The sequence below is a fragment of the Microbacterium bovistercoris genome (assembly GCF_003387575.1).
GTDB lineage: Bacteria > Actinomycetota > Actinomycetes > Actinomycetales > Microbacteriaceae > Microbacterium > Microbacterium bovistercoris.
The window spans coordinates 1-43038 of record NZ_QUAB01000034.1; the positions used below are offsets into that span (position 1 = coordinate 1).

The window sequence follows — 43038 nt, forward strand, 5'->3', positions numbered from 1 at the left end:
TGCCGTGCGCGGCATCGCGCCGCGCACGGCAGGGGCGGAGGGATGCCTGTCAGCCGGCGTCCACCAGCGCCTGCACGGCGCTCTGGGCGTCGGAGAGCAGCTTGTCGATGTCCGCCCCCTTGTCGGTGAGCACGGCCTGAGCGATCGGGTCGAGGGCCGCGTACAGCTCCTGAGCCTTGATCGCCGGCTCGGGCACGACCGCGAGGTCGCTGGTCAGGTAGGCGGTGTAGTTGTCGCGGTTGACGTTGATGTACGGCTCGATCCAGCCCAGGTAGGTGTCGTAGCTCTTCTCATCCACGATCGGCAGTTCGGGCGAGCCGACCGGACGGCCATCCGCCGCAGAGGACTCGGCTGCAGCGACAGCCGCATCCTTGTCTGTGTACTTCTTGAGCCAGTAGAACTCGGTCCACTTCAGGGCGGCGGCCTGCTCGTTCACCGAGGCCTTCGGGTTGACCCACTGGATGGCCCCGCCACCGAGAGCGCCGAGCCCGTCAGCACCCTGCGGCAGCGGCGCGATGCCGACGTCCTCGCCGTCCATGCCGCGGTTGACGACCAGGTCGTTGTAGATCGTTCCGCCGTTGATCGTCTGACCGATGTTGCCACCGCCGAGCTCGTTGCGGATGTCGTCCCCGCCGAGCAGGAAGTTCGCGCCGGCGGCGTCTCCTTCCCAGCGCACGTCGTGCAGGAACTGCAGGGAGTCCTTCATCGCATCGGTGTCGATGGTGACCTCGGTCTTCTTGCCGTCGACCTTCTGCACGAGCGAGCCGTTCGAATAGGACATCGTGGTCAGCAGCCACCCGCCCTGATTGCCGGTGGTCGGGATGATGAAGCCGGTCTTCCCGGTCTTCTCGGTGATCGTCTTGGCGTTCTCGAGGATCCCCTCCCAGTCGGTGGGCACGGCATCCGGGTCGAGTCCTGCCTGCTTGTACAGCGCGCGGTCGTACACGAGCGCCATGGTGTACGCCTGACGCACGACGCCGTACTGCTTGTCGTCCTTGGTCACGACGTCCTGCAGATTGGGGTTCACGGCGGAGAGGACGTCGCTGTCGGCGACGAGATCCGTGATGTCGGCCGCCTGCCCGCGCTCGATGAGGGCCTGCATGTCGGTGAACGGGATCGCCAGCGTCGTGGGGGCAGTGCCGCCGACCAGCTGAGCGTTGAACGTCGACGGGTCGTAGGTGGTCTCCTCGCCCTTCACCGTGATGTTCGGGTAGAGCTTCTCGAACTCGGCGACGCGCTTCTTGAACGTCTCGAGCGATGCCGCCTGGTCGGCCGTCGGCATCTCGCCGACGGTGATCGTGACCTTGGCGTCCGGGTCGACCTCCGCAGCCGTGTCGTCCGCGCTGCCGGGCGCGGAGCATCCGGCGAGAGCGAGCCCGGCGAGAGCGGTGAACGCGGCGATGCCGAGAGCACGCTTCTTCGCTGATGTGTGCATTGCTGCTACTCCTTCGTAGGGGAACTGTGATGGATCTCTGGGTACTCCGCGACGTGACAGCCTAGCCACGCCGCGTGCCTCACCTCGAAACGCGCAGGGTGAGGAGCTGGAAGGGCCTGAGCGCGAGCCGAGCAGTCGTCTGCTCGAGCACCGCTCCGACCGGAGCATCGATCCGCCGCTCGAGCAGATCGACGGTGTGGATGCCACGGGCGCCGGGCACGTCGACCGAGATGTCGACCTGCGCCTTGGCGCCCTCGGACTCGTAGAGCCGGACGACGAGGTCGCCGGAGCGATCCTCGGCCAGCTTGACCGACTCGACGCGGACCGCGGGGTGCGAGACCGTGACCAGCGGCGCCACCGCTCGGGCTCCTGTCACCGTGCGCAGCGGCAGGTTCATGCGGTAACCCTCGTCTACGGCCTCGCGGATACCGGCGCCGGGGCGGACCGCGACGGTGATGTCGTGCCGCCCCTGATCCGCCTCGGGGTCGGGGAAGACCGGCCCGCGGAGCAGCGAGAGACTCGCCGTCGTCGTTGTGCCGCCGTCGTCGCGGGTGTCGCGGCGCACGTCGTGCCCGTACGTGGACTCGTTCGCGATCGCGACGCCGTAGCCGGGCTCCGCGATGTGCGCCCAGCGGTGCATCGAGATCTCGAAGCGGGCCGCATCCCACGACGTGTTCGCGTGCGTCGGGCGGAACACATGCCCGAACTGCGTCTCGGCGGCGCTGCGGTCGGCGTGGATGTCGAACGGGAACGAGAGCTTCAGCATCTGACGCTTCTCGTGCCAGTCGATGTCGTGACGGATCACGACGGCCTCGGCGCCCGCGGCGAGACTGATCGTCTGAATGATCCGCGAGCCGCCGAACGCGTGCTCGACGATCACCGAGGCGATGCCGTCGCCGTTCTCGGAGCGGATCGAGGTCGGCGACGTGAGCGCACGGGAGACCCGGCGGTAGTGCTCGTCGATGTCCCAGGCGTCCCACTTGTTCGGGATGTCGCGGAACAGCTGGAGCAGGTTGCCGGCCTCGCCCGGGGCGATGGCCTCTCGTCCCGAATGCGCGTCGGTGAGCGACATCATCAGTCCGCGCCCGTCGATCACCGTGCGGACCCGCCCGTTGTCGAGCACGAAGCCGTCGCCGTCGGCGGTGACGGTCGCACCGTCGGCCGGCGCCGGTGCGGGCGCGATGGAGAGCGCAGCGGCTACGCCTTCGGCCTGCGGGCGGGCGTTCAGCACCAGCATCCGCTCGCCGTCGCCGACCAGCGCGGCGACCGAGTCCGCGATGGTGCGCTCGGCGATGGCGGCGACCTCTGCATACATCCGCTCGACGTCCTCGTACACCCAGGCGATCGAGCATCCGGGCAGCACGTCGTGGAACTGGTTGAGCAGCACGTCGTGCCACGCGCTCTCCAGCTCGTCGTACGGGTATTCCGCCCCTTCGCGCACGGCAGCCGTCGCCGCCCACAGCTCGGCCTCGCGGAGCAGGTGCTCACTGCGCCGGTTGCCCTGCTTGGTGTGATGCTGCGAGGTGAGGGTTCCGCGGTGCAGTTCGAGGTAGAGCTCGCCCGACCATACGGGCGGGTTCGGATACTGCTCCTCAACGCGCTCGAAGAATCGCTGCGGCGAGTCGATGACGACCGTCGGCGACCCCTCGAGAGACCGGAGCCGGCCGGCTGCGGCGATCATCTCCCGGGTGGGGCCGCCGCCTCCGTCGCCCCATCCGAACGGGATCAGCGACAGGGAGGAGTCGCCCGCCTCGCGGAAGCTGCGCTCGGCGTGTGCCAGCTCGGCACCGGACAGCTCCGAGATGTAGGTGTCGGCAGAGGGGAAATGCGTGAGGATGCGGGTGCCGTCGATGCCTTCCCAGAGGAAGGTGTGGTGCGGCATCTGGTTGGTCTGGTTCCAGGAGATCTTCTGGGTGACGAACCACTTCGAGCCGGACGCGGCGATGATCTGGGGGAACGCGGCGGAGTAGCCGAAGGTGTCCGGCACCCAGACCTCCTGCGTGTCGACGCCGAACTCCTCGAGGAAGAACCGCTTGCCGGCGACGAACTGCCGTGCCATCGCCTCGCCGCCGGGCATGTTGATGTCGGGCTCGACCCACATCCCGCCCACCGGGATGAACTGACCGTTCGCGACCTTCTCCTTGATCCGCGCGAAGATCTGCGGGTAGTCGTCCTTCATCCACTTCAGCTGCTGCGCGGACGAGCAGGCGAACCGGAACTCCGGGTGGACATCCATCAGGTTCAGGACGTTCGAGAACGTGCGGGCGCACTTGCGGACGGTCTCGCGGAACGGCCACAGCCATGCCGAGTCGATGTGCGCATGCCCGATCGCGACGACCTCGTGCGCGCTCGCGTTCGCAGGGCTGGCGAGCACCTCGGCGATCACGGCGCGGGCATCGACAGCAGTCCCGGAGATGTCCTGCGGGTCGGCGACGTCCATCATGCGCTCGAACGCCCGCAGGATCCGGTGCCGCCGGGGGTTGTCCTGGCTGAGCTCGCGCATCAGCCCGTCGAGCGTCCACACGTCACGGGCGAGCTCCCACACGTTCTCGTCGAGCAGGCCGACCGCGAACTGCGTGGCGGTGTAGAGCGGTTCGTCACCGGCGGTGGACTTGGCACCCATCGGCGTGGGGAGGAAGTCGTAGTCACCCGCGACGTCGGGGTTTCCCGCGGCCTCGACGTAGAACTCGACGACGCGCTCGCCGTCCCAGGGGAGGTAGGAGGCGCGGGGCGAGACCGCCTTCAGGATGGTGCCGTCGGCGCGGTAGCCGAGGCCTTCGGCCTGGAACCCTGGCCGGTCGCCGAAGAAACCGAGGTCGACGAGGAGTTCCACCCTCGTGGCGGCCGGAAGCGCACCCTCGTCGTCGAACCAGTCCTCCGGGACCGCCCCGGTCGCCCGGAACCACACCGTCGACCACGGCCGGCCCCAGGCATAGGGGAGCCGCACGGCTGCGTAGTCGGCTGCGAGCGCCTCTGCGGCCGGGATCGGCTCGTCGGGGACCTCGAAGGCAGCGACATCGAGCGGGCTCACGGTGCGGTACAGCGCCGGGGTCAGGAACTCGGCGATGAAGCGCTCCAGACGGGCTTCCGCGATGGGCCGGTTGTCGTGCACGGTGTGTGTTCCTCTTCGTCGAGTGCGGGTGATTTCGTCACTCTAATTCAACTTGATTGATTAAATCAAGCACTTCCCCCATCGCGAGTGCTGCGCGCGCTCCGACGGCTCCGATCAGTAGGCGTGCACTCGCCCATCGGGCCAGTGCCGTTCGACCCCGACGTCATCGAGTTCGGCCTGGAAGGCCGCGAGATGCCGCCCGTCCGCGCGCACGGCATGCGGGTCGAGGCCGGAGGCGGCGCAGTACGCCGCGAGGTGCCCTGCCGCCTCTCCGATGTTCCACTCCACCGGATGCAGGCGGTAGCAGCCGTTGGTGATGTGCGTGGTCCCGATGTTCTTGCCCGCCGCGAGCAGATTCTTCATCCGCCGCGGGATGAGGGCGCCCAGCGGGATCTCGAACGGCGTCGAGGCGACGTCGATGTACGTGTCTCCCCCGGTCGACGGGTGCAGGTCGATGCGGTACATCCCCACGCCGACGGAGTCCTCGTACCGCGTGGCGCCGGCGTCACCGCGCACCGCGAACGAGACGTCGTTCTCGGTCACCGTCGTCAATGCGCGGATGCGGCGGGACTCGCGATGGTACGGGGCCTGTGCGAGCCCGTCGTCCGTGCCCATGACATCCGGGCGCAGCCGCAGACCGGGGAAGCCCCGCCCGCCGTCGGAGCGCGGGGCCTCGGTCTGCATCCAGTACAGCATCGACAGGCTCAGGCGCCGCGCGGCCGCGTATCGCTCGAGTTCGACCTCGCGCGGAACATCGAGCACCGGGGCCAGGAAGTAGTCGATGCTCGGCCAGTTCACCAGGCAGAGGTCGCTCGCGTAGAAGCCCTCCGCGAACATCGACCGCGCCGCGATCCTGCGGAAGCGCCACAGCTCGAGGTCGCCGGCGCTCTTCGACTGGTCCGCGTTCACCGCCAGCACGTCGTCGTCCGGATTCGGATCGAACGTCCGCTGCGTCATCTCCAGTGTGCGGGGGTTCGGTGCGACCCAGGACAGCATCCGCTCGCCCTGCCAGGCGGCGGGCGCGTACTCGCGCCAGAACCCGTAGTCCTCCGGCTCAGGGATGGTGTGGTCGCCGTCGACGTGCTCGACGACGAAGCACACGCTGAGCGCCTGCACGTTCTCGGGCTGCGCCGTCTCCGGCGCGCTGGGCTCGCCGGTCTCGGCGCGCGATTCGAAGCCGGTCACGTACTCGGTGCCGGTCAGGGGGAGCAGTTCACCGGTCTCCGTCGCGTCCAGGACGAAGTCGGCGCTCACGGTGATCCCGTCGCCGTCGCCGACGGCCGGGACCAGGGTGACACCGATGACGCGGTCGCCGTCCACCTCCGCCGCCATCGGCCGCATCCGCTCGAGCAGCCGGATCCTCCCCGCTGAGCGGTACGGCGCGAGCATCTCCTCGAGCACGCCCACGGCGACCCGCGGTTCGTGACAGAGGCGCGAGACCCACCCGGCACCGGGGTTGAGATCCGGATGCTTCCGTGCCGCCTCCGTGAGCGGGTACCGCCGGCGGTACACGTCGCGGATCCCCTCGCGGAGGGCTCGGTAGCGCGCGGTGACGCCGAACTCCTCGACCCAGGCGTGCTCGTCCGGCGGCACTGCCTGCGAGGTGAGCTGGCCACCGATCCAGGGATGCTCCTCCGTGAGCACCACCTGCGCGCCGCGCTCGGCGGCGGCGAGCGCAGCGGCGATGCCGCCGAGGCCGGCTCCGACGATGAGGACGTCGGTGGAGATGTCGGCGGTGGTCATGCGAGGGATCCTTCCCGTGGCGGGGTCGTGGGTGCGGGTGCGAGCGATGCGCCCTCGACGTCGGCGCAGGCCAGGAGCTGGTGCAGGTCGCGCTCGTTCAGAGGCGGGGCGGACGCGGCCTGCTGGTCGATGATGCGCGACAGGAGCAGGACGGCCCTGGCCCCCATCTCCTCGCGCGGCACGGCGAATCCCGACCACCTGCGCCCGCCGCGCCGGGGGTTCAACGGCTGGCCGAGCAGCAGCATCGACACGTCGAGGGGCACACGCAGACCGCGTGCCTCCAAGGCGTCGGCGAGGGCCTCGGCATCGGTCTCGGGCGTGACGAGCACGGCACTGAGGCCGCGGCCGATGATCTCGGATGCGACGTCCGACGCGCTGCCCGGCTCGAGGACGCAGGGGGTGATCCCCTCCATGCTGATGCCCTCGCGGTAGCCCGCGAGGCGGTCCTGGGCCGGCTCGTCGGTGAAGGGGGATGCGACGTATCCGATCCGCCGATGCCCCAGGTCCGTCAGGCGGGCCAGCTGGCGCGCGGTCGCGACGGCGTAGTCCGCCCCGACGTAGGAGAGCGCCTGGCCCTCGCGCTCGCGCTTGCCGACGAAGACGAAGGGGTATGCGGTGTCGAGCAGCTTCTGCAGTTCGGCGTGATCCTCCTCATGCCCGAGCAGCAGGCATCCGTCGGCGATCCCGAGCCGCTGCCAGCCGTCGTGCGCGAGCCGCCGCCGGCCGTCGACGACGCGAGCGGAGGTGAACAGCAGTGTGTCGACGCCCAGGCGCTCGGCCGCGTGCTCGATGCCGTGCAGGATCGCGTTGTAGAAGTCGTTGCCGCCGCACGGGAACGTCGTCTCGTACGTGAAGACCCCGAGGATCTGATTGCGGCCGCTGGCCAGGCGCTGGGCGACCGGGTTCGCCGAGTAGCCGGTGATGCGGATCGCGTCGAGCACCCTGGCGCGAGTGGCCTCCGGGATGCGGACGCCGGCCGGTGCACTGCCGTTCAGCACGAAGCTCACCGTCGGCTGGCTGACGCCGGCCATGGCGGCGACGTCGGCCTGGGTGACGTGATGGCGCGGCATCGCACCTCCTTGATCCGCTGTTCGTGACGACCTGAGCAGTCTCCGCTCAGCCGGATGCTGCGGTCAAGGTGATAATGCGCATTATTAGCGGAATCGCATCATGATTCGAACACCCGCACCGCAGCGATCATCACCCGCGGGTCTCCATTCGTCGCGGTCACGACGACGCGGACGGCGTCTGTGATGACCTGGTCGACACCGTGGATCCGCCGACGGCGGCGGTTGCCGGCGACCTCGGTGAGCACCTGCCACGCTCCTCCCACACGAGCCTCGACGCGGTAGTCGCGGACGAGCTCCGGCATCACGAGGAACGGAGTGGTGTGGTGGTGCAGGTTGATGAGGTCCTCGTCGACGTCGTCGTTGAAGACGAGTTCGATCCGCGCGACGGTGCGCGCGGTGTCCCAGCGGAGCTCGATCCACTCCTCGCCGGCAGCCCGCTCGGACGCCCACAGCTGCGGGCCGCCGAACGGCCGGGCGAACCCGCCCGCGACGTTCGCAGGGCGGTACGCCGCGGTGTCCGGCCTGACCTCGAAGCGCGGCGATCGCCTGCGCAGCTCCGCGGCGGACCACTCGTTGGTCTGCGGATCGGCGAGCAGCACCCCTGGTTCCCTGGCAAGCAGCCCGAGCACTCCGTAGGGCGGACGCTCGTCACCCACCAGGATCGAGAGATCGTCGTTGCGACGCACGATCACGACGGCGTCCGCCGGCGCATCCGGCGTGTGATCGAAGCGCGCCTCGAGGACGCCCCGCCCCTGAGCCACCCTGACCTCGAGGGTCGCGACATGGTCGACCGGGATGTGGTTCATGCCGTTGCCCGTGCCCCACAGCTCGACGCGGGCGATCGTCTCGGCCACGGCCTCGACGCCGATGCGCACCGTGTCCAGCCTCGGGTCGAGGGGCAGCAGCAGGGCGAAGTCGCGGTCGCCGATCGGGAGGGCCTCGTCGCCGGCCGCCACCTCGAGCACGCGCAGGGTGGAGGACGCGGAGACCGATGCCGAGAGAGCCAGGTCCGCGTCATCCGTCCATGGCACCCCGACCACCGAGGCGTCCTGACGGACGAGCGTGGACTGCAGCTCTGTCAGGTGCTGTCGACCGATCTCGCGCGGGGTGACGCCGTGGCGGGCGGCGAGGGCGGCGCCGGTGCCCGCCGCCTCGCCGGTGACCGCGCAGGTCGCCATGACGCGCGTCGTGCCGAACGCGACGTGGGTGGCCGAGATGTCGCGGCCGGCCATGAGCATGTTCGAGACGTTCACCGAGTACAGCGAGCGGAACGGGATCTCGTAGAGACCGGGGCCATGCAGGTGACGGGATCCCGCCGCATCCGAGTACACGCCCCCTGGCGGGTGCAGGTCGATCGACCATCCGCCGAATCCGATGTTGTCCGTGAAGCCGGTCTGCCCGAGGATGTCGTGCTGGGTGAGCACGTGATCGCCGACGAAGCGGCGGTACTCGCGCTTGCCCGGCATGGTGCCCACCCATTCCAGCGTGAGGGTGTCGGCGTCGAACTCGCCGGAGTTCTTGATGTGGTCCCAGATGCCGAAGACGACGCCCCACAGCTCATCGCGGATCGCCTCGTTGTCATCCACCGCGTCGAGCTCGCCGCCCCATTCGATCCACCAGTAGTCGCAGCCGTTCATGGCGGTGTCGATGTGGCGATGGATCGGGATGCCTGCCGCGACGATGTCCTTCGTGATCCCGGGAGGCACGAACCGCACCGGCGCACCGGTGTCCTTCGTGTAGAAGAGGATCGTGCTGCCGAGCATCTCCGTGTCGGCGGTCTCGGGCGCCCAGGGCTCTGCGAAGGCGGCGCGGTCCTCGCGTCCCGACATGTACCGCGCCCCCGCGAGGTGCCCGACGAGGCCGTCCCCGGTGCAGTCGATGAAGATCGGCGACGAGAACGTGATGAGCTTCTCGGATCCGGTCTGCCAGCCGGTCACCGTCTCGATCGTGCGGTCGCCTTCCGGCCCGGTCGCGGCGACCTCGCGCACATCGGTGTTGAGGAAGAGCGAGATGTTCTCCTCGGCGCGCACGGCGTCGAGCACGACGTGGTCCCAGAGGATCGGGTTCCCCTCGGGATTGCGCCACTGGTTCTCGAGGAACAGCTCGCCCATGATCCCGGTCTCCCTGGCGAACTTCTGAGCGCCGTGCGACGTGGCGCCGACGATCCAGACGCGCACCTCGCTCGACGAGTTCCCGCCGAGCACAGGGCGGTTGTTGATCAGGGCCACGCGGGCGCCGTTGCGGGCAGCGGCGATGGCCGCCGCCACGCCGGCGGGGCCGCCGCCGATGACCGTGACGTCGGCGTCATGGGTGAGTGTCTGCACGTCTCTCCTCTTCAGGCGGGCCGGATGCCGCGTCAGCGCGAGCGATCCGGAACGGTGGAGCGTCCGACGGCGAGCGCCCCCGGAACGCGGACGATCGGCTCGAGCTGCTCGCCGGCGATCGCGGCCAGCAGCGCGTCACCGGCGGCGCGGCCGACATCGACCAGTCGCGGGTCGACGCTGGTCAGATCGAGATCGGTGCCGAGCACGTGCCGCTGGTGGTTGTCGTGTCCGACCACGGCGACGTCCTCGGGGACACGCAGCCCGGCATCCGCGAGGGCCGCCATCGCGCCGATGGCGATCTCGTCGTTGCCTGCGACGACTCCGTCGAACGATTCACCCGCGTCGAGCAGATGGCGCACGGCTTCGCGTCCCCACGCCTGCGAGTAGGAACCGTACGCCGGTCTGCCGCCCACGGGCTGGAGCCCGCTCTGCGCCAGGCTCTCGACGACGCCCTCGGCTCGTCGTGCAACGGCGGGCAGGTCGGCGGAGGCCGTGATGTGCGCGATGCGCGTCCGACCGAGTCCGAGCAGGTGCTCGGCCGCGATGACGCCGGCCTGATGCTCGTCCGAGGTGACGACCGGTCTGCGCGACGGCGTGGGCTCGACGTTCGTGAAGATCATGGGTGCCGGGAACTCGAGAGCCTCGGCGAGGTCCGTGATGTCCGGGGTGTCTCCGACCACGAGGAGCGCATCGACGCGGCGCGCCTTCAGCCGCTTGAGGTGCGCGGCGAGATCGGCCGGCGTCGCCCGTGCGTTGTGCATGAGCGTCGCGATGCCGTGCTCGCCCAGCCGCTCAGCGGCGCCGATGATCACCGGCATGCTGAACAGGCCGACGGCCTGTTCAGCCAGCACCCCCACGGTCGCGCTGCGGCCCGTGACGAATGATCTGGCCAGGGCGTCGGGGTGGAAGTCCAGGCGCTCGGCCGTGGCGCGCACGCGCTCCCGTGTGCTCTCCGACACGCGGCCCGTGGCACCGAGAGCGCGGGATGCCGTGCCGACGGACACGCCGGCCGCGGCCGCGACATCGCTGAGCGTGACCTTCTTGGCCATCGGGACCTCCTCGGGATGCGCAAACAATTGTGCATCGGTTGACAGCACGACCTTAGCAGTCCATGATCATCAATCGACGCCATGTGCGTAAACGATTGCGCAACCTGTGAGCAGATCCCGGCGTCACCCACCGCCTATCGAAGGAGATGGCACCGCATGCCCAGATCATCCCCGCACCACCGACGACGGATCCGCGGGTCCGTCGCAATCGTCGCCGCAGCAGTCACCGCGCTCGGCGCGCTCACCGTCACGGCCGCGCACGCCTCGGACACCGTGTCCGCACGCCTCGGCGACCCTGCCGTCTACTCAGGCGTCATCAAGGCCTGGCCGGGCGACAAGGACAAGGATCCCGCCCATGCCACCCGTCAGGTCGACGGAGAGTCCTGCTGGGTGATGTCGAACGACCCGTTCAATCGCTACGTCTACGTGGACGTCGACCCCGCGGCCATCCCCGCCGGCGCGACGCGGGCTCTCGTCACCGTGAGATATCACGACGCCGCGCCCACCGGGATGCGCATCGCGTACGACGCCAGGTCCAACGCGTTCCAGACCACTGCGACGCAGCAGCTGCTCGGCACCGGGGAATTCGTCTCCTCGCAGTTCGAGCTCACCGACATCCGCTTCTCCAACAACGCCAACGGTGCGGACTTCCGCGTCGACGTCACGGCGAACGAGGGTTCCGTGCCCCCGGTCTGCATCAGTGACATCACCGTGGACTTCACGGACACTCCTCCGCTCGCGATCACCTCGCGGTCGCTGCTGTTCGAAGAGGGTGACGCGGCGATCTCGCTCGCCAGCGCCGCGACCTCGGTGGACTACGTCATCGGCGATGCCGAGGGCGTGCCTATCAAGACCGGAAAGGCGCCTGTCTCCGGCGGCAAGACGAGCATCGATCTGAACGACTTCGGCCCCGGCTACTACACCCTGAAGGTCACGGCCGATCCGGGCGCTCCCGTCACCCGGACCACCTCGTTCGGCATCGTGACCCCGACACCGGCGGGTGCGGTGTCTCCCGACTCGTTCTACGGGGTCGGCATGCATTTCGGCTGGCAGGACGTCGCCACTGAGGACGCGCTGCTCGAGACCATGGCCCTCGTGGGGTGGGGATCGACCCGGTCTGACGCGTACTGGTCCAGCATCGAGAAGTCCGCGGGCGTCTACAGTTTCGACAACTACGTCGGAACCCGCGGCACGCGCAAAGCCGCATCGCTGGGGATCACCACCACCCTCAACTGGATGCGGGACAACCCGCTCTACGACGGCGGCAAGACACCCAGCACGCTCGAGGGGCTCGCCGCCTATGCGGCGTACGCCACCGCGTCTGCCCAGTACTACGCGCAGTTCGGGAGCTCGTTCAGCGTCTACAACGAGTACAACTCGACCGGGTTCAACAACGGCGGATGCGGGATCACCGCCGACTGCTATTACAAGATGCTCTCCACCACGTACGACGCCGTGAAGTCCGTCGCGCCCGACACCACGGTGCTCGGTCCGACGTCGGCCGGCTTCTCGCTGCCCTTCGCCCAGCGGCTGATCGAACTCGGCGGCCTCGACAAGCTCGACGTGTACTCGGCGAACAATTACGGCTATCACGAGCCGGGGCAGGCGCCCGAGACCGGCAGCTATGGCACGGACCTTCCCGTTCTGGCAGACATGATCGACCAGGCCGACGGAGATCGCGACATCCCGTTCTGGATCACCGAGACGGGTTCGGCGACGAACACGGCCGGGGTCACCGAGGAGCAGCAGGCCGAACGGATCGTCCGCGCCCAGGTGCTGGCGATGGCGGCCGGGGTGGACAAGCTGCTGATCTACGACGCCCTCGACGACGGTGACGATCCGACGGAGCGCGAGCAGCGGTTCGGACAGTTCCGCCGCCCTGCTGCAGGCATCACGGGGATCTCACCCAAGCCGTCCGCGGTCTCCACGGCAGTCCTGATCCGACAGCTTCCGGATGCGAAGGTCGGAGAGCGGGAGGATGCCGGGCACTCCGACGTGTACGTGTACCCCTCCGCCGCAGATGAGGAGACCCGCATCCTGTGGTCGATCTCGCCGCGCACGGTCGCGGTGTCCGCGGAGACGCCGATCACGCTCACGGACGAGTTCGGCGAAGCGACCGAACTCACCCCGCACGACGGCAAGGTCTGGATCGACCTCGACGGCAGCCCGGTGTATCTGCACGGTGCTGTCGGAGGCGTCCAGGTCGCAGAGGCGCCGGTGTCGTTGGAGGTCGCGGAGACCTCGGTGACGAACGGCCCGCTCACGGCGACCGTGACCGGCACGGGCGCCGCGGCGTCCACCGTCACGATCGGAGAGGTCGCGACCGACCTCGCAGGCGGCGATGCCACGGCCGACCTGACCCTCCCCGGCGTCGAAAGCACCGGTACCCGCCGGGTCACCGCATCCGTCGCCGACGACAGCGGGACCTACGCGCGACTGCGCGATGCGAGCACCGTCATCGACAGTGCAGTCGTCACCGGGCGCCCCGCCGTCGCGCTCGAGGCGGACGGTGTCCGGACCAGCCTCGAGATCGGCATCACCAACAACGACCCCGTCAACGCGCTGCCCGTGAAGAAGGTGACCTGGAATGCGGCCGGAACGAACGGTGTCGCAGAGGACGCTCCGGACGCCGTGCCGGCGGGGAGCACCGCGACCATCTCGATCCCGGTGACGGGTGCGGAACTGAACATGCCGTACTCCTACTCGGTGACCGCCCTCACCGGGACAGGCGACGTTCACGACGTCGGCAAGCTCAGCTGGGCGCCGGTCGCGGACGGCGACGCGGCGTCCCTGCCGGCGATCTCCCTGGACGATCAGGGGAAGTGGGTGAGCCTGCGTGGCGGAACGAGAGACTCCTCGGCCGACCTCGGCGGCACGGTCCGCTTCAGCTCGACCCCGGAGGCGATCCGGGTGGACGCGACGGTCACGGACGACATCCACGTCGGCGCCCGGACGAATGCGGTGGACAGCTGGCAGGTCGATTCGCTGCAGTTCAGCGCCTACACGGACTTCCCCGGGGTCGTCGGCGCCGTGCGGACGGAGTTCACCGCCGCTCTCCTCGACGGAGGCGCCGTGCTGTACACGCACGCGGCGGCGCCCGGTCAGAGCACGGGCGACACGCCGGGAGGGGCTGTCGAGATCTCGCGCGATGACGCCGCGGGAACGACGTCCTACGCCCTGTCGGTTCCCTGGGCCGCCCTCGGCTTCTCGGAGCGCCCGTCGTCGGTGTTCGGGCTCTCGCTGCTCGTCAACGATGCGGACTCCTCCGCCGCGACGGACGTCCGATCCGGGTTCATCGAGTGGGGCGGCGGAGTGGGCACGGCGCCGAAGGATCCGCTGAAGTTCATGTCGGCGCAGGTGATCTCCGCGGGCGAACCGGAGCGACCGTGCGACACCACGGTGGACAGGGATGTGAAGGGACCTCTCGTGGTGGCCGGCGGAACGACGTGCCTCACCGGTGTGACGGTCTCCGGTCCTGTCATGGTGACCGACGGCGGCTCGATCCGGGCGACGGATTCGACGCTCATGGGCATGCTGCTGGCGACATCCGCGGGAGAGGTGACGCTCACGAGCAGCGAGCTCCGGGGAATGCTCACCGTTCACGGCGCCTCCGGGCCCGTGACCATCGCCGACAGCGTCCTGCGAGGCATCGCGGCGCTCAGCGACAACTCCGGCGGTGTGACGTTGACCGGGAACGAGACGTTCGGGCTGCTCAGCTGCACGGGGAACGACCCCTCCCCGACCGGCGGCTCGAACACGATCCACGGGACGACATCCGGTCAGTGCGCCGGGCTGTGAGCAGCTGAGAACTGCGGAACGGGGCGGTCGGCATGATGCCGACCGCCCCGTTCCGTGTCCTCACTCGTGCGCTCAGCCCACCAGCTGCACCGACTTGAACAGCGCGGGGTTCTTCGGCGCTGCGCCGACGCCGGCGCCCCACTCCAGATACCCGGCGCGTGCGTCGGTGCCGGGGATGTCGCCGTCGGCATCGTTCACCAGGAACGACAGTCCCCACACGCCGCTGGGCGGCCCGTCGTAGCCCAGCGACGACCACGGCACCGACACGTCGTAGGTCGTCGTGCCGGCATCCTCATCCCGCACGATCTCCGCCGTCGCTCCGGGGGTGAGCCCCGCCTTCTGTCCGGCCGGAGGCGTGAAGGTGTAGACGATCGGCCCGCTGGCGTACAGCGCCGCCGCGATCTCCACCCGCTCGCCGCCGAGCACGGTCGGGAACAGGTCGTAGGTGTTGAACTGGACCGAGTCGGCCTGCCAGCTCAGCGCCGGATCGGTGCGATCCGCCTGATGCACGTCGTCGGTGATGGTGGCCCGCATCACCAGCGCGTCCTGCGTGGCGGTGTACTGCAGTCCGCCGCCCAGGTCGGCGGGACCCGTGCGGGTCCCGGACCGGATCGGGTTCCACTTTCCGATGGCGTTCAGGTCGATCGGGTCGAGCGTCTGCGCTCCGTCCTTCTCGATCGGCGAGAAGCTGATCGGGCCGCTGTCGGAACGTGTCAGCTCACCGGAGTGCGCCTCCACGCTCGCCGTCTGCGTGGTGTACAGCTTCGGGTCGTCGATCGGCACCGACACGGACTTCGTGGCGCCACCCGGAACGGTCAGCCCCTGTGTCACGGTGCCTGAGAGGTTCCCGACCTTCCAGTCGACGCTGTCGATCGTGAGGTCGGCGTTCGCCGCGTTGTTCACGACGCTGACGTCGAGGCTGTACGTGTACCCGCCCGCCGCGGTGCTGATCGACGGCCGTGCCGAGACGGAGAACGGGTCGACCACCGCGGTCCTTCCCCGGCCCTCGGACACGAGCCGGCCCTTCTTGTCCGTCAGGGTGACAGCCACCTCTCGCTCTCCGAGCCGCGTGACACCCGGCAGGGTCAGCGAGACCTTCCCCGTGTCGGCGAGGTTCACCTTCTTCTGCACACCGGACGCCGCGACGGTCAGCTCGCCGCCCTTGATGTCGGCCCCGTCGGCCACCGTCACCGTGACCGGGAGGTCGGCTCCCTGGACCGAGCTCTCCGCGACGGAGACATCGACCAGCGGCGCGCTCGGCGCGACCGTCACCTCGCCCGTGACGAAGACCGGCGAGCCGGTGAGCTGCACGACCGCCGATCCCTTCGGCACGTCCCTGCTCCGGCCGAACTGGTCGGTCAGGACGTATCCGTTGCCGGAGTTGATCTGCACGCTGTCGGTGCCGGTGCTCCACAGCACGCGGGTCGTGTCCGCGGCGCTGTCACCGGTGTAGCGCAGGCTGTACAGCGAGTCGAATCCCAGGTCCTCTCGTCCGGCCGGCGTCTTGCCGACGGTCTGCCTGATCGCCACGGCCTGCGAGACGAAGCCCGGCTTCGGGCTGATCCCGTGCACGGCGCCGTAGGTGTAGTTGTCTCCGGGGCACTTCCAGAGGTAGCAGGCGGTGTCGTCTGCACGGTTGATCAGGCCGAACCGGTCCTCACGCTCACCGGAGTTGAAACCGTCGTCGTAGAGGTCGTACCAGAGGTACTCGTCCGCTCCGGCGAGCTGGGCGAGCAGCGGTCCGCGGATCGCGTAGTCGGCCTGCTGCTCCTGAGTGGAGCCGGCGTCGTGCGTCGGCCAGCCGTTCTCGGTGATGCGCACCGGGATGTCGCGATCCCCGTCCGCCTCGTCGATCATGGCCGTCAGCTGCTTCAGGTTGTTCAGGTCGGATGCCTGCTCGGGCGGTGTTCCCGCGCCGTGCTCGGAGTAGCCGTAGTAGTTCGTGGCGTACGTGTCGAGGTGGTCGAGTCCGCCCTGAGCGATGAAGTCCTTCGCCCAGGCGAGCTGCACACCGGCCGTGATCGGTGCGATGACGTTCGCCTTGGCGTCCGCCGCATGCGCCGCCGTGAACGTCGGCCTCAGGATGTCGAGATAGCAGGCCGCGGTCAGGCCGCACGTCCCGTTGTTGAAACCGGACGAGTTGTACTCGTTGAGGATGCCGATGTCGTGAGAGTCGCCGGCAGCGGAGTAGTGCGCGGCCGTCGCACCGACATAGGCGGCGAAGGCGGAGATCGCCTCAGGGCTCGCGGGCGTCCGGTTGCCGTCGTAGAGAGGGCTGGTGAGGCCGGCGTTCCACATCACCTGCTGTCCGCGGTCGGCGAGCTCGCCGACGACGCGCACGCCCTCGCCGCTGAAGTCGTACTGGCCCTTCGTCTTCTCGACCTCGCCCCAGGTCGTCTCGATGCGGCTCTTGCCGTAGCCCGCCAGGACCATCGCATCCATCAGGGCCTCGGTCTGCGCCGTCGGCTGGTGTCCGCGATGGATCTGCGTGCCGAAGAAGGCGTCGCCGTCGTTCCATCCCGCCGGCGGATCGTCGAGCACGGCGAGGGAGGTCGTGCGCGTGACCGGTTCGCCGACGTCGGCCGTGACACTCAGCGTGTAGTAGCCGAACGGCAGATCCTTCAGGTCGATCGAGCCCTCGCCGTCGGCCACCGCAGCGGTGCCGGTGCGCAGCTCGACGTCATCGGCGTCGCCCAGCCGCCAGCTCACCTCGTCGGCGGGCGTGGCCACATCCACCGAGGCCTGACCCTCCTTGAAGATGAGCGACGGGCTCATGATGGCCAGCGAGTCCAGGGCCGCGATCGGCTGGTCGGTGAAGCGCACCGAAATGCCGGAGATGCACACCGGAGGGATGGCGCCGTCGGCGCCCTGCACCTGAACCCGGAAGTCGGAGCCGTTCGCCCTGTTCGTGAACTTGATGTCGGTGAGCTCGAACGAGTGCGACTTCCAGCTGCTGGTGTCCGTGAGCCGGTAGAGGCTCGAGTTCGCCCATGCGTTGGTGGTCGAGTTGTAGTTGACCAGCATTCCGGCGGTGCCGACGTCGTGGTAGTCCACCGTCACGATGGCGCGCGTGGCGCCGGCGGGAATGGCGGAGTCTGCGACATCCACGTACACGTAGCGCACGGCGGGATCGTTCTGCATCTGCCAGCACTGCCGGCCGTCCACGGTGGTGGCGACCATGTCGGCGGTCGCGGAGTTGTCGCCTGGGCGCACCTTGTCGACGCCGTGCAGCTGCGGCGGTGCGGTGAGGATCGCGCTCGCGTCCGGCGTCGCAGCCGTGGCAGCGGGCGATGACACCGCCACGAGCCCGGCGACCGCGACGGCGGTCGCGACCCCGGCGCTGAGAAGCCTTCTTCTTCGTGTTCGGGTTCTCGACGGAGAGAACATGGCATTCGTGGACATGGGGGACTCCTTGATCTGACATCGTCGTCGATTCGGCCGATTTGACCGGGAATGCGCTTACCAGCTTGCGAGAGTACTAACTTCTTCAAATGCATGGATTAAGTTAGACCCCAGGGCGCGGAAACACAAGCATCCGCTGAGCACGCAGCTGCCGGGTTGCGCGTTCACCCGTGGAATATGGTGGGGAGTCGCAGGTGACCCGTACGTCCGATCTTCGGAGAGCTCAAGGGGGTTCAGTGGCGCAGAGCCAGAGCCGTGGCACGAACATGCCGCGCGTCGCAGACTTCAATGAGGCAGTCGTGCTGAACGCGATCCGGCGCGCCTCCGGCGGCCGCAGTCGAGTCGAGCTCACGGAGGAGACCGGGCTCTCCGCTCAGACCGTGTCGAACATCTGCCGGCGTCTGCTGGACCAGGACCTGATCGTCGAGACCGGCAAGCAGGCCGTCGCCTTCGGCAAGCCGCGCACCATGCTCGAACTGAATCCGGCGGGCTGCTACGCGGTCGGGGTGCACATCGATCCCGCCGTGATCACCTACGTCCTGCTGGACTTCACCGGCGCCGTCGTCGTCAACACCAGTCATGAGACCCCTGCCGTGCAGGATCCGGAATCGGTGCTGGCGCAGATCAACGAGCACATCCTCACCCTCATCGCCCAGGCGCCCGTCGATCGTGATCGCATCATCGGCATCGGGATCGCCTCACCGGGGCCCGTGGATGTCGTGCGCGGACTCGTCCTCGATCCGCCGCACCTGCCGGGATGGCATCAGGTGCCGCTGCGTGACGAGATCCAGGAGGCGACCGGACTGCCGGTCCTGCTCGACAAGGACGTCATCGCCGGCGCCGTCGCCGAGCAGTGGGCCGGAGGACCCGAAGGCGCTCGCAACTTCGTGTTCCTGTATCTCGGCACGGGCGTCGGACTCGGCATCGTGATCGACGACCTCGTCGTACGCGGGATCTCCAGCAACGCGGGCGACGTCGGGCTGCTCCCCGTCTCCGCCGACGAGTTCGGCGACCGCTACACCCGCCCGTTCCGCGCGTTCTGGCAGGCCGGCTCCCCGCAGAGCCTCGCAGAGCAGGCGGTGGCCGCGGGCGTGCTGTCCGCCGACACCGATCTCTCCACCCCGGCGATCGCCGAGGCTGCGTTCCGCGAGCTCTGCGCCCTGGCGGATGCGGGGGACGAGGGCGCCGGGGAGATTCTGGACCGGTCCGCCCGGTCCACGGCATCTGCGATCCTCACCATCACGAACCTGCTCGATGTCGGTTCGATCATCGTCGGCGGCGCGATGTGGGAGCAGCTCTCCGAGCGCTTCCTCACGGTCATGCGGCCGATCGTCGCCCAGGGGTCGATCGCCCACCAGCTGCACGAGGTCTCGATCAACGGCACCACCCTCGGTGCGGATGTCGCGGCCATCGGCGCCGCGTGCCTGGTGCTGGACGACAAGTTCTCGCCCCGCCCGGCGACGCTGCAGCTGGGACGCTGAGGCACCGGGCGAGGCGCGGGGAAGGCGGGACGGCTCAGCCGATCAGCTGCGCATCCCGGAAGAGCTTCGGATTCTTCGGCGTGGTGCCGATTCCGGACGCCCACTGCAGAAAGCCGTCCCTCGAGTCGCCGGCGGCGATGCCCCGGTCGTCGTCGTTGATCAGGAACGACATGGCGAACGGCTCGGCCGGCGGTCCGTCGAAACCGAGGGATGCCCACGGGAGGTGCACCAGGTAGTGCGTCGTCCTGGCCGACTCGTCGCGCACGATGTCGGCGGTGGCCCCGGGCGTCGCGCCCGCGGTCTGGCCCTTCGGCGCGATGAAGGTCTGCACAGCAGCACCAGAGTCGAGCAGCGCCGCGCCGATCTCGACGCTCTGCCCGCCGGGCGCCGACGGCGAGCGGTCGTAGGTCGCGAACTGGATCGAGTCGGTCTGCCACATCGTCGCGGCGTCGCGGGCGCCGAAATGCGCTTCGTCGACGATCCTGGCGTCCAGGTTCAATCCGGTGTCGTCATAGGTCACGGTCAGCCGGCCGCTGACGTCATCCGCTCCCGTGCGCGAGCCCTTCGATGAGACCCAGGAGCCCAGTGCGGCGAGATCGATCGGGGCAGCGTCGGCATCGCCCGTGCGCGTGATCGGACTGAAGGCGGCCGTGCCGGCCAGACCCGCATCGGACTCGCCGACCCCGATGCGGTACGGGACGGGTGCGAACAGCACGGGGTCGCCCGCATCCAGCCGGAAGTCGACCGTCCCGCCTGGCGGGATCTCCGTCTCGGCGGGAACTTCACCCTCTGCGCCGCCGATCAGGTAGTGCAGTGCACCCGGTGCGGCCGCGACGGAGGCGTTGTTCGTCACCGCCACGTCGAGCACGTAGTCACGTCGCGCCCCGTCGGACAGGATGCGGGGCTGCGCCGAGACCGCATACGGCTCCACCGTGTCGGTCCGGGCGCGCAGCAGCGCAAGAACCGTGCCTCCGTTCGGGCCACGTCCGGAGTCGATGATCGTCGCGCGAGCCGCGCGGGCGCCCACCGCCGACGTCGGAGGCAGCTCGACCGAGCCGGTCAGCACGCCTTCCTTCACCGCCATCCTGGCGTCCTCCGCACCCGCGGCGCTGATCCGCAGGCTGGTGTGCGGGCCCTTCACGGCGGATCGGTCCATCGTGACGGTGGCGGGCGCGGGCTGCGACACCACGTTCGTCTTCGCCAGTGAGAGCTGCGGTGCGTCGTTCGTCGCGGCGACCGAGGTCACGGGCCCGCTGAGGTACACCGGCTCCCCATCGAGGTCGACCGTGGTTCCCGCGGCCGGCGGGGTGAAGGTCGTCGTCCGCCCGAGGTGGTCGGTCAGCGTCAGCGGACCGGTCCCCGTCACCAGCGCGGCAGCGCCGTCCGGTGCCCAGAGCACCCGGCTGGTCGCGCCGCCACCCGTATAGGGGTACGAGTAGATCGCGTCTGAACCCATATCCTCCCGCGCCTGCAGCTTCTTGCCCGTCAGCTGTCGGATGAGGACCGAGGCCGCGACCGCCGCGGGCTTCGGAGAGACGCCGAGAGCCGACTCGTCCGGCCGCATGAAGATCCCGAAGTTGTGCTCGCGCTCGTTCGGGTCGGTGCCGTCGTCGAGGGCGGAGTACCAGGTGTACTCATCCACACCGGCATCCATCACCAGGATGCTCGCGCGCACGAGATCCTCGGCCTGCTGAGCCGGAGTCGATCCCACGGCATGCGTCGGCCAGCCGTTCTCGGTGATCCAGACCGGGATGTCGCGATCCCCGTCCTCCTGGTCCACGCGGTCGACAAGGGCGGGGAGCGCGGAGACCAGGAGAGTGTCCTCCGGCGGTGTGTTCTGCCCATGCAGTGCATAGCCGTACACGTTGAAGGCGAAGGTGTCGATGTAGTCGATCCCGCCCTTCTCGAAGAACTCCTCGTTCCAGTCAGGGACGATGCCCGAGGTGATCGGCCCCATCACGTTGACGTCAGGATTGGCGGCGTGCATCGGACCGTAGACGGCCTTGAGCATGTCGACGTAGCAGGACGCGGTGATCCCGCAGGCGCCGTTGTTGAAGCCCGTGCCGTTGAACTCGTTGTAGATGTTGAAGTCGTCGATCTCGGGCCCGTACTCCGCAGCGGTCGCGGCGGCGAACCTGCCGAAGGCCGCGAGCCCCTCCGGCGTGCTCGGGGTCACGCCGCCGTCGTAGAGAGGGTTGCGGTACGCCACCACTCCCATCGGCTGCATCCCCAGGCTCAGCGCCTGCGCACTCTTGGAGTCGAAGGAGTACCCGGAGAAGCTGTAGACGTCCTTCTTCTTCTCGATGAGCTCCCAGTTGACGTCGCCGCGGATGTGCCCGTACCCGATGTCGGCGAGCGACTCCATCAGCCCGTCCTCCGCCGCGCCGTAGTGTCCGAAGTGACTGCTGATCCCGAAGAACGAGGCGTCGTCGAGTGCGCCGGACGGCGTCGGCGTGATGACTCCGAACGACGCGTGACGTTCCAGTCTCTCGCCCAGCACGTCGCCTTCGAAGGTGATGCCGAAGTAGCCGAGTCCGAGGTCGGAGACGTCCAGGCTCGCCTTGCCGTCGGCATCCGGTGCGAGGGTTCCGGTACGGAGCTGCGTGCCGTCGTCGGCCGTGAGGGCGTAGTCGACGCTCGACGCGCGAGTGCCGAGCTCGAGCACGGGATCGTCCGTGGTCAGCAGCAGACTCTTGTTCGTCAGCGAGAGACGAGGCACGTCACTGAAGGTCACCGCGACCTCGGAGAAGCACACCGGCGGCACGACGCCGCTCACAGGACTGACGTTGACCCGGAAATCCGCATTGTTCGTCGCATTCAGGAACCGGATGGCATCGAGCTGGATGGTCTGCGTGCGCCAGGCGCCGGTCCCGTCGAGAATGGCGGGGGAGGATGCCTGGAACGCGGATCCGGTGCCGTCGTACTCGACCCGCATGGTCGTCGACGCAGCGTCGTAGTACGTGAGGGTCACGTTCGCGTACCGCGATCCCGAGGGCTTCGCATTCGTCGCGACATCCACGTAGAGGTAGCGGTTGAGGGGATCCTGCGACATCTGCCAGCACTCGACGCCGGCCATGGATGTCACGGCGTGCGCAGGATCCTTGTCCTTGTCTCCCGGCCACGCCGCGACGATCCCGTCGTAGCTCGGTGTCGCCGAGAGCACGGCGGTGGCATGGGGCTCGGCGACATCGGCCGCCGCGCCGGCTCCCGTGGCGAGGAGTCCTGCGACGATGAGGACGCCGGTGAGAGCGCAGGCCAGTCCGCATCGTACGCGCGGTTGCTCGGTGGTCACAAGAGGCTCCTTCGACTCGGATTCCGAGTTACTCTAAATTGTTGGGTAAATGACGATCAAGCCTGATCATCGGATGTATTATCGACCTACAACCACGGATTTCTAGAGGAACTCCAGAATCTCCAATCTGTTGATAAACTGCGCGACATGAACGACGCGATCGCGACCACAGCTCTGCGCGGCGGAAACCTCCCCCACCTGGCCGACTTCAACGAGACCATCGTCCTCGAGGCCATCAGGCGCGCGACGGACGGCTGTTCCCGGGTGGAACTTGCACGCGTCACCGGACTCTCCGGTCAGACGATCACGAACATCACCCGGCGCCTTCTCGCGCGAGAGCTCATTCACGAGGGCGGCAGAACGGCCCCCGCGGGCGTGGGCAAGCCGCGGACTCTCCTGCGCCTGAATCCGCGGGGCGCGCACGCCGTCGGGGTGCACATCGACCCGGCGAGCATCACGTACGTCCTGCTGGACTTCCACGGTCGGCCGGTGGCGCACACGTCTCATCGCACGCCCTCGGTGACAGATGTTCAGCCCGTTCTGGACGAGATCACCGCGCACGTCGAGTCGCTGATCTCGGACTCCGGCGTCGATCGGGATCGCGTCATCGGCGTCGGAATCGCCTCGCCCGGCCCGATCGATGTCGTCAACGGCGTGGTGCTGAACCCGCCGCTGCTGCCCGGCTGGGTGAATGTTCCGCTGCGCGATCACCTGCAGGAGCAGACCGGGCTGCCGACGATCATGGACAAGGACGTCATCGCCGGTGTCGTCGCGGAACAGTGGGCCGCGGACGCCGAGCACTCCCGCAACTTCGCCTTCGTGTACATCGGCACCGGCATCGGAGTCGGACTCGTCCTGGACGGGCATGTCGTCCGGGGCACGTCCAACAACATCGGCGACATCGGTCTGATGCCTGTCTCCACCACCGGAGATGCCGGCGAGTCCCCACGAGAGTTCGCCGCGCTCGGGGCGGTCGCTTCCGCGCACGTCGTGATGCGCCAGGCCGCCCGGCGCGGCATCCTCCCCGCCGACTTCGGCGAGGTCCAGCCTGCCGAGGCCGCCGCCGCCTTCCGTGTGCTGCGCGCGCTCGCCGACGGCGGTTCCCCGTCTGCGCGCGAGATGCTCGTCGAGATGGCCCAGTACCTCGCATCCGGCATCCTGACCATCACCAACCTCCTCGACCTCGACCGTGTGCTGCTCGGTGGACCCATCTGGCGGGAACTCGCACCGTACGCGCTCGACGTCATCGGCGCCGAGGTCGATCGCCGCACCGTGACCGGACGCCTGCACGAGGTGACCGTCTCCGGAACATCGCTCGGAGACCAGGTCGCCGCCATCGGCGCGGGCTGCCTCGTGCTCGACCAGCATTTCGCGCCCCGCTTCGCCCCGGACACGGTGCGCGCATGACCGCGCTGCGCCGCCGTCTGCTGCACGACGGCTGGACCGTGAGCGTCGGCGACGGACCGCACGAGCTGGACGAGCGCACCAGAATCCCGGCGACGGTCCCGGGATGCGTGCACACCGACCTTCTCGCCGCAGGACTCATCGACGACCCCTTCGCGGACGACAACGAGTCGGCGCAGCGCTGGATCGGCCAGACGGACTGGAATTACCGGACTCGCTTCGACGCAGAGCCGGGCGGCGCGGACCGGCACGATCTCGTCTTCGACGGCCTCGACACGGTCGCAGACGTCCGCCTCAACGGAACCCTCGTGCTGTCCGCTCGGAACCAGCACCGATCCCATCGAGTCGACGTCACCGACCTGCTGCGACACGGCGGCAACGACCTCGACATCCGCTTCACGTCGCCGGTGCGCTGGGCGAACGCGCAGAGCGCCGTCCTCGGAGCCCGTCCCCGCCCCTATCCCCTGCCCTACGAGGCGATCCGCAAGTCGGCGTCCAGCTTCGGCTGGGACTGGGGCATCCACACGGCGACCAGCGGCATCTGGCGGCCCGTCGCCCTGGAATCCTGGTCGACCGCCCGCATCGACCGCATCCTGCTCGATGCCCGGCCGGAGGATGCCGGACGCGGCATCCTCCGGGCCGACATCCGGATCAAGCGGGCGGATCCGGAGGCCGAGTTGAGGGTGTCCGTCGACCTCCTCGGCGAGCACCGTCAGGCCGTCATCCCCGCCGGCGGAGACCACGTCCTGATCGAGCTCCCGCTCGAGGACGTGCAGCGCTGGTGGCCCGTGGGGTACGGCGAACAGGCCCTCTACGAGGTCGACGTCGAGCTGCTGCACGACAGCGCCGTCGTCGACTCCCGCCGGCGGCGCGTGGGGTTCCGCACCGTGCGCTGGGACACTTCCCCGGACGCGCACGGCACGGGTTTCACCCTGCACATCAACGATCGGCCCGTGCTCGTGAAGGGCGTGAACTGGATTCCCGATGACGCACTGGTGACCCGTGTGACCGGAGACCAGTACCGGCGCCGGCTCGCGCAGGCGAGGGACGCGCACGTGAACCTCGTGCGGGTGTGGGGCGGAGGCATCTACGAGTCCGAGGAGTTCTACGACATCTGCGACGAGATGGGGGTGCTCACCTGGCAGGACTTCCTGTTCGCCTGCGCCGCGTACCCCGAGGAGGAGCCCCTCCGCAGCGAGGTGGAGGCCGAGTCGCGGGAGCACATCGTCAGGCTGAGCGGTCACGCCTCGCTCGTGCTCCTGTGCGGGAACAACGAGAACCTCATGGGCCACGACGACTGGGGGTGGCAGCGGTCGCTCGACGGCGCCACCTGGGGCGCCGGGTACTACTTCGAACTGCTGCCGCGCCTGGTGGCGGATCTCGCGCCGGGAACGCCCTACATCCCGGGGAGTCCCTTCCATCCGGGCGGCGGGCGCGCGAACGACGAGCGTCACGGTCCTGTGCACCTGTGGGAGCAGTGGAACACGGACGACTGGCGAACCTATCGCCGGCATGCGCCGCGATTCGTCGCCGAGTTCGGCTGGCAGGGGCCGCCGGCGTGGAGCACGTTGGCGGATGCCGTGCACGACGCACCCCTCACTCCGGAATCGCCAGGCATGCTGGTCCATCAGAAGGCCGCGGAGGGCAACGCGAAGCTCCGCGACGGACTGCTCGCGCACCTTCCCGTCCCGCGCGAGATGGCCGACTGGCACTGGGCGATGCAGTGGAACCAGGCCGCGGCGATCCGGTTCGCCCTCGGCCACTTCCGCAGTACGGGCATCACCAGCGGCACCATCGTATGGCAGCTGAACGACTGCTGGCCGGTGACGTCGTGGTCCGCGGTCGACTCTGCGGGAAGACGCAAACCCCTGTGGCATGCGCTGCGCCAGGCGTATTCGCCCCGGGAGATCGTGGTCGATGAGGATGCACGCACCGTGACGCTCCTGAACGACACCGACCAGGCGTGGACCGGTCCGGTGCGGCTGCGCAGACTCGCCTTCGACGGGACCGAACTCGCGCGATCGGAGCATCAGGCGCGGGTGCGCCCGCGGTCGATCGAGACGTTCACGATCGACGACGACGTCGCAGAACCCGTGCATCCGGGTTCCGAACTGATCGTCGTCGATCTCGATCATCAGCGCGGCTTCGGCTGGTTCACGGAACCACGGGCCTCATCGCTGGAGCCCGCCGCCATCGAGTCGACCGTCGCGGCGACGCCGGAAGGTGCGACCGTGACCGTCGTCGCACGGAATCTCGTCCGTGACCTCTCCCTGCTCGTCGATCGCGCGCATCCCGACGCCACGGTGGATCGCGCACTGGTGACCCTGCTGCCGGGCGAGAGCGCGCAGTTCGCGATCACGGCCGTCTCGGACCCTGCCGCGCTGCAGGACCCGCTCGTGATGCGCTCACTGAACGACCTGGTGCGGAACACGACGGCCTGAGACATCCGGCGTGCGATCCCCGCGGGGCACTCAGCGGATGCCGGCCATCCGCAGGGCGATGTCGACGAGCTTCACGCGGTGCAGGGTCTCGGCCTTCTCGGGCGGGAACCAGCCGGCACGGTCGGTGGAGCCGTTCTCCTCGAAGCGCAGCCGCCCGCCGGTGATCTCGCCGCGGTAGATGATGCGCAGCGTGTGCAGAGGCTCCTCGGCGTGCGAGATGCGGCGGGTCGCCGGGATCACCCGGGAGTGGATGCCGAGCAGCTCGCGCACCGCGATCGTGTAGCCGGTCTCCTCCCGGACCTCGCGGCGCACCGCGTCCTCCGGGTCCTCACCGTCCTCGAGGCCCCCGCCCGGCATGGTCCAGGCGATGCGCCGGCCCTCGGTCCAGCGGGCGAGCAGGATCCGGTCGCTGTCGTCGGTGACGACGGCGTAAGCGGCGACGCGCAGATCCATGTGCCCACAGTAGTGGTCAGGAATCGAGAAGCGCCCCCTTCTTGCGCCGCCGTAGCGTGGTGGCACACCCCAGGAGAGGACGCATCATGGACGAGACCACCGAGACCACCGTGAATTTCACCGACGACGAGCGGGCGGCGATGAAGGCGCGCACCAAGGAGGTGCGCACGGCGCGCGGACGCGCGAAGAAGTCGCCCGAGGAGGTGTACGCCGAGGGTCTCGCCGAGGTGCAGGAGAAGATCGCCGGGCTCCCCGACGAGGACCGGATGCTGGGCGAGCAGCTGCACGCACTGGTCACCGAGAACGCGCCGCACCTGGTGCCGCGCACCTACTACGGGATGCCGGCATGGGCGAACGCCGCAGGCAAGGTCGTGTGCTTCTTCAAGCCGAAGTCGAAGTTCAAGGTGCGCTACGCGACCTTCGAGTTCGACACCGCCGCCGCGCTCGACGACGGCGACGTGTGGCCCGTCTCGTTCGCGGTCACCCGGCTCGGCGACGCCGACCGGGAGTTCCTCGCCGCGCTGATCCGCCGCGCGGCATCCTGAACGTACTCAGACCGGCGTGACGCCGATCCGATCGAGGGCGTCGGCGAGGCGGGCGACCGTCCCGTCGACGTCGCCGAGCTTGTCGAGCCCGAACAGGCCGATGCGGAAGGTCGAGAAGTCCTCGGGCTCGCCGCAGTGCAGGGGCACGCCGGCGGCGACCTGCACTCCGGCCTCACGCAGGCGGGATCCGGTGCGGAGCCCCGGGTCATCCGCGTGAACGACGACGACGCTCGGCGCCGCCCACTCGGATGCCGCGACCGACGGCAGACCGCGCGCCGCGAGCAGCTCGCGCACCCGACGTCCCAGATCGACCTGAGCATCGCGGACGGCGGCGAAGCCGCGGTCGCGGGTCTCGATCATCTGGGTCAGGTTGTGTGCGATCCCGTCGGTCGGCATGGTCGCGTGGTACGCGGCCCGGCCGTCCACGTAGGCGTCGGCCATGGCCAGCCAGGTGCGCAGGTCGAGCGCGAAGCTGCTGGACGGGGTGGCCTCGACCACCTCACGGGCGGCGTCGCTCAGCATGACGTAGCCGGTTCCTGGGGTGCCGCTCCAGCCCTTCTGCGGCGCGCTGATCAGCACGTCGACGCCGAGATCCTGCATGTCGACCCACATCGCACCGGAGGCGATGCAGTCCAGCACGAACAGTCCGCCGACCTCGTGCACGGCGTCGGCGAGCGCCCGCACATAGTCGTCGGTGAGCATGATCCCCGCCGCGGTCTCGACGTGCGGGGCGAAGACCACCTCCGGGCGACGCGCACGGATCACCTCGACGACCTCGTCGATCGGCGCCGGGCTCCATGCAGCCTGATGCTCATCGGACTCGGGCCTGGCCAGGCAGACCGTGACGTCGGTGGCGAACTCACCCGCATCCAGGATCTGCGACCAGCGGTACGAGAACAGGCCGTTGCGAACGACCAGCGCGCGGCGGCCGGCGGCCAGGTGCCGGGCGACCGACTCCATCGCGTACGTGCCGCCGCCGTTGACGATCGCGACGCTGTGCGCGTTGTACGCCTCGCGCAGGATGCCGAGGGTCTGCTGCATCACGCCGATGAAGCGCTGCGACATGTGGTTCAGGGAACGGTCGGTGAAGACCACCGAGTACTCCAGCAGACCGTCCGGATCGATGTCAGCGTGGGGAAGACTCATGCCCCCAGCTTGGCACGGCGGTCGGTTCGGCGTCAGTGTCCGCTCGCGCGTCGATCTATGCGGGATGCCGTCCGCCGAGCGCCGCCGTGAACAGCTCGCCGGCCTCGACGACGGCGTCGACGAGCTCCTCGCAGCGCGACCACGGCATCCGCAGCGTCGGCCCCATGAGCGTGACCGCACCGACCAGCGCGGAGTGGGAGTCGAAGACCGGGGCGGCCAGACCCGAGGTGGCCTCCAGACGCTCGCCGACGGTGATCGCGTAGCCGCCGGCACGCGTCTCGGCGACCGCACGCCGCAGCGCATCCGGGTCGGTGATCGTCGCATCCGTGAGGGCGGGCAGCTCCTGCGCAGTGATCTCCTCGAGAAGATCCTCGCGCCAGGCGAGGATGACGCGGCCGGAGCTGCCCACGTGCAGCGGCTGGATGCGGCCGACGTACATCTCGCTGCGCAGGGCGTGGCGCGTCTCGGCCAGGCCGGTGCAGACCCGTGATCCCGCTTCGGCGCGGAAGAAGCAGGCCGTCTCGCCGGTCTCGTCACGCAGGGCGTTCAGCCTCGGCGCGAGCAGTTCGGTGAAGTCCCGGCTGCGGGCCGCCGGCCCCGCCCAGAACGCCATCCTCGCACCGATGCGGAAGTCGTCGCCGGTGCGATCGAGGAACCCGTGCTGAACGAGGTTTCCCAGCAGCCGATGCGTCGTCGAGGTGGGCAGACCCGTGATCGAGCGGATCTCGGCCGCCGTGCGCGTCGGGGCGGTGAGGGTGAAGGCGTCCAGGATCGCGGCGATCTTCCCCAGGACCAGGAGCGGCTGTTCTGCCATGCACCGATCCTATGGCGCAGAAGGGCTTCTCAAATAGTGAGAAGTCACCTACTATGTGAGAATTGGTCCTCGAAGGGGAGGCTTCTCATGCCCGACTGGTACACCTTGGGCGTCGTCGCGCTCGTCATCATCGCCGTCGTGCTCGCCATCGTCAGGTTCCGCATCAATCCGGTGATCGCCCTGGCCGTCGGCGCCGCCGGCATCGGCCTGCTCACCGGCCTCGGCCCGGTCGACACCGTCAAGACGATGACCACCGGTTTCGGCGAGGTCATGATGGAGGCCGGACTCCTCATCGCCTGGGGAGTGCTGATCGGCGCGATGCTCAACGAGATGGGCGCGATCACCCGCCTGGTCGACACACTGCTGCGCGCCTTCGGCCCCAAGGGCATCCCGTACGCCCTCGGTCTGTCGTTCGCGACCTATCTGCAGACGATCTTCATCGACGTCATGATCGTCATGGCCGCGCCTCTCGCGCGGCGCATCGCGCCGCGTCTGGGCAAGGCGGGCACCGGCATCATCGCGGCGACCTTCGCGATCAGCCTCGAGACCGGCATCGTGCTCATGGTGCCCGGGTTCGCCGCCGTCGCCCTCGCCGGCCTGCTGGACGTGCCGCTCGGAATCATGATGCTCGGCGGTCTCGCTGTCGTGGTGCCGACCGTCATCCTCGCGATCATCGTGATGACCGTGCTGTTCCGCGCCGGGTTCTGGAACCCCGCGCGCGACGAGGAGGAGACGATCCACGACGAGTCCTCCGAGGAGGAGCCCGCACTGGTCCGCTCGGCCTCCGCGGCCGACGGCGTCGAACTGGACTCGACCCGCTCCGGCACGCTGCGCACCGCCGTCGGCGGGACTCCGAACCGGCACGCCTCGGGCGCCGCGACCGCAGCGGCCGGCGAGCCTCCCCTGCTGCTGCTGTTCGGGCCCATGCTCTCGGCACTCGCCCTCATCGCGGCGCAGGCCGTGCTCACCGTGCTCGGGATCGAGAATCCGGTGATGCAGTTCCTCGGCGACCCGGTGATCGCGCTCCTGCTCGCCGTCATCGCGACCGGGCTCGTCGGACGCGCTGCTGTGGGTATCAAGCGGATCGAGAAGTCCCTGGTGAAGGGATTCCAGGACGGCGGCCAGATCTTCGTGCTCACCGGCGTCGGTGGATCGCTCGCGGCGGTGATCGCCCAGGGCGACCTCGGCGAGGTGCTGAAGGGCTACTTCCAGGCCACCACCTGGGCGCCCATCCTGGTGGTGTGGGTGATGGCCGCGCTGCTGCACATCGCCGTCGGATCGGTCACGCTCTCGGCCATCACCGCAGCGGGCATCATCGCGCCGGCCGCGGCAAGCCTCGGCCTGAACCCGCTGATCATCGCCCTGGCCGCCGGCGCGGGCGCCCTGTTCTGCATCCACGTCACGTCGAACACGTTCTGGCTGCTCAAGCTGTTCCTCGGCCAATCGGTGCGCGGCGCGCTGAAGACCGTGACGATCGGTGTCTCCGTGGCATCCGTCATCGCCCTCGGCATGACGCTGATCCTGTCCGTCTTCGTGCACTGAGAGAACGGCATCCCATGACCACCTCGCCCCTGCACGGCATCCGCGTGATCGAGCTCGGCAACTACATCGCCGCGCCGACCACCGGGCGCCTGCTCGCCGACTTCGGCGCGGACGTCATCAAGATCGAGCGCCCGCGCACCGGCGACGAGCTGCGCCGCTGGCGGCTGTACGCCGGCGACACGTCGATGCTGTACCGCACCACCAACCGCGGCAAGCGGTCGCTCGTGGTCGATCTGCGCAGCGACGAGGGGCGCGCGATCGTGCTGGAGCTGATCCGGGGGGCCGACGTGCTGCTGGAGAACTTCCGGCCGGGCACGCTGGACCGGTGGGGGCTGGACGCCTACACGCTGCAGCAGGCGAACCCGCGGCTCATCGTCGCGCGGATCTCGGCCTTCGGGCAGACCGGGCCGTTGTCGGCCCGGCCGGGGTTCGCCGCGGTGGCGGAGGCGTACGGCGGCTTCCGCGAGCTGGTCGGGGAGCCAGGGCGGCCACCGAGCCGCACCGGGGTCTCGATCGGCGACACCATCGCCGGCATCTACGCCGCGTTCGGCGTGATGATGTCGCTGTTCGAGCGGGAGCGGGGCGAGGAGGATGTCGCGCTGCCCCTGGACCGCCGCACGATCGACGTCGCCCTGAACGAGACGATGCTCTCGGTCACGGAGTCGCTGATCCCGGAATGGGAGGCGTACGGCATCCGGCGCGAGCGCACCGGAGGACGGATGCAGGGCATCGCCCCCTCGAACGCGTATCTGTGCGGCGACGGGAAGAGCATCGTGGTCGCCGGCAACGGCGACGCGATCTTCCAGCGCTACATGACCCTGATCGGGCGGCCCGAGCTGGCATCCGACCCGGGCCTGCAGTCGAACGAGGGTCGCTGGGAGGCGCGCGACGCGCTCGACGATGCCATCGGCGCATGGGCGGCGCAGCGCACCAGCGCCGAGGCGCTGCAGACGCTGGACGAGGCGGGAGTGCCGGCAGGGCCGATCTACACCGCCGAGGACGTCGCCGCCGACGAGCAATATGCCGCTCGCGGCATGATCCAGCGATTCGACGTCCACGACGGCGCTGAGCTGCGCCGGGACGTCGGCTTCCCGGGCATCGTCCCGGTGATCGGCGGCGTCTCCCGGCCCATCACCGCGCTCGGTCCCGACCTGGGGCAGCACACCGCGGAGATCCTCGCCGAACTCGGCTGGGCGCAGGACCGGATCGACGACTACGAGACGAGGATGCGATGAGCGTGCAGTACCGGGATGTCACGCTGCGGGACGGCCTGCAGCTGGCGGGCAAGAACCTCCCCACCGAACGGAAGATCGCCCTCGTGCGCGAGCTGTTCAGCCTCGGTGTGGAGCACCTCGAGGTCGGATCGATGGCCAGGCCCGACCTCGTGCCGACGATGGCCGACACCCTCGACGTCGTCGCAGGTCTCGATGCCGCCGATCGGGAGCGGGTCTGGATCTGGACTGCGACCCCGCGGCACGTCGAGCGCGCCGCGGCGGCGGGAGTGCGCGGATTCCAGTACTGCTTCTCCGCGTCGGACAGCCACAACAGGGCGAACATCGGCCGCGACACCGAAGCGTCGCTCGCGGCGATGCCCGACGCCATCTCCGCGGCATCCGAGGTGGGCGGGCGCGTGCAGCTGTGCATCGCGACCTCGTTCACCTGCCCGTTCGAAGGGGTAGTGCCGATCGACCGGTTCCAGGCGATCCTCGACGACCCCCGCACGGCGGGTGCGGTGGACGTGGTGGTCTGCGACACCCTCGGCCAGGCCGATCCGGGGGAGGTGCACCGCCGCGTCGCGCTCGCGAAGGAACGCCGACCCGAACTCGGCATCGTGTATCACGGGCACGACACCTGGGGCCTGGGTGTGGCCAACGCGGCGGCGGCGGTGGAGGCCGGTGCCGACGTCGTCGACGGCGCGCTCGGGGGCCTCGGCGGATGCCCGTTCGCGCCCGGCGCCTCGGGGAACACCGCCCTGGAGGATCTCGTCTTCGCGTTCCGTCCGGACTGGCTCGACGTGGGTGCGTTCGAGACGCTGGTGCGGCTCGGCGAGGAGATCACCGGTGCGGTGCAGGAGCCGAATCGCTCTCGCGCTCGCGCCGGAGCGCGCAGCGAGGCGCACGGCTTCCCCTGGGTGATCCCGGCGACTGCCTGAGACCACCCGCCGGTGCGCGGCATCCGGGTCTACCATGCGTAGCGGAGCAGTCATGGACCCGCGTGCTGATGTGACCGTAGACCTCGCCGAGGCGGCGGATGCCGCCGTGCTGACGCGCCTGCAGATCGCCTTCGGCGACGAATTCGACTCGCCGGAACCGCCGTTCGAGGCACTGCTGCCCCGCTTCCGCAGGTTCCTCGCGGATCCCGCCGCGTTCGCCCTGCTCGCGAAGGATGCCGGTGAGGTCGTCGGCTACGCCGTCGTGGCTCTGCGGCCGGCCATCTACAACGAGGGCGGACGCGTCGCCACGCTCGACGAGCTGTACGTGCGGCCGTCGCGGCGCTCCCGCGGGATCGGAGCCCTGCTGCTGGACCGCGCCGTGCAGGAGTCGCGTGCGCGGGATGCGGGCGAGATGCACATCAACGTCGACTCGCCCGATGTCGACGCCCGCCGCTTCTACGAGCGGCACGGCTTCCGCAACTCGCTGCCCGGCACCGACGATCCGGTGCTCTGGTACTTCGCGGAGTGGGACGCGGGCTGAACCCGGAACTCCTGATTCGTGCCGCTACGGAATCAGCCGGTCGACCAGTTCGAACGTGTCGTACCTCTGGTCCCAGTCCCCGAAGTGCCCCTCGTCACGGATGATCTGCGTGCCGCCGAGTCGGTCGAACAGCAGCCGCCCCTGCGTGGCGTCGCATCCGTACGGGTCTGTCACGGAGTTGATGAAATACAGATCGCCGCCGTTCTCGCGGATCCGGTCCCAGTCGTAGGTCTCCTGCAGCACCGGCTCCTCGGATTCGTTCACCTGCGTGGCGTACCCGGCGACCAGGATCGACTGCGCCACGGGCGTCTCGAGGTGCTCGAGCAGGGCGAGCAGCATTGCGGCGCCGCCCGAGTGCCCGATGAGCACGGTCTCCGCATCGACAGCGTGCCTGGCGAGCACACCGGGCAGGAACTCGGCGATCGGGTCGACGTTGATCCGGGGATATGACGGCCGCTCCACGCGGTAGCCGCGGGCCGTCAGCCGCTCATCGAGCCAGGGGTACCACGCGACGTCCGGACGTCCGCCGGTGCCGTGGAAGATGATCGCGTTCCGGGTCATTGCACGATCGTAGCCGCGCAGACGTGCCCGCTCACTCTCGGAGGAGTGAACGGGCACGCCAGGCGGATTCGCTACTCGTGCGACACGGAGTCACCGCGCTCGCGGATGTTCTCGATGACCGAGAGGTCGGCGGTCTCCCACGAGCCGTCGGCCACCGACTTCAGCAGCTCGTAACCGGTCACGCTCGCCGTCTTGGCGATGTATCCGGCCGACTTCTGGCCGATTCCACCGCGCAGCTCGAACAGCACCGATGCCGAGCCGAGCAGGCCGTAAGCGTTCCGGGCGATACCAGGTGTCGACGTGCTGGGGTATCGAGTGATGTTCGCATAGCCGTAGCCGTCGACGGCCTGCAGCATCACCGAGGCCGCCCGCTGAGAGGCGGTGATCGTCTCGGCGAACTCGTCGCTGATTCCGAGTTCGGCGGCGGTGTCCACGGCGTTGGGCCACATGATCGATCCGGTGATCATCCGACCGTCATCGTCGACGTAGGTGCCCTGATGGTGGTAGTCCACCATCAGCACCGGCTGCCGCTCGTCCCACAGGGTGCGCATCGCCATCGCCTCGGGCACCTCGTTGAGCGTGTCCTCGCCCGGGACGTAGGGATTGTCCTGCGGCGTCGCACCGTAGGAGTGGTAGCGGTTGATGTCGTAGCCGCGGCCGGCAGACCAGAAGTCGCATCCGACCTCACAGGTCGGATCCCAGTTCTGGCGCCACGGCGTGGTGTTCTCCTGTGCGTCGGTCACATCGCCGTCGAAGCCGTCGACATTGACGCGCGGCACGATGGTGATCGTCAACGCGTCACGGATCGCCTGGTTCTGCGGACTGTCGTTGCCGGCCACCTGCTGGATCAGATCCATCATTCCGCGGCTGACCATGAACTCGTTGCCGTGCTGATTGGCGATGAACATCACCGGAACAGGGCCGTCGCCGATCGTCACGACGGGGATGTCCCGCCCGAGATTGCTCTGATAGGGCGCTGCTTCGAGGTCGATCGCTCCGCCGTCCTCGAGCTTCTGCAGGGTCGACCACATCTCCTCGTACGAGTCGACGCCGCTCAGGCTGTTCCCTTCACCCCATGGCCCACCCGGCTGTGTGTCCGGCGGGGCCGCCGACGCGGCACCCCCGTTCGCTCCGGCGACGACTGCGAGGGCCAGGACTAGCGAGCCGAACGCAGCGGGGATAATGCGTTTTGATCTCATGGTTGGTCACACTCCAGACAGACAGCCCGGCGCAGCCCTGGGTGGCCACGCTCGTTGTGGCGAGCCTCACGTTACCGACGGGAGGACTCCCGGTCTACCGAGTGATCGCGGTGGCCGATGCACGAAACCCCGGAATCTCGCGCCTTGCGCATGATTCCGGGGTTCTGATCTGTGGAGCCTAGGAGATTCGAACTCCTGACATCCTGCTTGCAAAGCAGGCGCTCTACCAACTGAGCTAAGGCCCCGTGCGGGAGGGTTCCCGCGGGAGTATCCGCGAGCGGAGTGTGGGGCTACCAGGACTTGAACCTGGGACCTCTTCATTATCAGTGAAGCGCTCTAACCGCCTGAGCTATAGCCCCGTCAACCTCAAAGACTTTACCGGACGGAGCCGGAAAATCCGAATCGAGGCCGACCCCTCCGATCAGTCGCCCACGCGGAGGTTCGCCGTACCCGCCGAGACCGACGCGTCGATGCGGTTCTCCGAGCTCGTCGACTCCTGCAGATCGCTGTTCAGATCACCCGCGGAGACGTCCCGGCGGATGCTGTAGACATCGTCGGGCACGGTCAGCGTGAGCTCGCCCGCCGAGACATCCAGCGACACCTCCCGCGGAACCGCGGAGAGGTCCGCGGTGAGACGTCCGGCGGCGACCGTGAACTCGGCCTCGCGGACGTCCGCGAGCACCACATCGGCGCGCCCGGCGTTGACCTGGGCGTCCACCGTCCTCGCCGAACCCTCCACCTTCAGCGCACCCGCATTCACCGTGGCATCGAGGTCGTCGAACTCCCCGTCGATGCGCAGGGCACCCGCCTGCACGTCGAACTCGGCATCGACCCCGCTCAGCGACTCGGGCAGCAGCAGGGTGACGGTCTCGGCGTCCTGGAACCAGTCCGGCAGGAACCAGCTCCAGCCGCGGTCAGGACTGCGCACCTTCAGCTCGTCCCCGTCGCGGTACAGTCGCCAGCCGTCCAGGTCGTCACTCTCGCTCTCGAGGCGGGCCTCCTCACCGTCGTAGAACTCGACGCGCACGTCGGCGGCGTCGACCGAGAGGTTCAGCCCCGTCACGCCCGCGACCTCGGAGGTCGTCGAGGTCGGCCCCGTCGACAGCTGGTTGGCTCCGGCGAAAGCGGCGGATGCCGCGGTGCCGGCGATCGCTACACCGCCGACCACGGCGGTGACGATCGTGATCGCGCCGATACCTGCGCTCGTGGTACTCATCGGATGCCTCCTGTGCCGGGCTTCTCGCCCTGGTTCTCGATGTGGGCGAGCGCTGCGAGCACCCGGCGGTTGCCGGACTCGTCGGGCTCGAACCCGAGCTTCTGGAAGATCGAGGTGATGTGCTTCTCGACACTCGCCTCGCTGAGGTACAGCGCGCCGGCGATCGCCTGGTTCGACTTGCCCTCGGCGATCAGGGCGAGCACCGTGCGCTCGCGGTCGGTGAGGCGCAGCATCCGCTCGTCGCGGTTGCGGCGGGTGAGCAGCTGCGCGACCACCTCGGGATCGAGCACGGTCGCGCCGTCGGCGATCCGCTGCACGGTCTCGACGAACTCGGCGACATCCGCCACCCGATCCTTGAGCAGGTAGCCGAGCGGGCCTCCCTGCGCAGCGATCAGGTCGGACGCGTAGCGCTCCTCGACGTACTGCGAGAGCACGAGCAGGGGGAGCTGCGGATCCGTGGCCCGCAGACCCAGCGCCGCGCGGATGCCCTCGTCGGTGAACGTCGGCGGCAGCCGCACGTCGAGGATGCACAGCTCCGGGTCCTTCTCGGCGACGGCGTCGGTCAGGTCGTGGGTGTCGGGGAGCGCAGCGACCACCTCGTGGCCGGCGTCTTCGAGCAGCCGCACCAGGCCCTCGCGCAGCAGCACGGAGTCCTCGCAGATCAGGACGCGCATGGCACCGTCACCTCCAGTGCGGTCGGGCCGCCCGCCGGGCTGTCCAGTCGGAACGTGCCGCCTGCGGCGAGCACCCGGTTCGAGATGCCGTCGAGTCCGCCGCCGGGCTGCACCTGCGCGCCGCCCATGCCGTTGTCCTCGACCCGTGCCCACAGCACCCCACCCTCGCGGGTGCGCACCACGACACGGCATTCGCTGGCCCGGGAGTGCTTGGCCGCGTTGGTCAGCGACTCCGCGATCGCGAAGTAGACGGCGGCCTCCGCATCCCGGCATCCGGCGTTCGCTCCGGTCGACCCTGGCTCGAGCCGCACGTCGAGCTGCACGGGGATGTGCGACCGGCTCGCCAGAGCCGAGAGAGCGGCGTCGAGGCCGCGGTCGTCCAGCACGGAGGCGTGGATGCCACGGGCGAGCTGGCGCAGCTCGGTGATGGCGGCCTTCGTCGAGGTGTGCGCCTCATCGATCAGCGCCTTGGCGGCGGCCGGGTCGGTGTCGATCTTCTGCTGAGCCAGGCCGAGCGTCATGCCGACAGAGACCAGACGCGGCTGGACGCCGTCGTGCAGGTCGCGCTCGATGCGGGTGCGCTCGACGTCGGCGGCGCGCACGGCGCCCTCGCGCTGCGCGCTGGTGGTGCGCACCTGCTCGGTGAGTTCCGCCTCACGGCTGGGGACGATGAGCGCCCGGGTCAGCACGCGGTGCAGCAGCGCAAGGCCGACGATCGCCGCGGCGCAGGCGAGGGCACCGAGGATGCCCGGCAGCGGCGCCCAGGAGGAGAGGAAGCGGCCGCCCCACGGACCCTGGGTGGTCTCGGCCCCGGTGAGCGGCGCGAACGAGATCATCGCCCAGACGAGGCCGCTCCAGAGCAGGCGCAGCACGACGGTTCCCGCGATGCAGGCGAGGAGGAAGTTCACCAGCGCCCGCCACATGCGTCCGTCGATGGCCTGCCGGCCGAGGGAGCGCAGCCAGCCGGCGAAGCCGGGCCGGGTCCGCGGACGCCACTTCAGGTGCGAGACTCCGAGGCCGTACAGGCCGTCGGCCCGCGCCACCTCGAACCAGCCGACACCGAAGAGGGCGTAGACCAGGCCGACGAGGATGACGAGTCCGACTCCGAAGACGAGGACCGTCGCGAGGCCGGCGGTGAGCAGGCTGGTGAGGGCGGTGAGCACGCCGGTGCCGATGACGCCGAGACCGGCGAGCTGCAGGATCGTGAGGAGGATCCGGAGCGGCGGCTTGGGTCGCTCGACGACGGATGCCGGCTGCGCCGGGGTCCCCGGTTCCACGCCCACCGGGGGCGGAGTGAGGGATGTCGGATTCGTGGTCATGGCATCAAAGCTACGCAGGCACGGCTCGCGCCGACACCGAGGCATCCGGAGTCGTCGTTTCGGGTTTTCCCTACTTCCTCCGCGGCGCACGACGGCGGAGGCGTGGTTCACTGGGGGCATGAGCGCTCCCGAGCATCCTCACGATGACGAGCCGCACGGCGGTGGTGTCAATCAGCGCCTGAACTGGCTGCGCGCAGGAGTGCTCGGCGCGAACGACGGCATCGTGTCGGTGGCGTCGCTCGTGGTCGGCGTCGCGGGCGCCACGACCGACAACGCCGCCCTGCTGATCGCCGGCCTCGCCGGTCTGGTCGGTGGCGCGATCTCGATGGCCCTCGGCGAGTACGTCTCGGTGAGCAGTCAGCGCGACAGCGAGCGCGCACTGATCGCCAAGGAGCGCCACGAGCTGCGCACGATGCCCGAGGATGAACTCGACGAACTCACCGGCCTCTACCGCCAGCGCGGCCTGAGCGCCGAGACGGCCCGTCAGGTCGCGATCGAGCTCACCGAGCACGATGCCCTGGCCGCTCATCTCGAGGTCGAGCTGGGGATCGATCAGGACGATCTCGTGAACCCGTGGCACGCCGCGATCTCGTCGGCGATCGCGTTCACGCTCGGTGCTCTGCTGCCGCTGCTCGCGATCCTGCTGCCGCCGCCCGGCATCCGCGTGCCCGTCACGTTCGTCGCCGTCCTGCTCGCTCTCGCGGCGACCGGCTTCATCTCGGCGAAGCTCGGCGGCGCCCGTCCCGGCCGCGCGATGCTCCGCCTCCTCATCGGCGGCGCCCTGGCCCTCGTCGCCACCTGGCTGATCGGCACTCTCCTCGGCACCACCGCCATGATCTGACCTCCGGCGCGGGCGCCCTTCGTCTCGCTCCGCTCGCTCAGGACCCGGTCGGGCCAGAAGCCTCACCCCGCACCCACCCCATCCCTCCTACCTCACCTCAATGGGTTCTGCCTCCCCCAGAAACACGAGCGGGGCGAGGTGTTCCCGGAACGAGCATTGGAAGGGGCCCGCTGGGCGGAGCGGGCTTGCCCGCTCCACCCAGCGGGAAGGCTCCACTCTGCGAGTGCAGGGAACACCTCGCCCCGCGCCCCGCACGAGAACAGCTACCGGCCTACGCAGACCGAAACACCGGCATCAACACCGAATCCACGATCTCCGAGACATCCACATCCCGAAGCCCCCGGAACACCAGCCGATCCCGAAGCACCGCCTGCCCCACATCCAGTCTCAGATCCGTGACCGCATCCCTGGAGATCTCGCCCCGTTCGACGCCCCGCAGAACGACCTCCCGCATCATCTCGCGACCCATGCCCCGAGACAGATCCTCCAGGCGCGTCCGATCCGCGAGCGCCTCCGAAAGCACCGCCCGCAGTGCCTCGCCGAGCGGCCCCGCCATCAGCTCAGCGGTCCTCCCCAGCAGCACGCAGAGGTCGTCCCGCAGGCTCCCCGTGTCCGGCAGCTGCTCCGGCTCCCGCATCAGTGCGTATGCCGTGTCGCGTACGAGCTCAGCTTTCGAGTTCCAGCGCCGGTACAGCGATGCTTTGCCCGCGCCGGCGCGTTCCGCGATGCTCTCCATGGTCAGTCCGCCGTATCCGACCTCCGCGAGCTCCGCGAGCACGGCCTCGTGGATCGCCCCGACCAGTGCCGCCCCGCGCCGCCGCGTCTCAGCCACGGGTCACCCGCCCCGTGGTCCCGTCGACGGTCACGGTCTCGCCGTCGACGAGCACTGCCGTGCCGTCGCCGGTTCCCATCACAGCGGGGAGCCCGTACTCGCGCGCGACGATCGCGGCGTGCGAGGCGATCGATCCGGTGTCGACGACGACGGCCGCCGCGCGCAGGAACAACGGCGTCCAGGCCGGGTTCGTGTACGGGCAGACCAGTACGTCGCCCTGCTGCAGCCGGTGGAAGTCGGCCGCCTCGCGGATGACGCGCACCGGCCCGGTCGCGGTTCCTCCTCCGGCGGGAGCGCCACTCACCACGGCATCCCCTTCATTCCCCCGACGGAATACGTCGCGCACGTCGACTACCGGGATGCCGGCGAGTTCGGCCCGTCGGGCGGCACGAGCGACGACCAGGCCGCGAAGCCGTTCGACGGTCGCCTGGTTCATCGTCGCGACGTCGTGGTTGCCTGCCACCTCATCCCAACGCAGGTGGAAGACGTCGAAGGAGTCGTCGAGCACCCCGGCATCCTGCATCCGGCGTCCGATCTCGAGCAGCGCGCGGCGCAGCGCCGGCAGCGATGCCGTGAAGTGGAAGTGGCTGTCCTCGCGGTAGGCGACGCCCGCCTGGGCGGCGCGCACCCAGTGCCGCACGGCCCTCTGCAGCCACTTCGGCCGGAGGAGCGGATGCCGCAGCAGCCGCGCCAGCGCGTCGTCGGAGCGCGAGCGACGGTCGTCCTGCGGCGGATTGTCCACGAAGCCGGCGACCATGCCGATGATCACGTCGGGCGATTCCGCGAGGGTCGGCGGGCTGACGAGCAGCGGGGATGCCGTCTCTTTGCGTCCGAACTCGTGGCAGAAGGCGTCCAGCGCCGACGAGAACTCGGGGAACCGGTCCAGCTCGGACACGACTTCCGCCGGTGTCTTCGAGGCGAAGAGTTCGCGCAGCACGGCATCCGCCCGCACCATCTCCGCCATATCGGCGAGTGCGCGTTCGGATGCCGCGGTGCGCGTCGGGGCCCCGCCGGTGAGTTCGGCGAGCAGTTCCCGCCGGCCGAGCAGCGTCGTCACGACGCCGAGCCGGATGACGGCGATCGCCGTGCCGGGAAGGTAGTCGATGCGCATGTCGCGGCTGAGATCCATCAGGGCGAGGGCACGCTCCGGCACGCGCAGCAGGTCGCGCCAGCTGAGGTCGGGGAGGGGGAGCGCGTCGAGCTCGTCGGCCCCGGCCAGCAACCGAGCGAGGCGCGGGTCGTGCGGGGCGTCCTCGGGATGGAAGCGCAGGGCCTTGCGGATGACCTTGAACGGGGTGAGCAGGATCGCGGGCCCTGGGCGCATGTGCGGTGGGACGAAGCCGGTGACCACGCCGTCCTCTTCGATCAGGTAGTCGGTGAAGGCCCCGCGGATGCCGAAGTACACGGTGATCTGCCGCATCATGTCGGCCGGGCCCCGGCCGAGCCAAGTGGTGACGTCCATCGGATACGGCCGCACCGGCAGATACTCGCTGAAGATCATGCTCTGCACCCGTTCGCGCCGGTTGAGCCGGCGCGGCTCGGGTGGCAGGGCGGTCATCGGCCGGGCCTGCAGGATGTGCACGGTGCCGTCGGCGATCGCCCACTCCATGTCCTGCGGGCGGCCGAAGTGCGTCACCGCGGCCCGGGCATAGCCGGCGAGCTTCGCGAGCTGGCTCGCACTGAGCAGGCGTCCGCCGGTCTGCGCCGCGGTGTCATGACGGATGCCGCCACCGGCGTCCGTCCTGATCACGACGTCCGCCCGGCCCGGAGTCCACTTCTGCAGAGCACCGTCCTCGTCGAGTTCGTAATGCTCCGGGGTCACCATGCCCGACACGACCGCCTCGCCCAGACCCGCTGCGGCGTCGACGACGATGCGGTCACGCCGGCCGCTGACCGGGTCTGCCGAGAACATCACTCCGGCGACGTCCGCGTCCACGAGCTGCTGCACCACGACGGCGATGCGCACTCCGCCGGGGTCGACGCGCCGCTCCCGCCGGTACGAGACGGCACGGTCGGTCCACAGCGACGCCCAGCACCGGCGCACCGCGTCGAGCACGTCATCGACGCCGACGACATTCAGATACGTGTCCTGCTGCCCGGCGAAGGCCGCGCCCGGCAGGTCCTCCGCGGTCGCGCTCGACCGCACCGCCACCGCCACGTCGGGCCCCAGCTTCGCGTAGGCGTCAGCGACGGCGTCCCGCAGCTCCTGTGGAATCGGCGCCCCCGCCAGCATCCGCCGCAGTTCCGAAGGCTCCGCATCTCTGACCCGCGCCGCGAGTCCAACACTCTCCGCCGCTTGCGCATACGCCTCGGTCGTCACGACGAACCCGCCCGGCACAGGCAGTCCCGCCCGCAGCATCTCCCCGAGGTTCGCGCCCTTCCCCCCGACCACGGACAGCTCCCGAGCCTCGTCCAGTCCCACCACCATAAGAAACGTCACGTTCCTTACGCTACGCGCCGATCTTCTGCCTCACCACCCCTCTGGCGTGGTGAACCTCTCCCCGACACGCAGCCCGTTTCGTCTCGCTCCTCCGTCGCTCGCTCAACGACCAAGAGGGATGCATTGACCAGAAACACGAGCGGGGCGAGGTGTTCCCGGAACGAGCATTGGAAGGGGCCCGCTGGGCGGAGCGGGCTTGCCCGCTCCGCCCA

The 43038-nt window shown here is 69.3% G+C and carries 28 protein-coding genes and 2 tRNA genes; 10 read left to right on the forward strand and 20 right to left on the reverse strand.

From position 1 onward, the window contains the following. Window positions 1–49 precede the first annotated feature (49 nt). The 6 genes from DY023_RS06095 to DY023_RS06120 all read right to left on the reverse strand — a co-directional run bounded on the left by DY023_RS06095 (window position 50) and on the right by DY023_RS06120 (window position 10733). Window positions 50–1435 carry an ABC transporter substrate-binding protein gene (locus DY023_RS06095; RefSeq protein WP_116241458.1) on the reverse strand — a complete coding sequence of 462 codons (1386 nt, stop codon included), beginning with the start codon at window positions 1433–1435 and terminating at the stop codon, window positions 50–52. Between the two features lie 79 nt (window positions 1436–1514). Beyond that, window positions 1515–4547, reverse strand: coding sequence for an alpha-mannosidase (locus DY023_RS06100; protein ID WP_116241459.1), 3033 nt, complete (start codon window positions 4545–4547; stop codon window positions 1515–1517). A gap of 114 nt (window positions 4548–4661) precedes the next feature. Further along, complete coding sequence (locus DY023_RS06105) at window positions 4662–6290, reverse strand: FAD-dependent oxidoreductase (RefSeq protein WP_181905741.1); 1629 nt, start codon at window positions 6288–6290, stop codon at window positions 4662–4664. Next, entirely contained in the window at window positions 6287–7360 is a 1074-nt protein-coding gene (locus DY023_RS06110; RefSeq protein WP_116241460.1) for a LacI family DNA-binding transcriptional regulator, read from the reverse strand. The genes DY023_RS06105 and DY023_RS06110 overlap by 4 nt, the downstream gene beginning before the upstream one ends. A 98-nt stretch (window positions 7361–7458) precedes the next feature. After that, window positions 7459–9684 (reverse strand): FAD-dependent oxidoreductase, encoded by a 2226-nt coding sequence (locus DY023_RS06115; protein ID WP_116241461.1) that lies wholly within the window; start codon window positions 9682–9684, stop codon window positions 7459–7461. A 32-nt stretch (window positions 9685–9716) separates the two neighbouring features. Continuing rightward, window positions 9717–10733: a LacI family DNA-binding transcriptional regulator gene (locus DY023_RS06120; RefSeq protein ID WP_116241462.1), complete on the reverse strand. Its 1017-nt coding sequence runs from the start codon at window positions 10731–10733 to the stop codon at window positions 9717–9719. A gap of 156 nt (window positions 10734–10889) precedes the next feature. Between DY023_RS06120 and DY023_RS06125 the strand changes: the two genes are divergently transcribed. Next, window positions 10890–14531: a DOMON domain-containing protein gene (locus DY023_RS06125; RefSeq protein WP_116241463.1), complete on the forward strand. Its 3642-nt coding sequence runs from the start codon at window positions 10890–10892 to the stop codon at window positions 14529–14531. Window positions 14532–14603: 72 nt separating this feature from the next. Here DY023_RS06125 and DY023_RS06130 read toward each other — a convergent pair whose 3' ends face one another. Beyond that, window positions 14604–17933, reverse strand: coding sequence for a DOMON domain-containing protein (locus DY023_RS06130; protein ID WP_116241464.1), 3330 nt, complete (start codon window positions 17931–17933; stop codon window positions 14604–14606). A 236-nt stretch (window positions 17934–18169) separates the two neighbouring features. On the opposite strand from DY023_RS06130, the gene DY023_RS06135 reads away from it, so the two are divergent. Further along, window positions 18170–19414 carry an ROK family transcriptional regulator gene (locus DY023_RS06135; RefSeq protein WP_245958614.1) on the forward strand — a complete coding sequence of 415 codons (1245 nt, stop codon included), beginning with the start codon at window positions 18170–18172 and terminating at the stop codon, window positions 19412–19414. Window positions 19415–19448: 34 nt separating this feature from the next. On the opposite strand, the gene DY023_RS06140 is transcribed toward DY023_RS06135, so the two are convergent. Then, window positions 19449–22706: a DOMON domain-containing protein gene (locus tag DY023_RS06140; protein WP_116241466.1), complete on the reverse strand. Its 3258-nt coding sequence runs from the start codon at window positions 22704–22706 to the stop codon at window positions 19449–19451. Window positions 22707–22853: 147 nt separating this feature from the next. On the opposite strand from DY023_RS06140, the gene DY023_RS06145 reads away from it, so the two are divergent. Next, on the forward strand, window positions 22854–24113 hold the full coding sequence (locus DY023_RS06145) for an ROK family transcriptional regulator (RefSeq protein ID WP_116241467.1): 1260 nt from the start codon (window positions 22854–22856) through the stop codon (window positions 24111–24113). After that, window positions 24110–26551 carry a glycoside hydrolase family 2 protein gene (locus tag DY023_RS06150; RefSeq protein ID WP_116241468.1) on the forward strand — a complete coding sequence of 814 codons (2442 nt, stop codon included), beginning with the start codon at window positions 24110–24112 and terminating at the stop codon, window positions 26549–26551. The genes DY023_RS06145 and DY023_RS06150 overlap by 4 nt, the downstream gene beginning before the upstream one ends. A 30-nt stretch (window positions 26552–26581) precedes the next feature. Here DY023_RS06150 and DY023_RS06155 read toward each other — a convergent pair whose 3' ends face one another. Further along, on the reverse strand, window positions 26582–27004 hold the full coding sequence (locus DY023_RS06155) for an NUDIX hydrolase (RefSeq protein WP_116241469.1): 423 nt from the start codon (window positions 27002–27004) through the stop codon (window positions 26582–26584). 86 nt (window positions 27005–27090) lie between these two features. Here DY023_RS06155 and DY023_RS06160 point away from each other — a divergent pair, with 86 nt between their 5' ends. Beyond that, the gene (locus DY023_RS06160) at window positions 27091–27549 is read left to right on the forward strand and encodes a DUF1801 domain-containing protein (protein WP_116241470.1); all 459 of its coding nucleotides are present in this window, start codon (window positions 27091–27093) and stop codon (window positions 27547–27549) included. A 6-nt stretch (window positions 27550–27555) separates the two neighbouring features. Here the strand turns inward: DY023_RS06160 and DY023_RS06165 are convergent, their stop codons facing one another. Next, a complete protein-coding gene (locus DY023_RS06165; RefSeq protein ID WP_116241471.1) occupies window positions 27556–28695 on the reverse strand; it encodes an aminotransferase class V-fold PLP-dependent enzyme in 1140 nt (379 codons plus the stop codon). A gap of 55 nt (window positions 28696–28750) precedes the next feature. Further along, window positions 28751–29509: an IclR family transcriptional regulator gene (locus DY023_RS06170; RefSeq protein WP_116241472.1), complete on the reverse strand. Its 759-nt coding sequence runs from the start codon at window positions 29507–29509 to the stop codon at window positions 28751–28753. 87 nt (window positions 29510–29596) lie between these two features. Between DY023_RS06170 and DY023_RS06175 the strand changes: the two genes are divergently transcribed. From DY023_RS06175 to DY023_RS06190, 4 genes are read left to right on the forward strand one after another with little or no spacing between them, the layout of a single operon-like run. Next, a complete protein-coding gene (locus DY023_RS06175; RefSeq protein WP_116241473.1) occupies window positions 29597–31051 on the forward strand; it encodes a GntP family permease in 1455 nt (484 codons plus the stop codon). A gap of 14 nt (window positions 31052–31065) precedes the next feature. Further along, window positions 31066–32286 (forward strand): CaiB/BaiF CoA transferase family protein, encoded by a 1221-nt coding sequence (locus tag DY023_RS06180; RefSeq protein WP_116241474.1) that lies wholly within the window; start codon window positions 31066–31068, stop codon window positions 32284–32286. Next, on the forward strand, window positions 32283–33203 hold the full coding sequence (locus DY023_RS06185; protein WP_116241475.1) for a beta/alpha barrel domain-containing protein: 921 nt from the start codon (window positions 32283–32285) through the stop codon (window positions 33201–33203). The genes DY023_RS06180 and DY023_RS06185 overlap by 4 nt, the downstream gene beginning before the upstream one ends. Before the next feature lie 52 nt (window positions 33204–33255). Beyond that, entirely contained in the window at window positions 33256–33744 is a 489-nt protein-coding gene (locus DY023_RS06190) for a GNAT family N-acetyltransferase (protein ID WP_116241476.1), read from the forward strand. 24 nt (window positions 33745–33768) lie between these two features. Here the strand turns inward: DY023_RS06190 and DY023_RS06195 are convergent, their stop codons facing one another. The 7 genes from DY023_RS06195 to DY023_RS06225 form a co-directional block, all read right to left on the reverse strand. Further along, window positions 33769–34305 (reverse strand): RBBP9/YdeN family alpha/beta hydrolase, encoded by a 537-nt coding sequence (locus DY023_RS06195; protein WP_116241477.1) that lies wholly within the window; start codon window positions 34303–34305, stop codon window positions 33769–33771. 71 nt (window positions 34306–34376) lie between these two features. Continuing rightward, the gene (locus DY023_RS06200; protein ID WP_181905742.1) at window positions 34377–35336 is read right to left on the reverse strand and encodes a M14 family zinc carboxypeptidase; all 960 of its coding nucleotides are present in this window, start codon (window positions 35334–35336) and stop codon (window positions 34377–34379) included. Window positions 35337–35676: 340 nt separating this feature from the next. Beyond that, window positions 35677–35749, reverse strand: a tRNA-Ala gene (locus DY023_RS06205). Between the two features lie 40 nt (window positions 35750–35789). After that, window positions 35790–35863 (reverse strand) — tRNA-Ile (locus DY023_RS06210). 62 nt (window positions 35864–35925) lie between these two features. Continuing rightward, complete coding sequence (locus DY023_RS06215; RefSeq protein WP_116241479.1) at window positions 35926–36720, reverse strand: DUF4097 family beta strand repeat-containing protein; 795 nt, start codon at window positions 36718–36720, stop codon at window positions 35926–35928. After that, window positions 36717–37394: a LuxR C-terminal-related transcriptional regulator gene (locus DY023_RS06220; protein ID WP_116241480.1), complete on the reverse strand. Its 678-nt coding sequence runs from the start codon at window positions 37392–37394 to the stop codon at window positions 36717–36719. Before DY023_RS06220 ends, DY023_RS06215 begins: the two co-directional genes overlap by 4 nt. Beyond that, window positions 37382–38713 (reverse strand): sensor histidine kinase, encoded by a 1332-nt coding sequence (locus tag DY023_RS06225; protein ID WP_116241481.1) that lies wholly within the window; start codon window positions 38711–38713, stop codon window positions 37382–37384. The genes DY023_RS06220 and DY023_RS06225 overlap by 13 nt, the downstream gene beginning before the upstream one ends. A 118-nt stretch (window positions 38714–38831) precedes the next feature. Here DY023_RS06225 and DY023_RS06230 point away from each other — a divergent pair, with 118 nt between their 5' ends. Continuing rightward, entirely contained in the window at window positions 38832–39554 is a 723-nt protein-coding gene (locus tag DY023_RS06230) for a VIT1/CCC1 transporter family protein (RefSeq protein ID WP_116241482.1), read from the forward strand. 271 nt (window positions 39555–39825) lie between these two features. Here the strand turns inward: DY023_RS06230 and DY023_RS06235 are convergent, their stop codons facing one another. Both DY023_RS06235 and DY023_RS06240 read right to left on the reverse strand, forming a co-directional pair. Then, window positions 39826–40332: a TetR/AcrR family transcriptional regulator gene (locus tag DY023_RS06235; RefSeq protein WP_220347245.1), complete on the reverse strand. Its 507-nt coding sequence runs from the start codon at window positions 40330–40332 to the stop codon at window positions 39826–39828. Between the two features lie 46 nt (window positions 40333–40378). Then, complete coding sequence (locus DY023_RS06240; RefSeq protein ID WP_245958615.1) at window positions 40379–42826, reverse strand: PEP/pyruvate-binding domain-containing protein; 2448 nt, start codon at window positions 42824–42826, stop codon at window positions 40379–40381. Window positions 42827–43038 lie beyond the last annotated feature (212 nt).

Bases quoted from the DNA above. Each gene is read 5' to 3' on its own strand.
- DY023_RS06095 (WP_116241458.1), bottom strand. From the start codon at position 1,435: ATGCACACATCAGCGAAGAAGCGTGCTCTCGGCATCGCCGCGTTCACC.
- DY023_RS06105 (WP_181905741.1), bottom strand. From the start codon at position 6,290: ATGACCACCGCCGACATCTCCACCGACGTCCTCATCGTCGGAGCCGGC.
- DY023_RS06110 (WP_116241460.1), bottom strand. From the start codon at position 7,360: ATGCCGCGCCATCACGTCACCCAGGCCGACGTCGCCGCCATGGCCGGC.
- DY023_RS06120 (WP_116241462.1), bottom strand. From the start codon at position 10,733: ATGGCCAAGAAGGTCACGCTCAGCGATGTCGCGGCCGCGGCCGGCGTG.
- DY023_RS06125 (WP_116241463.1), top strand. From the start codon at position 10,890: ATGCCCAGATCATCCCCGCACCACCGACGACGGATCCGCGGGTCCGTC.
- DY023_RS06130 (WP_116241464.1), bottom strand. From the start codon at position 17,933: ATGTCCACGAATGCCATGTTCTCTCCGTCGAGAACCCGAACACGAAGA.
- DY023_RS06145 (WP_116241467.1), top strand. From the start codon at position 22,854: ATGAACGACGCGATCGCGACCACAGCTCTGCGCGGCGGAAACCTCCCC.
- DY023_RS06150 (WP_116241468.1), top strand. From the start codon at position 24,110: ATGACCGCGCTGCGCCGCCGTCTGCTGCACGACGGCTGGACCGTGAGC.
- DY023_RS06155 (WP_116241469.1), bottom strand. From the start codon at position 27,004: ATGGATCTGCGCGTCGCCGCTTACGCCGTCGTCACCGACGACAGCGAC.
- DY023_RS06160 (WP_116241470.1), top strand. From the start codon at position 27,091: ATGGACGAGACCACCGAGACCACCGTGAATTTCACCGACGACGAGCGG.
- DY023_RS06165 (WP_116241471.1), bottom strand. From the start codon at position 28,695: ATGAGTCTTCCCCACGCTGACATCGATCCGGACGGTCTGCTGGAGTAC.
- DY023_RS06170 (WP_116241472.1), bottom strand. From the start codon at position 29,509: ATGGCAGAACAGCCGCTCCTGGTCCTGGGGAAGATCGCCGCGATCCTG.
- DY023_RS06175 (WP_116241473.1), top strand. From the start codon at position 29,597: ATGCCCGACTGGTACACCTTGGGCGTCGTCGCGCTCGTCATCATCGCC.
- DY023_RS06180 (WP_116241474.1), top strand. From the start codon at position 31,066: ATGACCACCTCGCCCCTGCACGGCATCCGCGTGATCGAGCTCGGCAAC.
- DY023_RS06185 (WP_116241475.1), top strand. From the start codon at position 32,283: ATGAGCGTGCAGTACCGGGATGTCACGCTGCGGGACGGCCTGCAGCTG.
- DY023_RS06190 (WP_116241476.1), top strand. From the start codon at position 33,256: ATGGACCCGCGTGCTGATGTGACCGTAGACCTCGCCGAGGCGGCGGAT.
- DY023_RS06195 (WP_116241477.1), bottom strand. From the start codon at position 34,305: ATGACCCGGAACGCGATCATCTTCCACGGCACCGGCGGACGTCCGGAC.
- DY023_RS06200 (WP_181905742.1), bottom strand. From the start codon at position 35,336: ATGTGGTCGACCCTGCAGAAGCTCGAGGACGGCGGAGCGATCGACCTC.
- DY023_RS06215 (WP_116241479.1), bottom strand. From the start codon at position 36,720: ATGAGTACCACGAGCGCAGGTATCGGCGCGATCACGATCGTCACCGCC.
- DY023_RS06220 (WP_116241480.1), bottom strand. From the start codon at position 37,394: ATGCGCGTCCTGATCTGCGAGGACTCCGTGCTGCTGCGCGAGGGCCTG.
- DY023_RS06225 (WP_116241481.1), bottom strand. From the start codon at position 38,713: ATGACCACGAATCCGACATCCCTCACTCCGCCCCCGGTGGGCGTGGAA.
- DY023_RS06230 (WP_116241482.1), top strand. From the start codon at position 38,832: ATGAGCGCTCCCGAGCATCCTCACGATGACGAGCCGCACGGCGGTGGT.